The organism is Streptomyces sp. AMJ-169, assembly GCF_055597585.1.
Window position 1 is genome coordinate 1 of record NZ_JBVLTJ010000003.1, and the last position, 57671, is coordinate 57671.

The 57671-nt window shown below is 72.0% G+C and carries 45 protein-coding genes and 1 pseudogene (1 of these 46 running past the window's edge); 26 read left to right on the forward strand and 20 right to left on the reverse strand.

From position 1 onward, the window contains the following. Positions 1 to 164: 164 nt before the first annotated feature. Positions 165 to 1130: an acetylxylan esterase gene (locus ACYUD3_RS08360; RefSeq protein ID WP_470966100.1), complete on the forward strand. Its 966-nt coding sequence runs from the start codon at positions 165 to 167 to the stop codon at positions 1128 to 1130. Here the strand turns inward: ACYUD3_RS08360 and ACYUD3_RS08365 are convergent, their stop codons facing one another. Beyond that, positions 1131 to 1853, reverse strand: a complete 723-nt coding sequence (locus ACYUD3_RS08365; RefSeq protein WP_470966103.1) for a class I SAM-dependent methyltransferase — start codon at positions 1851 to 1853, stop codon at positions 1131 to 1133. It lies immediately after the preceding gene. Positions 1854 to 1978: 125 nt separating this feature from the next. Here ACYUD3_RS08365 and ACYUD3_RS08370 point away from each other — a divergent pair, with 125 nt between their 5' ends. The 3 genes from ACYUD3_RS08370 to ACYUD3_RS08380 all read left to right on the forward strand — a co-directional run bounded on the left by ACYUD3_RS08370 (position 1979) and on the right by ACYUD3_RS08380 (position 7099). After that, positions 1979 to 4408: a sensor histidine kinase gene (locus tag ACYUD3_RS08370; RefSeq protein WP_470966105.1), complete on the forward strand. Its 2430-nt coding sequence runs from the start codon at positions 1979 to 1981 to the stop codon at positions 4406 to 4408. After that, positions 4393 to 5049, forward strand: a complete 657-nt coding sequence (locus tag ACYUD3_RS08375; protein ID WP_470966108.1) for a response regulator — start codon at positions 4393 to 4395, stop codon at positions 5047 to 5049. Before ACYUD3_RS08370 ends, ACYUD3_RS08375 begins: the two co-directional genes overlap by 16 nt. Before the next feature lie 778 nt (positions 5050 to 5827). Continuing rightward, positions 5828 to 7099, forward strand: a complete 1272-nt coding sequence (locus ACYUD3_RS08380; RefSeq protein WP_470966110.1) for an alpha/beta fold hydrolase — start codon at positions 5828 to 5830, stop codon at positions 7097 to 7099. Here the strand turns inward: ACYUD3_RS08380 and ACYUD3_RS08385 are convergent. Then, the gene (locus tag ACYUD3_RS08385; RefSeq protein WP_470966112.1) at positions 7086 to 8960 is read right to left on the reverse strand and encodes a hypothetical protein; all 1875 of its coding nucleotides are present in this window, start codon (positions 8958 to 8960) and stop codon (positions 7086 to 7088) included. The genes ACYUD3_RS08380 and ACYUD3_RS08385 overlap by 14 nt on opposite strands. 473 nt (positions 8961 to 9433) lie before the next feature. Then, positions 9434 to 9919 carry an NUDIX hydrolase gene (locus tag ACYUD3_RS08390; protein WP_470966115.1) on the reverse strand — a complete coding sequence of 162 codons (486 nt, stop codon included), beginning with the start codon at positions 9917 to 9919 and terminating at the stop codon, positions 9434 to 9436. Positions 9920 to 10237: 318 nt separating this feature from the next. Here ACYUD3_RS08390 and rho point away from each other — a divergent pair, with 318 nt between their 5' ends. Further along, a complete protein-coding gene (gene rho / locus ACYUD3_RS08395) occupies positions 10238 to 11377 on the forward strand; it encodes a transcription termination factor Rho (RefSeq protein WP_470966117.1) in 1140 nt (379 codons plus the stop codon). 251 nt (positions 11378 to 11628) lie between these two features. Next, a pseudogene (locus ACYUD3_RS08400) lies at positions 11629 to 12411 on the forward strand (D-alanyl-D-alanine carboxypeptidase family protein); the annotation flags it as partial. 83 nt (positions 12412 to 12494) lie between these two features. Here the strand turns inward: ACYUD3_RS08400 and ACYUD3_RS08405 are convergent. The 14 genes from ACYUD3_RS08405 to ACYUD3_RS08470 form a co-directional block, all read right to left on the reverse strand. After that, positions 12495 to 13850 carry a glycosyltransferase 87 family protein gene (locus tag ACYUD3_RS08405; RefSeq protein ID WP_470966121.1) on the reverse strand — a complete coding sequence of 452 codons (1356 nt, stop codon included), beginning with the start codon at positions 13848 to 13850 and terminating at the stop codon, positions 12495 to 12497. A 34-nt stretch (positions 13851 to 13884) separates the two neighbouring features. Next, positions 13885 to 15273: a polyprenol phosphomannose-dependent alpha 1,6 mannosyltransferase MptB gene (mptB, locus tag ACYUD3_RS08410; RefSeq protein ID WP_470966123.1), complete on the reverse strand. Its 1389-nt coding sequence runs from the start codon at positions 15271 to 15273 to the stop codon at positions 13885 to 13887. A 163-nt stretch (positions 15274 to 15436) separates the two neighbouring features. After that, complete coding sequence (gene aspA / locus ACYUD3_RS08415; RefSeq protein ID WP_470966126.1) at positions 15437 to 16846, reverse strand: aspartate ammonia-lyase; 1410 nt, start codon at positions 16844 to 16846, stop codon at positions 15437 to 15439. A gap of 157 nt (positions 16847 to 17003) precedes the next feature. Continuing rightward, positions 17004 to 18020, reverse strand: coding sequence for an asparaginase (locus tag ACYUD3_RS08420; RefSeq protein WP_470966128.1), 1017 nt, complete (start codon positions 18018 to 18020; stop codon positions 17004 to 17006). A gap of 45 nt (positions 18021 to 18065) precedes the next feature. Beyond that, positions 18066 to 19505, reverse strand: coding sequence for an amino acid permease (locus tag ACYUD3_RS08425; protein WP_470966131.1), 1440 nt, complete (start codon positions 19503 to 19505; stop codon positions 18066 to 18068). Then, positions 19502 to 20179: a FadR/GntR family transcriptional regulator gene (locus ACYUD3_RS08430; RefSeq protein WP_470967402.1), complete on the reverse strand. Its 678-nt coding sequence runs from the start codon at positions 20177 to 20179 to the stop codon at positions 19502 to 19504. The genes ACYUD3_RS08425 and ACYUD3_RS08430 overlap by 4 nt, the downstream gene beginning before the upstream one ends. Positions 20180 to 20363: 184 nt before the next feature. Further along, positions 20364 to 21200 (reverse strand): undecaprenyl-diphosphate phosphatase, encoded by an 837-nt coding sequence (locus ACYUD3_RS08435; RefSeq protein ID WP_470966134.1) that lies wholly within the window; start codon positions 21198 to 21200, stop codon positions 20364 to 20366. Between the two features lie 76 nt (positions 21201 to 21276). Next, positions 21277 to 21642: a fluoride efflux transporter CrcB gene (gene crcB, locus ACYUD3_RS08440; RefSeq protein WP_470966136.1), complete on the reverse strand. Its 366-nt coding sequence runs from the start codon at positions 21640 to 21642 to the stop codon at positions 21277 to 21279. Between the two features lie 2 nt (positions 21643 to 21644). Next, on the reverse strand, positions 21645 to 22040 hold the full coding sequence (locus ACYUD3_RS08445; RefSeq protein ID WP_470966139.1) for a DUF190 domain-containing protein: 396 nt from the start codon (positions 22038 to 22040) through the stop codon (positions 21645 to 21647). Then, positions 22037 to 22450 carry a fluoride efflux transporter FluC gene (locus tag ACYUD3_RS08450; RefSeq protein WP_470966141.1) on the reverse strand — a complete coding sequence of 138 codons (414 nt, stop codon included), beginning with the start codon at positions 22448 to 22450 and terminating at the stop codon, positions 22037 to 22039. Before ACYUD3_RS08450 ends, ACYUD3_RS08445 begins: the two co-directional genes overlap by 4 nt. Before the next feature lie 66 nt (positions 22451 to 22516). Further along, positions 22517 to 23551 (reverse strand): SMP-30/gluconolactonase/LRE family protein, encoded by a 1035-nt coding sequence (locus ACYUD3_RS08455; protein WP_470966143.1) that lies wholly within the window; start codon positions 23549 to 23551, stop codon positions 22517 to 22519. Positions 23552 to 23683: 132 nt separating this feature from the next. Next, on the reverse strand, positions 23684 to 23980 hold the full coding sequence (locus ACYUD3_RS08460; protein ID WP_470966146.1) for an ArsR/SmtB family transcription factor: 297 nt from the start codon (positions 23978 to 23980) through the stop codon (positions 23684 to 23686). Positions 23981 to 24179: 199 nt separating this feature from the next. Continuing rightward, positions 24180 to 25748, reverse strand: a complete 1569-nt coding sequence (locus ACYUD3_RS08465) for a glycoside hydrolase family 53 protein (RefSeq protein WP_470966148.1) — start codon at positions 25746 to 25748, stop codon at positions 24180 to 24182. Between the two features lie 151 nt (positions 25749 to 25899). Beyond that, a complete protein-coding gene (locus tag ACYUD3_RS08470) occupies positions 25900 to 27918 on the reverse strand; it encodes a beta-galactosidase (protein WP_470966151.1) in 2019 nt (672 codons plus the stop codon). Between the two features lie 229 nt (positions 27919 to 28147). Here ACYUD3_RS08470 and ACYUD3_RS08475 point away from each other — a divergent pair, with 229 nt between their 5' ends. The 6 genes from ACYUD3_RS08475 (at position 28148) to ACYUD3_RS08500 (ending at position 33264) form a co-directional block, all read left to right on the forward strand. Next, complete coding sequence (locus tag ACYUD3_RS08475) at positions 28148 to 29467, forward strand: ABC transporter substrate-binding protein (RefSeq protein ID WP_470966153.1); 1320 nt, start codon at positions 28148 to 28150, stop codon at positions 29465 to 29467. Continuing rightward, positions 29464 to 30390, forward strand: coding sequence for a carbohydrate ABC transporter permease (locus ACYUD3_RS08480; protein WP_470966156.1), 927 nt, complete (start codon positions 29464 to 29466; stop codon positions 30388 to 30390). Before ACYUD3_RS08475 ends, ACYUD3_RS08480 begins: the two co-directional genes overlap by 4 nt. Beyond that, positions 30387 to 31289 (forward strand): carbohydrate ABC transporter permease, encoded by a 903-nt coding sequence (locus ACYUD3_RS08485; RefSeq protein ID WP_470966159.1) that lies wholly within the window; start codon positions 30387 to 30389, stop codon positions 31287 to 31289. Before ACYUD3_RS08480 ends, ACYUD3_RS08485 begins: the two co-directional genes overlap by 4 nt. Then, positions 31286 to 32317, forward strand: a complete 1032-nt coding sequence (locus tag ACYUD3_RS08490; RefSeq protein ID WP_470966161.1) for a LacI family DNA-binding transcriptional regulator — start codon at positions 31286 to 31288, stop codon at positions 32315 to 32317. The genes ACYUD3_RS08485 and ACYUD3_RS08490 overlap by 4 nt, the downstream gene beginning before the upstream one ends. Before the next feature lie 104 nt (positions 32318 to 32421). Further along, entirely contained in the window at positions 32422 to 32772 is a 351-nt protein-coding gene (locus ACYUD3_RS08495; protein ID WP_470966163.1) for a VOC family protein, read from the forward strand. A 93-nt stretch (positions 32773 to 32865) separates the two neighbouring features. Then, positions 32866 to 33264, forward strand: a complete 399-nt coding sequence (locus tag ACYUD3_RS08500; protein WP_470966166.1) for a MarR family winged helix-turn-helix transcriptional regulator — start codon at positions 32866 to 32868, stop codon at positions 33262 to 33264. Positions 33265 to 33286: 22 nt separating this feature from the next. Here the strand turns inward: ACYUD3_RS08500 and ACYUD3_RS08505 are convergent, their stop codons facing one another. After that, on the reverse strand, positions 33287 to 34135 hold the full coding sequence (locus ACYUD3_RS08505; protein WP_470966169.1) for a LysR family transcriptional regulator: 849 nt from the start codon (positions 34133 to 34135) through the stop codon (positions 33287 to 33289). A gap of 345 nt (positions 34136 to 34480) precedes the next feature. Between ACYUD3_RS08505 and ACYUD3_RS08510 the strand changes: the two genes are divergently transcribed. The 9 genes from ACYUD3_RS08510 to ACYUD3_RS08550 are packed head-to-tail and all read left to right on the forward strand — an operon-like array spanning position 34481 to position 43208. Beyond that, complete coding sequence (locus ACYUD3_RS08510; protein WP_470966172.1) at positions 34481 to 35179, forward strand: alpha/beta hydrolase; 699 nt, start codon at positions 34481 to 34483, stop codon at positions 35177 to 35179. Beyond that, positions 35176 to 36018, forward strand: coding sequence for a sulfurtransferase (locus tag ACYUD3_RS08515; RefSeq protein ID WP_470966174.1), 843 nt, complete (start codon positions 35176 to 35178; stop codon positions 36016 to 36018). Before ACYUD3_RS08510 ends, ACYUD3_RS08515 begins: the two co-directional genes overlap by 4 nt. Then, positions 36015 to 36863 carry an ABC transporter permease gene (locus ACYUD3_RS08520; protein WP_470966176.1) on the forward strand — a complete coding sequence of 283 codons (849 nt, stop codon included), beginning with the start codon at positions 36015 to 36017 and terminating at the stop codon, positions 36861 to 36863. The genes ACYUD3_RS08515 and ACYUD3_RS08520 overlap by 4 nt, the downstream gene beginning before the upstream one ends. A 2-nt stretch (positions 36864 to 36865) precedes the next feature. Continuing rightward, complete coding sequence (locus tag ACYUD3_RS08525; RefSeq protein WP_470966178.1) at positions 36866 to 37579, forward strand: ABC transporter ATP-binding protein; 714 nt, start codon at positions 36866 to 36868, stop codon at positions 37577 to 37579. Next, positions 37576 to 38535 (forward strand): ABC transporter substrate-binding protein, encoded by a 960-nt coding sequence (locus ACYUD3_RS08530; RefSeq protein WP_470966181.1) that lies wholly within the window; start codon positions 37576 to 37578, stop codon positions 38533 to 38535. Before ACYUD3_RS08525 ends, ACYUD3_RS08530 begins: the two co-directional genes overlap by 4 nt. A 26-nt stretch (positions 38536 to 38561) precedes the next feature. Further along, on the forward strand, positions 38562 to 39662 hold the full coding sequence (locus tag ACYUD3_RS08535) for an LLM class flavin-dependent oxidoreductase (RefSeq protein WP_470966184.1): 1101 nt from the start codon (positions 38562 to 38564) through the stop codon (positions 39660 to 39662). A 38-nt stretch (positions 39663 to 39700) separates the two neighbouring features. Then, a complete protein-coding gene (locus tag ACYUD3_RS08540) occupies positions 39701 to 40696 on the forward strand; it encodes an ABC transporter substrate-binding protein (RefSeq protein WP_470966187.1) in 996 nt (331 codons plus the stop codon). Further along, a complete protein-coding gene (locus tag ACYUD3_RS08545; RefSeq protein ID WP_470966189.1) occupies positions 40693 to 41814 on the forward strand; it encodes an acyl-CoA dehydrogenase family protein in 1122 nt (373 codons plus the stop codon). Before ACYUD3_RS08540 ends, ACYUD3_RS08545 begins: the two co-directional genes overlap by 4 nt. Beyond that, the gene (locus ACYUD3_RS08550) at positions 41811 to 43208 is read left to right on the forward strand and encodes an FAD-binding oxidoreductase (RefSeq protein WP_470966192.1); all 1398 of its coding nucleotides are present in this window, start codon (positions 41811 to 41813) and stop codon (positions 43206 to 43208) included. The genes ACYUD3_RS08545 and ACYUD3_RS08550 overlap by 4 nt, the downstream gene beginning before the upstream one ends. Before the next feature lie 51 nt (positions 43209 to 43259). Here ACYUD3_RS08550 and ACYUD3_RS08555 read toward each other — a convergent pair whose 3' ends face one another. Both ACYUD3_RS08555 and ACYUD3_RS08560 read right to left on the reverse strand, forming a co-directional pair. Further along, positions 43260 to 43805 (reverse strand): cysteine hydrolase family protein, encoded by a 546-nt coding sequence (locus ACYUD3_RS08555; RefSeq protein ID WP_470966195.1) that lies wholly within the window; start codon positions 43803 to 43805, stop codon positions 43260 to 43262. A gap of 204 nt (positions 43806 to 44009) precedes the next feature. Next, positions 44010 to 44801, reverse strand: coding sequence for an IclR family transcriptional regulator (locus tag ACYUD3_RS08560; protein WP_470966197.1), 792 nt, complete (start codon positions 44799 to 44801; stop codon positions 44010 to 44012). A 274-nt stretch (positions 44802 to 45075) separates the two neighbouring features. Between ACYUD3_RS08560 and ACYUD3_RS08565 the strand changes: the two genes are divergently transcribed. From ACYUD3_RS08565 to ACYUD3_RS08585, 5 genes are all read left to right on the forward strand, one after another. Beyond that, the gene (locus tag ACYUD3_RS08565; RefSeq protein WP_470966200.1) at positions 45076 to 45864 is read left to right on the forward strand and encodes an AraC family transcriptional regulator; all 789 of its coding nucleotides are present in this window, start codon (positions 45076 to 45078) and stop codon (positions 45862 to 45864) included. Between the two features lie 258 nt (positions 45865 to 46122). Next, positions 46123 to 46389, forward strand: a complete 267-nt coding sequence (locus ACYUD3_RS08570) for an acyl carrier protein (protein WP_470966202.1) — start codon at positions 46123 to 46125, stop codon at positions 46387 to 46389. Then, positions 46373 to 47227, forward strand: coding sequence for a thioesterase domain-containing protein (locus tag ACYUD3_RS08575; protein ID WP_470966205.1), 855 nt, complete (start codon positions 46373 to 46375; stop codon positions 47225 to 47227). Before ACYUD3_RS08570 ends, ACYUD3_RS08575 begins: the two co-directional genes overlap by 17 nt. Positions 47228 to 47472: 245 nt before the next feature. Further along, a complete protein-coding gene (locus tag ACYUD3_RS08580; protein WP_470966208.1) occupies positions 47473 to 54390 on the forward strand; it encodes an SDR family NAD(P)-dependent oxidoreductase in 6918 nt (2305 codons plus the stop codon). Between the two features lie 77 nt (positions 54391 to 54467). Continuing rightward, a protein-coding gene (locus tag ACYUD3_RS08585; RefSeq protein WP_470966211.1) for a beta-ketoacyl synthase N-terminal-like domain-containing protein crosses the window boundary here: on the forward strand, positions 54468 to 57671 show its start. 4638 nt of this gene lie beyond the right edge of the window; 3204 of the gene's 7842 nt are visible here — the first part of the coding sequence; its start codon is at positions 54468 to 54470; its stop codon lies off the right edge, out of view.

A 57671-nucleotide genomic window follows, 5' to 3' on the forward strand; every position in this document is an offset into this window, starting at 1 on the left:
GCCATACCCGGTGTCTCTGGGCCTCTGGACCTTACGACGGCCCGTCTAACCCACGAACAAGGTAGGACCATATGAGCTGTTGTCGCACGCCCTCTGGTGAGCCGTCCGCCGCGCCCGTACCGTGACCCCGTATTGGTTCGGGCACTTTACAAAAGGCGGTCCGCATGGCCCTGGTCGACCTGTCCCTCGATGAACTGCGCACCTACCGCAGTGCGTCCGTCGAGCCCGGGGATTTCGACGCGTTCTGGTCGAAGACGCTTCAGGAAACCCGCGCGTACGACCTGGACGCCCGCTTCGAGCCGGTCGCCACCGACCTCACCACGGTCGAGGTCTTCGACGTCACGTTCGCCGGGTTCGGCGGCCATCCGGTCAAGGGCTGGTACGTCGTACCGGCCGCCGCCTCGGAGCCGTTGCCGCTGGTCGTGGAGTTCCTCGGGTACGGCGGCGGGCGGGGGCTGGCGCACGAGCACCTGCTGTGGGCGTCGACCGGGCGGGCCTACTTCCGGATGGACACGCGGGGGCAGGGCAGCGCGTGGGGCGGCGGCGACACCCCGGACCCGGTGGGTTCGGGTCCTGCCTTCCCCGGGTTCCTGACGCGCGGGATCGAGGCGCCGGAGAACTACTACTACCGGCGGCTGATCACCGACGCGGTGCGCGCGGTGGAGGCGGCCCGCTCGCATCCGCTCAGCGACGCCTCGCGGACGCTGGTGACCGGCGGCAGCCAGGGCGGCGCGATGGCGATCTCGGTCGCGGGCCTGCTCCCCGACCTCGCGGCGGCCACCCCGGATGTCCCGTTCCTCAGCGATCTCCCGCGCGCCATCCACTTGTTGGACCGCCACCCGTACCGCGAGGTCGCGCTGTACCTGAAGACGCACCGGGGCCGGGTCGCCGACGTCCTGACCACCCTGTCGTACTTCGACGGCGTCCACTTCGCCGCCCGCGCGAACGCGCCCGCGCTGTTCTCGGTCGCCCTGGAGGACCAGACGTGCCCGCCGTCGACGGTGTTCGCGACGTACAACGCGTGGGGGCATGAGGAGAAGGGGATCGAGGTGTACGAGTTCAACGATCACGAGGGCGGCGGGGCGCATCATGATGCGGTGCGGTTGCGGTGGTTGCGTTCGCGGTTGTGATCACGTCGGGTTTTTGCGGGCCTCGATCAGCGCGGCGCGCGGGGTCCCGTCCTCCCGGTGCCCGAACCCGGGCAGGGCGCGCAGTGCCACGCGGAACCCGGCGGCCGTCAACTCCCTTTGCACATCGCCGAGTCGGAAGGCCCGGTAGTACATCACGAACGGCGGTCGCCACAGCAGGTTGCGCACCCGCATCACCGCGTCGAAGCCGGCCAGCGCCCAGTACCCGGCGGACACCGGCTTCGGCGGGGCCGCGACGGGGAGCGCGAAGGTGCCGCCGGGCCGCAGCACGGTGTGCACCTGCCGGAAGAGGCCCGGGAGTTCGGCGGGCAGGAAGTGCCCGAGCGCGCCGAAGCTGACGACGAGGTCGAATGAGCCGCCGGGGAACGGGAGTTGACGTACGTCGGCCCGTACGAGCCGGACGCCTTCCGGCACTTGCCCGCGCGCCTCCTCCAGCATGCCCGCGCTGAAGTCGACGCCGGTGACGCCGAGTTCACAGACCTCACCGAGCACACCGAGCCCGGCGCCGGTGCCGCAGCACAGGTCCAGCCCTTCGGCGTACGGCCCCGACAGCTTCAGCGCGGCGGCGGTCGCGTCGAGGATCGGGGCCGGGGTACGGAAGGGGGTGTGGTCGAACTTCGGGGCCAGCAGGTCGTATCCGTGCTCGACGGAGGACAGGGCTTGGGCCGCGAGTTCGCGGAGGGTGGGGCCTTGGGGGCTGAACATTTTGTCAGGGTAGTGGGGGGAGGGCGTAGGTGGGGGTGAGGGTGCGGGCGCGGGGCGCCAGTACAGGTACGGCTCCCGCCCGTACGCACGGTTGGTTAATTCATACGGTTGGTTAATCTGCTGACATGGGGGACGTTCTCTTCTCTGGGCACGCGCTGCCTCTTTCCCTCCTCGCGGCACTCTGCGCGCTGGCGGCGCTGCATTTCCTGGCCGTGCACCGCACCGCCGGCCCCTCTCTAGCGGCGGCGCTCGCCCTGACGCTGACCGCCGCCGGGGTCGCCGCCGCTCAGGGGGAGCCGCCGCACTATGTGACGGGCGTCGCGCTGACGGCCGGCGGCACGGTGGCCGTCGCCTGGGCGGCCGGGCGCTCCCGCCGGCGCCGCCGGGCCCGGCGCTCCGCACGGGCCGACTACGAGGCCGCCGCCACGACGGTCCCCCTGTTCGCGGCACTCGCCGAACGGGACCGGCTGGCAACGGAGTTGCACGACGTGGCCGCGCACCGGCTGACCGGCGTGGTCGTCTCCGCAGCCGCCGCACTCCGGCTCACCGACCCCACCCGCACCACCGAAGCACTCCACCACGCAGCCGAGGCGGGCCGCCAGGCGGTCCACGAACTGGAACGACTCACCGAACAGGACACGTACGCCCCCCTCCCGACCTTCACCGACCTCGACACGCTGGCCGCCGCGCACGGGGTGGACTACCGGCGGACGGTGGCCAACGCACCGGCGGGCAGCGTGGCGACGGCGTACCGGGTGACCCGGGAGGCACTCACCAACTCGGCGCGGTATGCGGGGGGTTCGGTGGTGCGGGTGCGGGTGGAGGGGGGTGGCGGGAGGGGGTTCGGCGGGGGCGCTGGGGCCGGGGGGCCGGGTGTCGGCTGGGACAGGCTCTCCGGGTGCGGCGAGGCCGCCGCTGACCGGGACACACCTTTCGGGTACGGCGAGGCGACCGCCGACCGGGAGGCACCCTTCGGGTACGGCGAGGCGACCGTCAACCGGGGCGAATCCGCTGAGGTGGCCGCAGGCCGGGACAGGGCCTCGGAGTTCGGCGGCGCAGGCAGCTTCGGCGGCGCGGGCAGCGCAGGCAGCTTCGGCGGCGCAGGCAACGCAGGCAACGCAGGCAACGCAGGCAACGCAGGCAACGCAGGCAACGCAGGCAACGCAGGCAACGCGCCCAACGGCGACCGCCTGTTCACCGTCACCATCACGGACACCGGCGGCACGCCCCGCGAGCCCGATCTCGGAACCGGCCGCGGCCTCGCGAGCCTGGCCGCCGCGGTCGCCGCCGCAGGCGGGACGTTCTCCGCCGGACCGGTGGGCCGCCCCGGCCGAGGCGGCTGGCGCGTACAAGCCGTACTCCCCGCCACCACCACACCCCCTCACCCCCGCCCCCGCCCCCCGTGGCGCGGCCCCCTCGGCCTCGACTACGCCCTGGTAGCCCTGGCCATCGCCCTCTCCCTAGGCGCGAGCCTCCTCACGACCGCCGTACCCGACTCCTTCACCGGCACACTCCCCGCCGTACCGACAGTCATACTGTCGGCCCTGCACGCCGTCCCCCTCGGCTGGCGCTCACGCACTCCCGGGCGGGCGCTCGCAGCGGTCCTGCTGGCGCTGATGCTGTGGCAGGCCTGCGACCGGATCGGCTGGACGCAGCCGCCGGTGAGCGACATCTTCCTGGTGTACGGGTGGGTCGAGCTGACGCTCGTATACAGCGCCGGGCTCCAACTACCGCCCAGGCAAAGCCTGTTCGCCGCGTCCGCCGTAGCCGCCGTGGGCGGTCTCGCGCTGGCCGGCGGCGCGGGGATCACCGGCAACCGTGCAGCGGCCTGGGCCGTCCTGGCGGGCGCACTGGCGTTGCCGGCCTTCGCCGTCCGCGCGTGGGGGCGCCGCAGCGCGCGCCGGCACGAGCGGCTGCGGGCGGCCGACAACAGGCGCCGGGCGCTGCTCGACGGGGACGCCGACGCCGCGGTACGCGAGCAGCGGCTACGGTTCGCGGCAGGGCTGCGGGGCACGGCACTGCGGCACGCGCGAGCGGTGACAGCGGCGGCGGAGGCGGGCGAGCTGAGCACCGTACGGGAGGAGGCGCGGGCTGGGCTTGGGGCGTTGCGGGAGCTGTTGGAGGGGTTGCGTGAGGGGGGCGGCGGGGAGGGGAGCGGCGGTGTATGGGTCGGCGATGCGGTGGACGGCAGTACAGCAGACGTCGATGTGGGGGACGCCGGTGCAGGGGAGCCGCCGCCCACCGTCTCGGGCATCGAGGTGCTGGCCAGCCGCTACGGAGGAACCGTGCGACACATCGGCGCGAGTCGCCCGCTGCCGGCGGTCGTGGAGGTGTTCGCGTACCGGATCGCGGCCGTACTGATGACCGTCGGGGTCGTCCTCACCGTGCGCGCGGTCCCCGACGGAGTCGAGATCTCCGGTCCCCTGCCCGAACTCCCCGCCGCACGGCGCCAGTTGCGCGCCCTCGCGGACGCCGCCGGAGGTACCCTCTCCACGACCGACCGCGGTGCGGTACGTGTGTGGCTGCCGGAGGTCTCCCCATGGCGATCAGAGTGACCGTCGCGGACGACCAGGCCGTCGTACGGGCCGGTATCGCGGCGATCCTCGACGCGGAGCCGGACCTGTGCGTCGTCGGACAGGCGGCGGACGGCGACACGGCGGTCGAACTCGCCCTGGCCGAACGGCCGGACGTCGCGCTGATGGACATCCGGATGCCGGGGATCGGGGGCCTGGCGGCGACCGCGCGGATCACCGAGCGCGGTCACGGGACCCGGGTGCTGGTGCTCACCACCTTCGGCCTCGACGAGTACCTGTTCGCCGCGCTGCGCGCCGGGGCCGCCGGTTTCCTGCTCAAGGACACCGAGCCGGAGCGGGTCGTCGACGCGGTGCGGGTGATCCACGGCGGTGCCGCCCTGCTGGACCCGACGATGACACGCACCCTGATCAACCGCTTCACCCACGCCCCCGGCCCACTGGACACGACCCGCCTGACCCGACTCACCACACGCGAGACGGAGGTCCTACGACAGGTCGCGCGTGGCCTGTCCAACGCGGAGATCGCGACAACGCTGGGACTGAGCCCGCCGACGGTGAAGGACCATGTGTCGGCGGTCCTGGGCAAGTTGGGGGTACGGGATCGGGTGCAGGCGACGATCGCGGCGTATGAGACGGGGTTGGTACGGGCGGGGGGTGGCTGACGCTCGGCGTTGGACGGGGGAGGTGCGGGCGGGACGCGGCTGACGCCTCGCCGTTGGACAGGGCTGGTATGGCCGGCGCCGCCTGACTCACGGGCCGAGCAGCGGCTACCTCCGGGCCGAACGGCTGCCGGCCTCCGCCGCAAGACAGGGCTGGTATGGCCGACGCCGCCCGACTCACGGGCCGAGCAGCGACTGCCTCCGGGCCGAACGGCTGCCGGCCTCCGCCGCAAGACAGGGCTGATATGGCCGGCGCCGCCCGACTCACGGGCCGAGCAGCGGCTACCTCCGGGCCGAACGGCTGCCGGCCTCCGCCGCGAGACAGGGCTGGTGCGGCCGAGCGCCAGTTAACCCACGGACCGGGCAACGGCTGACCCCAGACACGGACCGGACAGCGGCCAGCCCCCGCCGCGAAGGCGACGGCACCTTGCCGCAGAACGGGGTCGGCGCGGCAGGGGCGCCAGCTGCCCCACAGGCCGGACGCCGGCTGACCCCGGACCGGACGACGGCTGACCTCAGCTGCGAAGGCGACCAGCCCCTCGCGCGCGAGACGGGGTTGATACGGCGCGTGCGCCAGCTGCCCCACGCGCCAGACAGCAGCTGCCCCCGCCGCAAGAGCAACCAACCCCCCGCCCCAGCACAAGGCTGATACGGCCAGACACCACCAACCCACCCCGCCGCAAGACGGATACGCACCCCGCCACAAGGCGCCCCCACCCCACCCCCCAGCCCATCCCCGAGCTGGACGAACTCCCCGCACCCCATTCCTAGCCTCGTACCTATGCCACCCACACTCCCCCGACGCATAGCCGCCGGCACCCTCCTGTTCCTGACCCTCCCCCTGACCCCGACCGCAGCGACGGCAGCCTTCCTCACCGCAGCCCTAGCCACCCCAGCCATCCCCCTCCTAGCCCTCACCGGACTGACCGCCGCCGCACTGACCGCCGCCCTCCTCGGCCGGACGGCATTCACGCTGCTAGCCCTACGGCACCGAACCCGGTCAGCCACCCTCCTAGCGACCGCCCTCACCGCCGCGGTAGCCGTACTGGCCGCCCTCACGGCCTTCCACCCCATGCCCACCACCCCAGCCGCCCCCACCCCACCCGGCGTCAACTTCTGGAACCTGCCGACCGGTTCACGCATCGCCTACGTCCACGCCCCCGCCGCGGGCAAACCCAGACCAACCCCGGTGGTCTTCCTGCACGGCGGCCCCGGCACACCCGCCGAGGGCATCCCGACCGGCGGCCGCACACTCGCGGCGGACGGCTTCGACGTCTACTCCTACGACCAGCTAGGCGCAGGCCGCTCCACAAGGCTGCGGGACATCACCGGCTACACCGTCGCCCGCCAGGTCGCCGACCTGGAGGCGATCCGACGCACACTCGGCGCCGACCGGATCATCCTGATCGGCCAGTCATGGGGAGGATCGCTGGCCGCCCAGTACCTGGCGGCCCACGGCAAACACGTGGCCAAGGCCGTGTTCACCTCGCCGGGCGCACTATGGGGCCACGAGTACCCGGGCAACTCGGCCGGCGAACCATGGACCCGACTCACTCCCGCAGAGAAAACCCACCTGGACCGCCTGAACAACACCCCCCGCCTGCTGGCGGCACTCCTGCTCCTCCAGATCAACCCCCAAGCCGCACACGCACTGGTAGGGGACAACGAGGTAGACCACTGGCTGCACGAGGTCGCCCTACAAGGCAAGAACAGCACCTCCTGCACAGGCGCCCCACCGACCACCCCCCACAACAACCCCCAAGGCTTCTACAGCAACCAACTGACCGTAAAAGACTTCGAACACACCCCCGACCCCCGCCCAACCCTCCGCGCCCTGCAAACCCCCTCCCTGATCCTGCGCGGAGAATGCGACTTCATAAAACCCACCGTAACCGCCGAATACCACCAGACCCTCCCCAACTCAACCTTGATAACCATCAAGGGAGCAGGCCACTCCATCTCAGCCGGCCAGCCACAGCGCTATACGGAACTGCTGCAAGCGTTCCTGCTGGGGGAACCGCTGCCGGTGGAGGCAGCCTCTAGCCGACGGTAAGCATCAGCGCACCGACATAAGTGGCCCCAGGCTTCAGCTCCGTCGGAACTCCATCGACCGTCGCAGTAAGGATCCTGCCGCGCGGCGCCCGTACGGCCGCGTCGGCGGCGAGGGTCAGTGAGGTGAGGTACGACGTACCGGTGACCGTCCAGACGGAACCGGCGCCAAGAGTGACGATGACCCCGTTGTTCACGGCCGGGCCAACTGTGTTGGTGACGATGCCGAGTTCACGGAAATTGGACGCGTCGATCGACGGGACCCGATGCCGGGCGGCGGACGCGGAGATGACGCCCTCGACGGTGCTGCCCTCGAAGGAGAGGACCATGTTCTTGCCTTGCCGCATACCGTTGTAGAAGTCCCCCGCGAGCCGGATCGAGGTGAACTCTGCGACCCCGTCGGCGGGTTGGGCGCGCGTCGGATCGAACCGGGTGTCTTTGACCGGCACCCCGGAAGGCTCCGTATAGACCCCGACGTTCAGCATCCTCCCCCCGACGTCCACCGCCCCCGGATCGTCCAGCTCGATCATCTGGACGATGACCCCGTCCCTCGGCTCCAGCCGCACCCCCCGCGACCCGTCGACGTAAATCGCCGTCTGCTGCCCCTTGTTGAGAAAGGTGGCCCGCTCTGAGCGGACAACTGTCCCCCCATCCAGGGTGAGTTGACCGGCTCCGAAGAACATGAACCCGAACCGCCCCGAGTCAACAGTGCTACTGCGCACCGGAATCGCCGCCAACTCCCCTAGCGTCAGCCCAAGTTCCAGCTCCTCATCAAGCGCGGCAACCACCTCCCGCGTACTGTCCCCGTAATGCACGACCGCCCCAGGCCCGGCGATGACCGTCGCATAACTCCCCACATCGAGACGCGACCCGAGCACACGTACGACGACGTCCCCGATCGCGTACGTCCCATAGCCGCACTCCCCGGTGTTCCCGATACGACTGTTGACCGCCGTCAGCTTGAGCCCACTACCACCCTCGACCGACAAGGCACCCCAAGTCTCGGAGAAAACAGTCGAGTTGAGGTAGGTAGCGCAGGTCCCCTCGCCGAGAAGGTTGGTCGCGCGGACGTTCCCGTCAAGGCCCAGCATCCAGGGGACGGACTGCATGTACGGTGTCTCGACGGTAGCCCGATAGTCGTCCGGCAGCCGCCCGTCACGGGTGCTGACCGTGGAGTTCTTGACGACGACGTTAGCCCCGCCGCCCGCGACGACCCCGGTACGAACCACACCCCGGGTGAAGATCCGCGCCCCGTCCAGCACAAGCCTCGTCCCGGCCCCATCCCCGACGACAGCGGCACCGTACCCGGCGAAGTCACAACGCCCGTTGCCGGTAAGGGAGATGAGGGAGTCGCGCAAGGTGTACACGGCGTCCTGGACGTACACGCCGTCGAAGCACTCACCGGTCGAGACGATCCCGATGCCTTCGGCGCCGGTACGGGCAAGTCTCCCGCCACGCACAGCTGCCGGCACTGACTTCTCCGGCACGACCCCGGCGGAACCGACGTACAGCGCCTGGCGAAAGGGAAAGGTGAGCGCCCCGTGGCTGACCGGGGTGGCCAGGGCGACCGTAAGAACGATGTCGCCCCGATAACTGCCGGGCCGGATCAGCGTACCCGTGCCACCGGTCACCGCCAGCGCCTGACCAGTCTCGACGCCGTCCACGGTGAGGGTGAGGCTGTACCCCTCGGGGGCGACGAGTACGCCACCGTCGGCGATGTTCAGCTCGCCCACCCGGACCGTCGCGGCCAGTTCGTACGTCTGCCCGGCGGCGACAGCCAGCCTGCGCGTGGAGGCGGCGCGCGCGGGGGCCGCCGGCAGCAGGAGGGCGGCGGCGAGAAACGAACGGCGGGCGAGAAGGAACATGGCGGGCCTTTCGGATCGGGAACGGACGGCACTTTCTCAACAGACGGCACCCTTAGGACAGATGACACACTGCCGAACAGACGGCGCCCTCAGGCCAGTTCACGCCCTCCGAACCGATCGACACCCTCTGCACAGGCAGCACCCTTTGATCACTTTGCACCCTTTGATCAGACGGCGCCTGCCGAACAGACGGCACCCTCTGGACGGGCGGGGTCTGCCGAGCTGCACGTGCCCAAGTCCGGTACGACCAGGCCGACATGGCGCAGATGAGTGATCACGCGCAGTTGCTCACCGGGGAGCCGACAAGGAAGAGGTCGCCGGGGCGCAGGGCTGTGGTCACGGATGGTGAGGTCGCCGCAGATCACACAGGCGGCGACATGCCCGTGGACATCCTCGGACGCGATATCCCGCCCGAGTACCCCGTCGGCCACTCAGCGCACGGCGAGGCGAAGACGATCACCAACGCGCTGGACTCACACGCCTATCAGCAGCACATCGGCAGGGGGCCCAGCCGCGTCCAGCGAGGCAAGCAGGCCGCTGATGTCCCGAGGCGAGAAGACATCGTCCCCGTCATACGCGGTGATCTCATCGACATGCCACCACTTGAAAGCACTGATGTTCTCCGCCGCCAACTCGGCCTCGGAAAGAGTGCCTTGAGGGGTGAAGCGGTCGGTGCGGACCAGAAAGTAGTCGTTGACGACACCGTCGTACCCTTGGGCGAAGTCGGGCGAGACGACCTCCTGATGCCACACGCGCGGCGGATCGGTGTCGAGGCGGTACCCGACCTCTTCCGCCAACTCCCTTCGCAGCGCACCCAAAAGCGTCTCCGACTCCTCGACGCCACCACCGGGAGCCGCCCACACACCCGCCCCCGGCGGCGTCTTGAGCGGAAAGCGGCAGAGGAGGACACGATCGTCCTCGGTAAGGAGGATCGCTCGGACCGAATGTCGCAGACGCATACGGTCACTTTAACTTTCGATCACCTCACACCACGCCTCCTCAGCCCGCCGCAGGCTCCACCACCGATGACGACGAGCCCAAGGCTCTGCCCGCACACATCCCCCACTCACCGCACCAACCGTGCTACAGTAGCTTCAGCACTCGTGTACGTCCCGTCGCGGACGCCGGTGCCAATCCTCTTCTCTCTCCCTCGTGACCTGCGGATTCGCTGCGCCCGAGGAGTTCTTCGCCGCCGGGAGCGCATACGGCCTCCCTCCGTCGCGGCTTCCCCCCTTCCCATGACTTTTCCCTGTCCGTCCGCGAAAGGACCGACCACCATGACCACCACTCTCGAACACCCCCCGCTCCGCCAGGAGCCCGCGCCCCGACTCGTCACCGGTGTCCTCGACATCGACGGCGGGAAAGGCTTCCTGCGCGGCCCCGGCCTGCTCCCCGAGCCCGACGACGCCCAGGTCCCGGCGGCGCTGATCCGCCGGTACGGCCTGCGCAAGGGCGACCGCGTCAGCGGCCTGCGCGACCGGCGCGCGATGACCGAGGTCACGCTCGTCGAGGAGCACCCGGCCGAAGAACCGCGCGGACGGCGCACGTTCGCCGATCTGACGCCGCTGCACCCGCACGAGCGGCTGCGCCTCGAACACCCCGCCTCCGGGCTCGCGGGCCGGATCGCCGACCTGTTCACGCCCGTCGGCAAGGGCCAGCGCGGGCTGCTGGTCGCGCCGCCGAAGACCGGCAAGACGGTGCTGCTCCAGCAGCTCGCGGCGGCCGTCGCCGGCAATCACCCCGAGTGCCGCCTGATGGTCGTCCTCCTCGACGAACGTCCCGAGGAGGTCACCGACATGCGCCGTTCGGTGCGCGGCGAGGTGTACGCCTCGACGTTCGACCGGTCGGCGAAGCAGCACGTCGCGCTCGCCGAGCTCGTCGTCGAGCGGGCCAAGCGGCTCGTCGAGGCCGGCGAGGACGTCGTGATCCTGCTCGACTCGCTGACCCGGCTGTGCCGGGCCCACAACAACGCGGCGCCCGGCAGCGGGCGCACCCTGAGCGGCGGTGTCGACGCGGCCTCGCTGCTCGGCCCGAAGCGGTTCTTCGGGGCCGCGCGGGCCATCGAGGAGGGCGGTTCGCTGACCATCCTGGCGACCGCGCTCGTCGAGACCGGCTCGCGGGCCGACGACTTCTTCTTCGAGGAGCTGAAGGGCACCGGCAACATGGAGCTGCGCCTGGACCGCGAGGCGGCGACGCGGCGCCTCTTCCCCGCCGTCGACCTCACCACCTCCGGCACCCGCCGCGAGGAACTCCTTCTCACCCCGGCCGAGTTGACGACCGCGCACGGCCTGCGCCGGGTCCTGGCCGGCCGCGACGCGCACACCGGCCTGGAGACCCTGCTCGGCCGACTGCGCGAGAGCCGCAACAACGCGGGGTTCCTGCGGAGCGTACGGCCTACGTTGCCGGCGGGGGCCTGAGAGCGGCCTGTACGAGGGCGTACGCGCGCGGGGCACCCTGCTCTGCTGGGGAACAGCACGCGTACGGCATCCGAGTGCACGCGTCCCGCGATCGGCACCGGCAGCGCGCTGATCAGGGTGATCGTTTCTACGTTGACCATATGACGATCGGATTCTCCTCCCGGGCCGTTGTGTCGGCCTGCGCGTTCTGTGTGGCGGGCACCCTGGCCGGCGGCCTGGCCCTGGGGCCGACGGCGAGCGCCGACACGGCGATGGGGGCGCCCGGCGCGGCAGGAACACCAGGCGCCGCGCAACCACCCTCGACAGCCGCCCCGGGAGGCCCGAGAGCAGCCCCGATCCCCTCCCCCGCCCTCCTGAACCGCCCCGGCGTCCAGGTGCGCCCGCGCCCCGGCGCGCCGGCCGTGCCGGACGTCTCGGCGCTGTCCTGGGTCGTCGCCGACGCCGGTTCGGGCGCGGTCCTCGCCGCGTCGGACGCCCACCGCAAGCTGCCCCCGGCGAGCACCCTGAAGACGCTGTTCGCGCTGACCGTGCTGCCGGTACTGCCGGCCGGCATCAAGCACGAGGTGACCGAGCGCGAGCTGGAGGACATCGGCCCCGGCAGCAGCCTGGTCGGGGTCGCCGAGGGCCGTACGTACACGGTCGCCGACCTGTGGCGGGGCGTGTTCCTGAACTCCGGGAACGACGCCGTGCACGTCCTGGCGGCCCTCAACGGCGGCTGGGAGGCGACAGCCCGCCAGATGCGCGCCAAGGCCCGCTCCCTGGGCGCCCTGGACACCCATGTGGAGTCCCCGGACGGGTACGACGCCCCGGGCCAGGTCTCCTCCGCCTACGACCTCGCCGTGTTCGGCCGGGCGGGGCTGCGCAACGCGGACTTCGCGCGGTACTGCGGCACCGCCGAGGCGCGTTTCCCCGGGGGCGAGGGGTGGTCGTACGGGATCGAGAACACCAACCGGCTGCTGACCGGGCACGACGGGGTGGCGGCGTATCCGGGGCTCGTGGGGGTGAAGAACGGTTACACCACCAATGCCGGGAACACGCTGGTCGCCGCCGCGCGGCGGGACGGGCGGACGCTGGTGGTGACGGTGATGAACCCGCAGGCGGGCGGCGGCTTCGCGGTCTACGAAGAGGCGCGGGACCTGCTGGACTGGGGGTTCGAGGCGGCCGGGCGGGTGGATCCGGTGGGCTCGCTGGACGCGCTGCGCTCCCGGCCGCGCCCGGGGCCCGACGAGCCCGGCGGGGCCGGCGTGCGGCCGGTGGCGGCGGGCACGGCGGCCGGGGGCGACGACGGCGCCGGCTGGTCGGAGGCGGCGGCGATCGCGGGCGCGGCGGTACTGGGCGCGGCCGGGGCGTCGGTGGCGCTGCGTTCGGCCAGGCGGCGCTGACCGGTGGGCAGCCACAGCAGCAGCCCCAGGGTGATCCACACGTAGGTGTTGCTGCCGAGGAAGCCGCCCACCCCTGAGGCGTCGTGGAACCAGATCCACACCACGCTGGTGCACATCACGGCGTACGCGGCGGCGGCCACGCGCGCGTGGCCCGCGCGCACGAGGGCGGCGAACGCGGGCAGCGTCCATACGAGGTGGTGCACCCAGGTGACCGGGCTGACCAGGCAGGCCGTCAGCCCGGTGAGCGCGAAGGCGGTCGCCCAGTCGCCCGCGCGGCGCACCCGCCACGCCCAGACGGCGAGGACCACCAGGACAGCGAGCGCCCATACGGCCTTGCTGTCGACGCCCAGGCGGGCGAGGACGCCTTGGAGGGACTGGTTGGAGACGTAGGAGAGGCGCCCCACGCGCGTGGTGTCCCACATCGCGTCGGTCCAGTAGAAGCGGGAGGCGTCCGGGGCGATCAGCGCGGCGAGGCCGGTCGCGGCGGCGGCCACAGCGGTCGCGGTCGCGGCGGCGCGCCAACGGCGGGTGATCAGCAGCAGGCCGATGAAGAGGGCGGGCGTCAGCTTGATCGCGGCGGCGAGCCCGATGCCGATACCGGTCCACTTGTCATGGCGGGTCGTCAACAGTTGAGCGTCTATCAACACAAGCGCCAGCAGCAGGACGTTGACCTGGCCGAAGCTGAAGGTGTCGCGCAGCGGCTCGAACAGTGTGAGGACGCACAGGGCGAGGCCGACGCCGTACCAGCCGTGGCGGCGCCAGCCGGGTCCGGTCAGGAGGCGCAGGACCAGGGCGAGGGCGGCCAGGTTGAGCAGCAGGGCCGCCGCGATCGCCGTGTGGAGGCCGAGGAGCGCCATGGGGAGCATGGCGACGGCCGCGAACGGCGGGTAGGTGAAGCCGTAGGGCGTGCCGGGGACCCGGTAGTCGTAGACGCGTCCGCCGTGGTGGGCCCAGCTGTCGATCGTGCCCCAGTAGACCCTGAGGTCGAACCAGTCCCGCAGCAGCGGCACGGTCGCGGTGAACGCGGTGACGGCGGCGGCGAGGGCCAGGAGGAGGGCGAGCCGGCCGCGGTCGGTGGCGGGGGGTCTCATACGCGGGTCCTCGGGGGCGTGGGGACAGGGCGGCTCATGCGGGCAGGCCGGGCGCGCGGGTGGCGAGGTGGGCCTGCCAGAGGACGACGGCCGCGAGGAGGCCGCCGGAGACGGCGAGCAGCAGCTGGCCGGCGTCGGCCGGGCCGCCGTCGGGCAGCACGGCGAGGGCGAGCACCCCGGCCACCCCGACGGCGCTGCGGCGCCGTATCGACGTGTCGGGGGCCGCGGCGGCGATCAGGAAGAGCCCCCACAGGGCGTACCAGGGGCGGATCGCGGGCCCGAAGGCGGCGACGGCGGCGAGGCTCAGGCCCAGCGCGTAGACGGGCCGGGGGCGCAGCCGCCACCAGATGACGGCCACGAGGGCGGCGGTGACCACGAGGCCGACGGCGTGCCAGGCGGGTACGGCGAGGGGGGCGAGGGCGCTGTCGTGGCGCTCCAGGAAGGCTTCGGTGGCGCGGCCCAGGAGGCTGGTCAGGGCCCAGTTCTGCGGGGACACGGGGGTTTTGAGGGCGCCGATCCAGCCGTAGCCGGTGCCGGTCGCGGCGGTGACGGCGACCGTGGTGGCCGCCGCGACCGTGAACGTCTTCAGGGCGGCTCTCAGCGGGCTGTGCTGGAGCAGGACGACCGCGACGAGGCCGAGGGCCGCCGGGGCCTTCACGAGGGCCGCCAGGGTCACCAGGACGGCTCCCAGCGCGAACCGTCCGCCCAGCGCGGCGACGAGTCCGATGCCGAGCAGCCCCAGCATGATCGCGTCGTTGTGGGCGCCCGCGACGAGGTGCAGCAGGACCAGCGGGTTGAGGGCCCCGAGCCACAGCGCGACGGCCGGATCGGCGCCGCAGTGGCGGGCCAGCCGGGGCAGCGCGGCGGCCATGAGCGCGACTCCGAGGACGGCGACCAGCCGCATCCCGTACAGCCCGGCGGGCAGTTCCCCCCGGGTGAGCCGGGCGAGCACCCCGGCGAGTCCCATGAACGCCGGTCCGTACGGCGCGCCCGTGTGCTGCCACAGGGGCGCGACCTCGCCGGCGAGCGGGCCGCCGAGGCTCGCGGGGCCGTAGCTGTAGACGTCGATGTGGGCGTCGACCATCGCCCCTTGCGCGAGGTAGCTGTAGACGTCCCGGCTGAACAGGGGCGGCGCGATCAGCAGGGGCGCGGCCCAGACGGCGAGCATGAGGACCAGCGCGCGCGTGGAGGGCGGTTTTCCGCCGCGTACCTTGCGGCCGAGGAGCACCCAGGCCGCGGTGAGCAGGACGAGCCCGAAGTAGACGCCGACGAGTCCGAGCACCGCGTGCGGTGAGGAGGGCGCCAGCAGTTCCCGCGCGGGCAGTGCGCCGGCGGTCTCACCGCCCAGCGCCAGGCAGGAGGTGCCGGCCAGCCCGAGCACCTGGCAGCGGCGGAGAGCGACAGGAAAAGCCTTGGCCAGCACTCCTCCACCCTGCCGACACCGGGTGTCCGCGAGGCGACGTCCCGTCTGCCGGAGGGTGTTCGGTACGTGACTGCCGCGTGCCCGCGCGGATTGGCGCGGATGTCGGCTCACGTACGCGCGCAGGGGGGCCTCAGGCGCGTACGGCTCCCCCTGCGCGGGTGTCTCACGCGAGCGGCGAGACGCTTCCCGCCACGGCTTCCGGGCGGAGCAGGTCCGCCAGGGTCTCGGCCGGCAGGAGGCCCTTCTCCAGGACCAGTTCGGCGACGCCGCGGCCGGTGCGGAGGGCTTCCTTGGCGATGTCGGTGGCGGCCTCGTAGCCGATGTGGGGGTTGAGGGCGGTCACCAGGCCGATGGAGTTCTCCACACTGGCGCGCAGGCGTTCGGTGTTGGCGGTGATGCCGTTGACGCAGCGCTCGGCCAGGGTGAGGCAGGCCGCCCGGAGGTGGGTGATCGACTCGGACAGCGAGTGGAGGATGATCGGCTCGAAGGCGTTCAGCTGGAGCTGGCCCGCCTCGGCGGCCATCGTGATGGTGACGTCGTTGCCGATGACCTCGAAGGCGACCTGGTTGACGACCTCGGGGATGACCGGGTTGACCTTGCCCGGCATGATCGAGGAACCCGCCTGGACGGGGGGCAGGTTGATCTCGCCGAAGCCGGCCCGGGGGCCCGAGGACAGCAGGCGCAGGTCGTTGCAGCTCTTGGAGAGCTTGACCGCGATGCGCTTGAGGACGCCGGACATCTGGACGAAGGCGCCGCAGTCCTGGGTGGCCTCGACCAGGTTGACGGCCGTCACCAGGGGGAGGCCGGTGATGTCGGCGAGGTGGCGGCGGGCGGCTTCCGCGTAGCCGGCGGGGGCGTTGAGCGCGGTGCCGATGGCCGTGGCGCCCAGGTTGATCTCATGGATCAACTGGACGGCCTCGTCAAGACGGTTGCGGTCCTCGTCAATCATGACGGCATAAGCCGAGAACTCTTGACCGAGCGTCATGGGGACCGCGTCCTGCAACTGTGTACGGCCCATCTTGAGGACGTCACGGAACTCGACGGCCTTGCGGGCGAAGGAGTCCTGGAGGACGGCCATCGCCTTGAGGAGGCCGCGCACCGCGAAGACCGTCGCTATCTTGACGGCCGTCGGGTAGACGTCGTTGGTGGACTGGCCGAGGTTGACGTCCTCGTTGGGGTGCAGGTGGTGGTACTCCCCCTTGCCGTGCCCCAGCAGTTCCAGCGCCCGGTTGGCGATGACCTCGTTGGCGTTCATGTTGGTGGAGGTGCCGGCGCCGCCCTGGACGACGTCGACGACGAACTGGTCGTGCAGCTCGCCCGCGCGGATCTCACGGCAGGCGGCGACGATCGCGGCGGCCTTCTCGGGGGCCAGCAGGCCGAGTTCCTCGTTGGCGAGGGCGGCGGCCTCCTTGACGGCGGCCAGGGCGTCGATCAGGTGCGGGTAGGCGGAGATCGCGGTGCCGGTGATGGGGAAGTTCTCCGTGGCGCGCAGGGTGTGCACGCCCCAGTAGGCGTCGGCGGGGATGTCGCGGTCGCCGAGGAGGTCGTGTTCGCTGCGGGTGACGGCGGTCATGGGGAGGGGTTTCCTCTTTCGCAAGGGGTGAGGGTTTCTTCAGGACGCCGGCGGCGCGCCTCAGGGCACGAGGTGCGGCGGGGCCGGGCGTCCTTGAAGGGTTCGGGGGCGCCGCGCGCACACTCGCGGCGCCCCCGTTTCGGGATCCGGCGTGCGCTCAGGCGCACGCCGGGAGGGTCACCGGGTCCAGCGCGCGCACCGCGCGGACCGCGCCCACCGGACGGCCACCGCCCAGGAGTTGCTCGCCGGCGAACGCGGCGAGCGTCTTAGGGTCGACGCCCGCGCGGGCGAGCGCCGCCGCCGCGACCGGTATGCGCGCGCGGTCGGCGCCGTCGGAGATCTTGACGGCGACGGCCCGCCCGTCGGGCAGGGAGGCGACCTCGACGCCTTCGAAGCCGTCCTTGGCGAGCAGTCCGGGCACGGCCCGCATCAGCGCGGCCACGTCGCGGTCGGCGCCGGAGGCCATCTCCACGTGGTCGCGCATGGCGTCGGCGACCTTGGCCTCGGGGGTGCCCGGCGCCGCCGCGGTGATGCGGGCGGCGGCGCGGGCGAGGCCATGCAGGGAGACGGAGAACAGGGGCGCGCCGCACCCGTCGACGGTGACCTTGGCGATCCGCTGCCCGGTGAGGTCCTCGACGATCTCGGCGATCGCCTGCTGGAGCGGGTGCGCGGGGTCGAGGTAGCCGTCGAGGTCCCAGCCGTTGAGCTTGCAGGTGTAGAGCATGGCCGCGTGCTTGCCGGAGCAGTTCTGCGCCGGCCGGGAGGGCGCGCGGCCCTCCCTGATCCACTCCTCGCGCTGCGCGGCACCGTAGGGCAGGTCCTCGACGTTGCGCAGGTCGTCCTCGGTGGCGCCGGCCAGTTCCAGGATGCGCCGGGTGCCGGCGAGGTGGCGTTCCTCGCCGGAGTGGCTGGCGGCGGCGAGCGAGAGGAGCTCGCCCTCCAGCGGGAGTCCGGCGCGGACCATGGCGACGGCCTGGACGGGCTTGAGGGCCGAGCGGGGGTAGAACGCGGCCTCGATGTCGCCGAGTTGCAGGGTGACGTCGCCGTTCTCGTCGAGGACGACGACGGAGCCGTAGTGCACGCCCTCCGTGACCCCGCCGCGCACCAGGTGGGCGACGGGGGCGTGGAGGGGCTCTCGGATGAGGGGGGCGTCCGTGGGCGGAATGCTGTACATCACTGCCTGATCACTGGTGGGTGGCCGAGGTCCGGCGCGCGGGGGTCACGCGTCGGCCTCGCTGGTGGTGCGCGCGAGACGGCGGCGGATGGCGTACCAGCCGGCGACGAGCGCGGCGACGATGAGCGGCAGGCAGAGCACGGTGGTGCGGCCCGCGCCGCCGTCGGCGTACATGAGGACCAGGACGGAGGCGAGGAAGGCCAGCGTCACGAGTTCGGTCCAGGGGGAGCCCGGCAGCCGGTAGCCGGGGCGGGTCAGCTCGCCCTTCTGGGTCTTCTGCCAGAACATGAGGTGGCAGAGCATGATCATGCCCCAGGTGGCGAGGATGCCGATGGCCGCGAAGTTGAGGACGATCTCGAAGGCGTCGGCGGGGACGACGAAGTTGAGGCCGACGCCGAGGACGCAGACGCCGCTGGTGAGCAGGATGCCGCCGTAGGGGACCTGGCTGCGGCTCATCTTGGCGGTGAACTTGGGGGCGGAGCCGCTGACGGCCATGGAGCGCAGGATGCGGCCGGTGGAGTAGAGGCCCGAGTTGAGGGAGGACATGGCCGCGGTGAGGACGACCAGGTTCATCACGCCGCCGGCGGCGGGGATGCCGATGTTGGACAGGACGGTCACGAAGGGGGACTCGCCGGACTTGTAGACGTTCCAGGGCAGGAGCATCGACAGCAGGACGACGGAGCCGACGTAGAAGAGGCCGACGCGCCACATGATCGAGTTGATCGCCTTGGGCATGATCTGCTCGGGGTTCTCGGTCTCGCCCGCGGCGACGCCGACGAGTTCGACGGAGGCGTAGGCGAAGACGACGCCCTGGATGATCAGCAGCATGGGCAGCAGGCCGTTGGGGAAGACGCCGCCGTTGTCGGTGATCAGGGACGGGCCGGGGGTGTGGCCGCCGACGTCGTGCTGGGTGACCAGCAGGAAGATGCCGATACACATGAAGACGACGAGGGCGCTGACCTTGACGATCGCGAACCAGAACTCGAGCTCGCCGAAGATCTTGACGGAGATGAGGTTGACGGTCAAGACGATCGCGAGGGCGATCAATGCGAGCAACCATTGAGGGATGTCGGAGAACATGCCCCAGTAGTGCGTGTAGGTGGCGACCGCCGTGATGTCGGCGATGCCGGTGGTGGCCCAGTTCAGGAAGTACATCCAGCCGGCCGTGTAGGCGCCCTTCTCGCCGAGGAACTCCCGGGCGTAGGAGACGAAGGCGCCGGAGGAGGGGCGGTACAGGACGAGTTCGCCGAGGGCGCGCACCACGAGGAACGCGAAGACGCCGCAGACGGCGTAGGCGATGAAGAGGGAGGGCCCGGCGTCGGCGAGCCGGCCGCCCGCGCCGAGGAACAGGCCGGTGCCTATGGCACCGCCGATCGCGATCATGTTGACGTGCCGGTGTTTCAGAGACTTGCTGTAGCCAGCGTCTCCGGCGTCGACATGAGGCGACGAGGGACGCGTCTCGTCTTTGAGGTGCTGCTCGCTCACGCCTCGGGTCCGCCTTCCAGGGGAGTTTCCGTGCGCGCGGGGCGCACGATGTCGGTGAGTGACGTCTCGACGCGGTCGAGGTGATGGCTCATCGCCTCGACGGCGTCGGACTCGGAACCGTCTATGAGCGCTTCGACGATGGCGCGGTGCTCCCGGTTGGACTGTTCGCGCCGGCCGCCCAGTTCGTTGAGGAAGGCCGACTGACGCGCCAGTGCGTCGCGGATCTCCTCGATGACCCGGCGGAAGACCGGGTTCTGGGCGGCTTCGGCGACGGCCAGGTGGAAGAGGGTGTCCATCGCGACCCACGCGGTGGTGTCCGTCTCCCGTTCCATGCGGTCCAGGAGGTGGGCCAGGTGGTCCAGGTTCTCCGGGGTGCGGCGGGCGGCCGCGTACCCGGCGACCGGGATCTCGACGTGCCGGCGCACTTCGAGCAGGTCGCTGGCCGCGTAGTCGCCGAAGGTGGGGTCCTCGACGGTGCTGGCGACCACGAAGGTGCCCTTGCCGGTCTTGGCGACCGTGAGGCCCATGGTCTGGAGGGCGCGCAGGGCCTCCCTGAGCACGGGCCGGGAGACCTCCAGCGTGCGACAGAGCTCCGCTTCGGAGGGGAGCTTGTCGCCGATGGCGTACTCGCCGCGCTCGATGGCGCCGCGCAGGTGGGTGAGGACCGCTTCCATCGCGCTGACGCGCCGCGGACCGACCCCACCTGTCTGGCTGTCTGACAGGTTCACGGGAGTGATGGTGCTGTTCGGCGACAGGTCGTGTCAAGACAGCCGAAAGGAAAAATTCAACGGGCGTGAAGTCTGTATCCAGACTTCACGCCCATGGCTCTGATCAGGCGCTCAGCACGCGGATCCGCGTTCAGGCACTCAGCGCGCCCGTGGTGAGCAGCCCGAAGAGCAGGACGCCGACGACGAGCCGGTAGGCGACGAAGGCGTTGAAGGAGTGCCGGGCGACGAACTTCAGCAGCCAGGCGATGGAGGCGTAGGCGACGACGAAGGAGACGGCCGTGCCGACGGCGAGGGGGGCGGCGCCCACGCCCGCGCCGAGGGCGTCCTTGAGCTCGTAGATCCCGGCGCCGGTGAGGGCGGGGATGCCGAGGAAGAAGGACAGGCGGGTGGCGGCGACCCGGTCGAGGTCGAGGATGAGCGCCGTCGACATGGTCGCGCCGGAGCGGGAGAACCCGGGGAAGAGCAGGGCGAGGATCTGCGAGGAGCCGACCAGCATGGCGTCCTTGAACGACGTGTCGTCCTCGCCTCTCTTGTGGCGGCCCATCTGGTCGGCGGCCCACATGACGCCGCTGCCGACGACCAAGGAGGCGGCGACGACCCACAGGGAGCCGAGGGCGCCGTCGATCAGGGGCTTGGCGGCGAGGCCGACGACCACGATCGGGATCGTCGCGCAGATGACCCACCAGGCGAACTTGTAGTCGTGGTGGTAGCGCTCCTCTTTGTTGAACAATCCCCTCCCCCACGCGGAGACGATCCGGATGATGTCCTTGGAGAAGTACAGGAGCACGGCGGCGATCGCGCCGACCTGGATGACGGCGGAGAAGCCGACGACCGCCTCTTTGTCGACGGGGATGCCCATCAGGCCTTCGGTGATCTTCAGATGGCCGGTGGAGGAGACGGGGAGGAACTCAGTCACTCCCTCGACGACTCCGAGGAAGGCGGCCTGGCCGACTGAAATGTCGCTCATGGGATCCAGTTCTCGACGATGGGGGAACCTGACGCGCAGACAGTCCTACCAGTCCCCGGCGCCCCCTCCGCGCCCCTCAGGACCACACGTTCTGCCCGATCCACACCCCCGCGAAGGCCGCCCCGAGGCCCGCCGCGAGGCTGCCGGCGACATTGGCGAACGCGTACAGGCCGGCGCCGGTCTCGGCGAGCCGCAGGGTTTCGTAAGAGAACGTCGAGTAGGTGGTGAGCGCGCCGCACAGGCCGGTGCCCAGCAACAGCCGCAGTTCCGGGCTCGCGGAGGCGGCGCCGGTGAGGGTGCCGAGGATCAGACAGCCGACGACGTTGACGGCGAAGGTGCCCCAGGGGAACACCGAGTCGTGCCGGGACTGCACCGCGCGGTCGGTGAGATAGCGCAGGGGCGCGCCGACCAGGCCGCCGGCGGCGACCAGGAGCCAGTTCACAACTAGTTCTTACCCTTCATGTCCGGTTCGCCGGATTGGTGCGCGCGGCCGGTGTCCCCGGGCGCGCGGCCGACGTACGTGACGACCTCGCACGGCTCCAGGGTGACGAGGCCTTCGGTGACGAGTTCGTCGAGCTGCGGCAGGAAGGCGCGGATGTGGTCCTCGGTGTCGACGACGATCACGGCGACCGGGAGGTCCTCGCTGAGGGAGAGCAGCCGCGCGGTGTGCACGCGCGAGGAGGCGCCGAAGCCCTCGACGCCGTGGAAGACGCTCGCCCCGGCGAGGCCCGCGGCGTGGGCGCGATGCACGATCTCGGAGTACAGCGGCCTGTGGTGCCAGGTGTCGTTCTCGCCGATGAGCACGGTGAGCCGCAGGGCGCTGCCGGTCAGCCTGGTCATGCCTGCATCCTCGCGACGACGCGACGGGTGGTGGTGGCGGCGAGCCATACGGCGCCGAGCGCGGCGCACAGGGTGCCGGCCAGGTAGGCCAGGGCGAGCCCCGGGCAGTGGGCGGCCACCAGTTTCTGGATGTCGACGGCGTACGTCGAGAAGGTGGTGAAGCCGCCGAGGACGCCGGTGCCGAAGAAGGGCCGCACCAGCCGGTGGACGCTGATCACCTCGGTGATCAGCACGAGGAAGGCGCCGATCACCGCGCAGCCGACGACGTTGATGCCGAAGGTGGTCCAGGGGAAGCCGCCGCCGTCCCAGGGCCACACCTGGCCGGCGCCGTAGCGGATCAGGGACCCGATCACGCCGCCGGCGGCGACCGCCGCGACCACGGGGAGCTGTCCCTTTTCCGGGGATGTCATGTCGTAGATCTCCTGCCCGGCCGGTGTCACCCCCATGAGCAGGGGTGATCCGGACCGGGCACCAGACTAACCCCGGCGGGGAAACGTCTGTACGGCCGCTGGAGCGCCGTTCTTGACGAACTCGGGCACCGGGTCGGGGAGGGCGGGCGGAGGCTCGCAGACGGCGATTCCGGGCTCGGTGAGGCTGCCGAGGACGAGGCGGCCGCCGGTGGTGCGGCAGACGCTGGTGACCATGCGGTAGCCGGAGCGGCGGCGGGCGAGGTGGTGGACGGTGCGGCCGGCGGCGTCGAGGGCGAGGACGCCGGTCGTCGGGGAGGGCCGGTAGGGGGCGTGCAGGGCGAGGCGGGCGGCGCGGTGGCGCACGGCCGGGGAGGCCCTGTGCAGGGCTTCGAGGACGGGTATCGGGGGTCCGGCCAGGGCAACCCAGAAGAGGCCGCTCAGCGGGTCGCGCCAGAGGTTGTCGGGGTAGCCGGGAAGGTCCTCGGCGAAGGGTTCGGCGCGGCCGGTGCGGGGCCCGGTGAGCCAGTAGCGGGTGAGCCGGCGCGAGCCGGTCTCGGCGACGACGAGGAAGGAGCCGTCGGCGCTCGCGGCGATGCCGTTGGCGAACTCCAGGCCCTCCAGGAGGACTTCGGGGGTGTCACCGCCCGGTGCGAGGCGCAGCAGGCGGCCGGTCCCGGTGTGGGCGACGAGGTCGGCGAGCCACTCCTGGAGGGGATGGACACGGCTGGAGACAGTGAAGTAGGCGGTGCCGTCGGGCAGGGCGGTGACGTTGCTGGCGAACCGCAGCGGCTCGCCCTTGGCGGAGGCGGTCAGGACGCGGACGCGGCCGTCGGCGGTGCCGACCCTGAGCAGGGCGCCCTCGGCGTCGCAGACCAGCAGGTCGCCGTCGGGCAGGAGGTCGAGGCCGAGGGGACGGCCGCCGATCTCCGCGATGTGCTCGACCCGGGCCGCGGCCGGCTCGTCGAGCCCGTCCACGCGCAGGATGCGCCCGTCGGCGACGCCGGTCAGGACTCTCCCGTACGCGTCCGACACGACGTCCTCCGGGCCGTGGCCGGGGAGGGTGACGTACCGCACCGGGATCAGTTCCGTACGACGGTCCATGAGCGCTGTGGCCCTTCCTGTCGGCAGGCGGCCATCCTCCCAGCCGGGCCGGACCGTCAGGCGCCGGCGAGGTGCGGCTTTACCGGCGCTTTGAGGGGCCGCTCCCCCGTGTCCCGTCCGCCACTCGCCTCCTCATGGCTGCCAGCCCTTCTCGAACAGCCGGGCGACCTCGGCGATGCGCATCTCGTCGCGCCGGTAGTAGGTGCGCTGTCCCAGGCGCTCGGTGCGCAGCAGGCCCAGGCGGGTCAGGAAGTCCAGGTGGGCGTCGGCCGCGCGGAGGGGGGCGCCGAGTTTGGCGGCGATCTCCTCGGCGGTGACGCCGGGGGCGGCGGACCGGTCGCCGGGCGGGGCCTGCGGGAAGTGCTGCGCCGGGTCCTTGAGCCATTGAAGGATCTCCAGGCGCCGTCCGACGACGGGAGTCTTCAGCATGGGTGGTTCCCTCCGTTTCGCGCGTCGGGGCCTCCTCGTACCGCGTCTTTCCACTCTCGCGCAGTCGACGCCTCCGTGTCCCGCACTCCGCGCGGCTTGGCCGGGACCCGCCCTGCCGGCGCGGGAACGGGCGGGGCCCGGCCGCGTCGTGCTCAGTGCGGCCGGGCCCCTGTCGAAGCGGGGTTTCAGCTGACCGGGGTCACCGGTGCTGGAACCACGACATCGAGGCGAGCGCCTTGTCGTCGTAGCCGAACAGGGCCTGGTTCTCCCAGCCGTTGCCGGAGGAGGCGTCGGTGGGGTCCCAGCCGTTGCCGGTGACGGCGGTCCAGGTGGCCTCCCAGTAGAAGACGCCCAGACCGCGGCCGTTGGGCACGGCCTCGACGATGCTGGCGACGTCGTTCATCCACTTCGCCTGCCCGGCGGGGGTGGCCGGGTAGCCGCTGACCAGCTTGGCGGTGGTGTTGATCTGGTTCTCCAGCGGGTCGTCCTCGGCGAGCGTGAACGGGTACGCCGTCTCGGCGACGAACACCGGCTTGCCGTAGCGGGACGCCGCGTCGTCCAGGGTCGTCTGGAAGTCGGACATCGGGCCGTGCCAGTAGCCGTAGTAGGACAGGCCGATCGCGTCGAACTTCACGCCGTTGGAGACGGCGTTGTCGAACCACCAGCGGGTGCCGGACAGGTCGCCGCCCTTGGCGAGGTGCAGGGCGACGGTGGTGGCGGAGTTGACCGCCTTGACGGCGTCGTATCCACTGTTGAGCAGTCCGGCGAGCTGCGACCAGTTGTCCGTTGAACCTTCGGACCACAGCATGCCGCCGTTGATCTCATTGCCCACCTGGACCATGTCGGCGGTGGTGCCCTGGGCCTTCAAGGCGTTCAACACGTCGTACGTGTGGTTGTACACGTCCGTCTTGAGTTGACTGTATGTATGGCCCACCCATGCGGCCGGCTTGGACTGGGCGCCCGGGTCGGCCCATGTGTCCGAGTAGTGGAAGTCGACCAGCAGCTTCATGCCGGACGCCTTGATCCGCTTGGCCATGGCCAGGACGTGCGCCTTGTCGTTGTAGCCGTCGGCCGGGTTGACCCAGACCTTCAGGCGCGCGTAGTTCATGCCGGCGTTCTTGAGGATGGTGATCGCGTCGCCGGTGGTGCCGGAGCTCGTCTTGTAGACGCCGCCCTTGGCCTCGCTTTTGGCGAGGGAGGAGATGTCGGCACCATGGATGGATGTACCGGTGGTGCCTGCACTGAACGTCAGGTCGTCAACATTGATCCAGTTACCCGCGTTGGCGTCACTGTTGATGCTGATGGTGCACTGGTTGTTCGTCACATTGATCGGCGTGACGATCCGCAGCCAACCACTGGACGACACCGGGATGTCTGTACGCTGATCCGCGCTCCCGCAACTCTTGAGCGCTATGTACGCCGCGTTCTGCCCACCGCTTGAGCGGACCCAGGCGGTCAACGTGTAGTTCCCGTTGGTCAGCCCGGACAGGTACTGGTAGGTCTCCACCTTGTAGGCGGAGGAGGCCCACTGGGTCAGCCGGTAGCTGCCGCTGTGGCCGCCGGCCTCCGTGAAGGAGGCGGAGTTCTGGCCGGCCGCCGAGTAGGTGGACCAGCCGGCCGGGGTGGCGGTGCCGGTGCCGTCGGACTCGAAGCCGCCGTTGGTGAGCGTCGAGGCGGCGGCAGCCGTCTGTACGGGCAGGGCGGTGAAGGCGAGGCCCGCGGCCAGCGGCAGCAGCAGGGCCTTGAGGGTGCGTCTGGGATGGAACATCGTCGTCCGTCGTCCCTTCGACATGGATGGGGGTGGGGTGTTGCGCACCTGACAAGCTGTCAGGTCCCACGAGAGACCGTCACCTGGGGTGCGCGGACCCCCTCCGCCCGCGGCTCGCGGCTCCACGGGCGAAGGGGGAGTCGGGGGCGGGTCAGCCGTCGAGGCGGACGACCCGTACGGCGCCGGCCGGGACCGCGAGGCGGGCGGCGGCGCGTTCACCGGTGAGGAGTTCGGTGCCGGCGCTCTCCAGCGCCACCTTCGCCTCGGCGTCGGTGTGGTTGATCGCGAAGAGGTAGCTGCCGTTCTCCCCGGAGCGGCGGACCACCTCCACGTCGCGGGGCAGGTCGCGCGGGGTGATGCGGGCGTCCTCGGCGGCGCCGGCGAGCAGCGCGGCGAGCCCCTCGGCGCCGAGGCGGGTGGAGACGTACCAGGCGGTGCCCTCGCCGAGCCGGTGCCGGGTGACGGCGGGGCGGCCCGCGGTGAGGCCGTCGGCGTACGACCAGACCGTCTCGGCGCCGCGCGGGACCACGAACTCGCTCCAGACGTCCGCGACTTGCTCGGCGCCGTCCGGTCCGGTGAGCTTGATGCCCTCGCCGGGCAGCAGCGGGGAGAACTCCTCGACGGTGAGGCCGAGGACGTCGCGCAGGGCGCCGGGGTAGGCGCCGTCGTGGACGGCGTCGTGCTCGTCGACGATGCCCGAGAAGAAGGAGACGACGAGGGTGCCGCCGCCGGCGACGTACGCGCGCAGATTGTCCCCGGCGGCCTCCGTCATCAGGTACAGGGCGGGGACGACGACCAGCGGGTACTTCGCGAGGTCGGCCTCGGGGTGGGCGAAGTCGACGGTGAGGTGGCTGTCGTAGAGGGCCGCGTAGAAGGCGTCGGCGCGTTCGCGGGCGTCGGCGTCCTCGCTGGGGCGCCAGGCGAGGTTCTGCGCCCACCAGGAGTGCCAGTCCCACAGGATCGCGGCGTCCGCCTCGGTGCGGGTGCCCTTGAGGGGGGTCAACGCGTCGATGGCGGCGCCGAGTTCGACGACCTCGCGCCAGACGCGGGTGTCGGTGCCGCCGTGCGGGACCATCGCGGAGTGGAACTTCTCGGCGCCGCGCTTGGACTGGCGCCACTGGAAGAACATGGCGCCCTCGGAGCCGCGGGCGACGTGTCCGAGGGAGTTGCGGGCCATCTGTCCGGGCGCCTTGGCGGGGTTGTGGGGCTGCCAGTTGACGCCGGAGGTGGAGTGCTCCAGGAGGATCCAGGGGGCGCCGCCCGCGACCGAGCGGGTGAGGTCGGCGGCCATCGCGAGGTTGACGTGGGTGCGGCGGCCGTCGGTGATCAGGTAGTGGTCGTTGGTGACGATGTCGACCTCGCGGCCCCAGGCCCAGTAGTCGACGGAGTCGCACTGGCTGAGCGCGGTCATGAAGTTGGTCGTCACGGGGATGCCGGGCGCGAGGCGGTGCAGGATGTCGCGCTCGGCGGTGAAGTTCTCGCGCATGGTGGCGTCCGCGAACCGGCGGTAGTCCAGGGCCTGGCCGGGGTTGCCGACGGTCGGCGCGGTGCGCGGCGGGGTGATGTCGTCGTAAGCCGCGTAGCGCTGGCCCCAGAAAGCGGTGCCCCAGGCGTCGTTGACGGCCTCGACCGAGCCGTACGCGGTGTCCAGCCAGCGGCGGAAGTGGGCGGCGCAGGAGTCGCAGTAGCAGGCGGAGACGGGGACGCCGTACTCGTTGTGGACGTGCCACATCGCGAGCGCCGGGTGGTCGCCGTAGCGCTCGGCGAGCTTCGTGGTGATGTTCGCGGCGGCCGTGCGGTAGTCGGCGTTGCTGTGGCAGATCGCGCCGCGTGAGCCGAAGGCGTAGCGGGTGCCGTCGGCGGCGACCGGGAGCGCCTCGGGGTGGGCGCGGTAGAACCAGACGGGCGGGACGACGGTGGGGGTGCCGAGGTCGACGCGGATGCCGCCCTCGTGCAGCAGGTCAATGATCCGGTCGAGCCAGCCGAAGTCGTACTCGCCGGGCTTCGGTTCCAGCAGGGCCCAGGAGAAGATGCCGACGCTGACCATGGTGACGCCGGCCTCGCGCATGAGGCGGACATCCTCCTGCCAGACGGTTTCCGGCCACTGCTCGGGGTTGTAGTCCCCACCGAAGGCGAGCCTGGTGAGGCCCTTGGGGCTGGTCTCCGGCATGGAATTTCTCCCGGTCAATCGATCATTTGGGAACGTGCACACACAGCTGCGGCGCTGCGAGCCCAACATAACCGCACAGCAACAACCATTGACAAGTGTCCGGGATGTTTCTCTACTGTGAACGCTCACAGAAGCATGACAGGGCGCTGCGACGGGCAGTGTCCGAGATCGTGCCATCGCATGGCAGGTTCCCGCAGCAGGCGAGGGACCCAGGTCAGGGGAGAGTTCCATGCCGAACACGAAGCGCCGTCGCCTCGTGGCTTCTTCTATCGCCGTCGTTCTCGGCGCCGGTGCACTGGCCGCTTGCGGCTCGTCCGACGACAGCGGGTCGGAGTCCTCCGGTCCCGTGTCGCTGACGTACTGGACCTGGGCGCCGGGCATGGACAAGGTCGTCGACCTGTGGAACAACGGGCCGGGCAAGAAGGACCAGATCAAGGTCACGGTGCAGAAGCAGGCGTCCGGTGACGACCTGGTGACCAAGATCCTCACGGCGCACAAGGCGAAGCAGGCCCCCGACCTGGTGCAGGCCGAGTACCAGGCGCTGCCGACGCTGGTCAGCAACGACGCGCTCGCCGACATCTCCAAGGAGGCGAACGGCGTCAAGAGCAAGTTCGCGGCCGGCGTCTGGCAGCAGACCACGCTGGGCACGGACGCCGTGTACGCGATCCCCCAGGACATCGGCCCGATGATGTTCTACTACCGCCAGGACCTCTTCAAGCAGTACGGGCTGACCGTCCCCACGACCTGGGAGCAGTTCGCCGAGACCGCCCGCGCGCTGAAGAAGAAGTCCCCGGACACCGACCTGACGACGTTCTCCTCCAACGACTCCGGCCTCTTCGCGGGCCTCGCGCAGCAGGCGGGCGCGAAGTGGTGGACGACCTCCGGCGACAAGTGGAAGGTCGGCATCGACGACGCGGCGACGAAGAAGGTCGCGAGCTTCTGGGGCGGCCTCGTCAAGGAGGGCGCGATCGACAACCAGCCCATGTACACGCCGGCTTGGAACAAGGCGCTGGACACCGGCAAGCAGATCGCGTGGGTCTCCGCGGTCTGGGCGCCCGGCACGCTCGCCTCGGCCGCGCCGTCCACCAAGGGCAAGTGGGCCGTCGCCCCGCTCCCCCAGTGGTCCGCGAGCGAGAACGTCACCGGCAGCTGGGGCGGCTCCTCGACCGGCGTGACCACGGACTCCAAGCACAAGTCGGCCGCCGCGAAGTTCGCCGCCTGGCTGAACACCGACGGCGACGCCCTGAACGCGATGGCCAAGGAGTCGGGCACCTACCCGGCGTCCACCTCGGCCCAGCTCTCCGGCGCCTTCACCACCCCGCCGGACTACTTCGCCAACCAGCCCGACTTCTACTCCGTCGCCGCGCGGGTCGCCAAGACGACGGCGCCCTCGGCCTGGGGCCCGAACGTGAACGTCGCCTACACGACCTTCAAGAACGCGTTCGCCGCCGCGGCCAAGGACAAGTCGGACTTCTCCGTCGCGCTGGAGAAGATGCAGTCCGACACCGTCGCCGACATGAAGAAGCAGGGCTTCGAGGTCTCCGAGTGAAAACCGCACGCCGGGAGTCGTACGGGGCCAAGAGTGCCCCGTACGCCTTCCTCCTCCCCGGAATAGCCCTGTTCGCCCTGTTCTTCGCGCTGCCCATCGGGTACGCCGGCTACCTCAGCTTCCGCAAGGTCCACGTCTCGGGGCTCGGCCTCGGGTCCGGGGCGCGCAAGGAAGTGTGGGCCGGGCTCGAGAACTACACCGACGCCCTCACCGACAGCGAGCTGCTGCACGGCGCGCTGCGCGTCCTCGGGTACGGCTGCATCGTCGTCCCCGTCATGCTCGGCCTCGCGCTGCTGTTCGCGCTGATGCTGGACGCCGAGAAGGTGCGCTTCACGCCGTTCACCCGGCTCGCGATCTTCCTGCCGTACGCCATTCCCGGTGTGATCGCCGCGCTGCTGTGGGGCTTCCTCTATCTGCCGGACGTCAGTCCCTTCTACTTCGTGCTGGAGAAGCTCGGGCTGCCGCAGCCGGATCTGCTGGACGGGGGGCCGCTGTACGGCGCGATGGCCAACATCGCGGTGTGGGGCGGCACCGGGTTCAACATGATCGTGATCTACACGGCGCTCCAGTCGATCCCGGCCGAGGTGTACGAGGCCGCGCGGCTGGACGGGGCGACCCCGCTCCAGATCGCCCTGAAGATCAAGATCCCGATGGTGGCGCCGTCGCTGGTGCTGACGTTCTTCTTCTCCATCATCGCCACGCTCCAGGTCTTCAACGAGCCGACGACCCTGAAGCCGCTCACCAACTCGGTGCCCACGACGTGGAGTCCGCTGATGAAGGTCTACGAGGACGCCTTCGGCAACGGTGACATCTACGGGGCCGCCGCGCAGGCCGTGATCATCGCGTTCGCCACGCTGGTGCTGTCCTTCGGGTTCCTGCGCGCCGCGAACCGCCGTTCCCAGCAGGAGGAGGCCGCCCGATGAGCACCCTCACCGTCCAGAAGGCCTCCTCGGCCGCCGGTACGTCCGCCGCGCAGGGCAAGCCGCCGCTGCGCCGCCGGATCGCGCTGGTCCCCACGATCACGCTGCTGCTCGGCTCGGTCTACTGTCTGCTGCCCGTCGCGTGGGTCGTCATCGCCTCCACCAAGTCCGGCAGCGAGCTGTTCTCCACCTTCACGTTCTGGCCCGGCTCGGGCTTCGCCGACAACCTCAAGGAGCTCAACTCCTATAGGGACGGCGTCTATTGGAAGTGGATGGGCAACTCCGCGCTGTACGCCGTGCTCGGCGCGCTGCTGTCGACGGCCGTGTCCGCGTGCAGCGGCTACGCGCTGGCGATCTACCGCTTCCGCGGCCGTGAGTCGATGTTCAACATCCTCCTCGCGGGCGTGCTGATGCCGCCGATCATCCTCGCCATCCCGCAGTACCTGCTGATGGCGAAGGCCGGCCTCACCGACTCCTACCTGTCGGTGCTGCTCCCGCAGATCCTCTCCCCCTACGGCGTCTACCTGGCCCGTATCTACGCGGCCGCGGCCGTCCCGGCGGACGTCGTCGAGGCGGGGCGGATGGACGGGGCGAGCGAGTGGCGGGTCTTCACCCGGATCGCGCTGCCGATGATGGTGCCGGGTCTGGTGACGGTCTTCCTGTTCCAGTTCGTCGCGATCTGGAACAACTTCCTGCTGCCGTACATCATGCTCAGCGACGACACCAAGTTCCCCATCACCCTCGGTCTGTTCACGCTCCTGAAGCAGGGCGCGGCGGCTCCGGCGCTGTACACCCTGGTGATCACCGGCGCGTTCCTGGCGGTCATCCCGCTGGTGGCGCTGTTCCTGGTCATTCAGCGGTTCTGGAGCCTGGATCTGCTGTCGGGGGCCGTAAAGTCATGACCATGAGCACTGCCGGGGGACGGCGCAGGCCGCCGACGATCCATGACGTGGCGCGTGAGGCGGGGGTCTCCCGGGGAACGGTCTCCCGGGTCCTCAACGGGGGCCATTACGTGAGCCCTTCGGCGCAGGAGGCGGTCAACGCCGCGATCCGCAGGACGGGTTACGTCGTCAACCGGCACGCCCGCTCGCTGATCACGGGCCGCTCCGACTCGGTGGGCTTCTTGCTGACGGAGCCTCAGGAGCGGTTCTTCGAGGACCCCAACTTCAATGTCCTGCTGCGGGGTTGCACGCAGGCGCTGGCCGCGCACGACGTGCCGCTGCTGCTGATGCTGGCGGCCACCGAGGACGAGCGGCGGCGGATCACGCGGTACATCACGGCCGGTCATGTCGACGGGGTGCTGCTGGTCTCCAGCCACTCCGGTGACCCGATCGCCCAGGAGCTGCGGGAGGCGGGCGTCCCACTGGTCGCCTGCGGCAAGCCGATCGGGATCGGTTCGAAGGTGTCCTACGTGGCGGCCGACGACCGCGACGGCGCCCGTGACATGGTCCGCCACCTCCTCGCCCTGGGCCGCCGCCGCGTCGGCGTCGTCACCGGACCGCTGGACACCCCCGGCGGGGTGGAGCGGCTGGCCGGCTACAAGGAGGTCCTGGCCGAGGCGGACCTTCCCTACGACGACCGGCTGGTCGCCTCCGGTGACTACAGCCGGGCCAGCGGCGAGGCGGGGGCGCGGGCGCTGCTGGAGCGGGTACCGGAGCTCGACGCGGTGTTCGTCGCGTCCGACCTGATGGCGCAGGGCGTGCTGGACGCGCTGCGCCAGGCGGGCCGGCGGGTCCCGGAGGACGTCGCGGTCGGCGGTTTCGACGACTCCCCCGCCGCCGTCGCCTCCACCCCGCCGCTGACGACGATCCGCCAGCCGTGGGACCGGATCAGCAGCGAGATGGTGCGGGTGCTGCTCGCGCAGATCGGCGGGGAGGATCCAGCGGCGGTGATCCTGCCGACGGAGCTGGTGAAGCGGGAGTCGACCTGAGCGGTCAGGATCAAAGAAGCGGTTCGGCACGCTTCGGCCTAGCGTGAAAGCAGGCGAATCCGCCGAACCGCACGTCCCCCGCACCTCCGCGCAAGGAGCACCCCATGACCGCCGGAGTCCACACGCTCATCTACCCCGTCAAGGACGTCGACCGGGCGAAGGCCCTGTTCGGCGCGTTGCTGGAGGTCGAGCCCCACACGGACGAGCCGTACTACGTCGGCTACAAGGCCGCCGGCCAGGACATCGGCCTCGACCCGAACGGGCACGCCCAGGGGCTGACCGGTCCTGTCCCCTACTGGCACGTCTCCGACCTGCGAGAACGGCTCGCGGCGCTGCTGGCGGCGGGGGCCGAGCTGGTGCAGGAGGCGCGGGAGGTCGGGGGCGGGCGGACCGTCGCCGCGGTGAAGGACCTTGACGGGAATCTGATCGGGCTGCTTCAGGACACGGCGGCCTGATCGTCGTACCCCCTGGCCGGCGCTCCGACGGGTGCGTGCGCGGGTGGTAGTTGCACGCTCAAGGACGCTGGTGTTCGGTGCTACGGTCGGGGTATGGCGGTGAATGCGGTGGGCCTTGAGGAGCGGTGGCGGGGGATTCTCGCGGTGCACGCGCGCACGGTGTGCGAGATCGACCGGGCGTTGCATCCGTACGGGCTCGGGGCGAGCGACTTCGAGGTTCTCGACCTGCTCGCCGCCGAGGCGCCCCGGGAGGGGGACCAGTGCCGGGTGCAGAACCTCGTCGGCCGTGTCCACCTGAGCCAGAGCGCGCTGTCGCGGCTCATCGGGCGGCTGGAGAAGGACGGCCTGGTCCACCGGTCGGTGTGCGCGGAGGACCGGCGGGGGGTGTGGGTGTCGCTGACGGGGAAGGGGCGCGCGCTGCACGCGGAGGTGCTGCCGGTGCAACGGGGGGCGTTGGAGCGGGGGTTGGGGGCGGGGGAGCTGCTGGGCTAGACGCCCCCTCCAGCCGTCCCCCTCAGGACAGCAGTTCCCGTACCGCCCCCACCGCCGCCCGTACCGTCTCCGGGTCCGCCCCCGGCCGGGCCAGCGCGCTCATCGGGATCGGGGGGACCGGGGGCAGGTCGCCGTACGGGGTGAGGCCGTCGGGGGCCGGGCCGACCGCTGCGAGGAGGGCGACGCCCTGGCCGGTGCGGGCGAGATCGAGGACGCCCGCCAGGTAGCCCGCGTCGCCGACGACCGTCGCTGGTACGCCGTGCGCGGCGAGCGTCGAGATGGCGCGGCGGCGGATCGCGCAGGGGTCCTCGATCGCGATCAGCGGGACCGGCGACGGGGACCGCGGCCGGCGCCAGCCGGGGGTCGCGTGCCAGGTCAGGGGGAGGGCGCCGACGGGGGTGCCCTCGGTGGCGGCGGCTTCGGTGACGTACACCGCGACGTCCACGCTCCCCCGCTCCACGGCCTCGACGAGGCGTGCCGAGCGGTCGATGCGGTAGCGGACGCGGCAGCCGGGGCGCACCGACTGGACGGCCGCGGTGAGCCGGGGCAGGAACTGGTCGGCGGCGTGCTCGGTCGAGCCGATCGTCACGGTGTCGCCCTCGACGTCGAGCAGGGTGCGCACGGCCTCGTCGTGGACGGCGAGTATCCGCCGCGCCTGTTCGAGCAGTTGGCGTCCGGCGGGGGTGAAGCGGGTGCCCCGGCCCTCGCGCTCGACGACCCTGCGGCCGAGGGTCTTCTCCAGTTTCCGCACATGCTGGCTGACCGCCGACTGGCTGAGCGCGAGGGTCTGTGCGGCCCGGTGGAAGCCGCCGCAGTCGGCGATCGCCGTCAGGCTGCGCAGGGCCACGATGTCGAGGACGGGTCGATGCATGCCGCGACCGTAGCCTCCGGATGTGATCGATCTCGATAGCTGATCGGTTTCGATATCGAATCGTCGTTGGACGTCTTCGGTCACCTCCGGTCATGATGGGTCCATGCTGCACACGACCGCTTCCGCTGCCTTTCTGACGCAGCGCCGAGTCATCGACTTCGGCGTGGCGTGCAGCGCGCGCTGTCGCTGAACATCCGGCTTCCCCCTTTCTTCCGCTTTTCCGCGGTCCAGCTGTACGCGTCGGTCCCTTTCCTTTCCTGCTGACGTGTGACAGCCGCTGAGGCCTGCCCTCTCCGGGACATTCCCCCCTTTTTTTCTCTTTCTCTTCACGGAAGCGGTCCACTCATGCCCTCTTTCTCCTGGGACGAGCCCGAAGGTCTCGCGCCGCGCGGCACCTTGATCGTGCTGGCCGGGCGCGGTGAACACGGCGGTGTGTACGAGCGGTTCGGCCGCCGGCTCGCCTTCGACGCCTACCGGGTGCGCGCCCTGGGCGACGCCTCGGCCGACCCTGGCGTCCTCGACGAGGCCGCCAAGCTGCTCGCCGACGAGTCGCTGCCCGGCCCGAAGGTCCTGGTCGGCTCCGACACGGGCGCCGCGTACGCCGTCCGGCTCGCCGCCGGCGCCGACGCGCTGATCCTGGCCGGTCTCCCCAACGGCCCCTGGGAGGCGGCGAGTTGGGAGGAGGAGGCCGAGGAGCGCACCGGGTGCCCGACGCACCGGGGCCGGCTGACGGACGACGCAGCGTTCCGCCGGGGCGCCCTCGCGGCCCCGGCCGATCTGCCGCGCCTGGACCTCGTGACGGTGCCGGTGCTCGCGCTGCACGGCGCCGACGACGCGATCAGCCCGCTGCCGGCGGCCCGTGCCGTGTACGCGGATCATCCGGTGCGGCTGGTGACGTTCCGGGGCGGCCGGCACGACGTCCTCAACGACGCCCTGCACCGCACGGTCGCCGCGACGGTCGTCCTCTTCCTGGAGCGCCTGCGGCTGTCCGCCGAGTCCCCGGCACCCCGTGAACTCCCCCTGATCGCCGAGGAGTCGGCATGAGTGTGACGATCACCGCGACGCAGCTGTCGGCCCGACTCGCCTCCTCCCGCCCGCCCGTTGTGCTCGACGTCCGCTGGGCGCTGGGCGATCCGCACGGCCGTGACCACTACGCCGACGGGCATGTCCCGGGCGCGGTCTACGTCGACCTCGACACCGAACTGGCGGCGCCCCCGAGCCCCGAGGCCGGCCGGCATCCCCTGCCCGGCCTCGCCGACTTGCAGACGGCGGCCCGCAGTTGGGGCATCTCGGCGGGCACCCCGGTCGTCGTGTACGACGACCTCGGCAACACGGCGGCGGCGCGGGCCTGGTGGCTGCTGCGTTATGCCGGTCTCTCCGAAGTGTCTTTGCTGGACGGGGCGTTGGGCGCCTGGAAGGCCGCCGGGCTGCCGCTGGAGTCGGGGGTGCCGCAGGCTCCGGCGCCCGGGGACGTCGTCCTCAAGGCGGGCGCGCTGGCCGTCGTCGACGCGGACGGCGCCGGTCAACTCGCCGCCGACGGGCTGCTGTTGGACGCGCGGGCCGGTGAGCGGTACCGGGGTGAGGCCGAGCCGGTGGATGCGCGGGCCGGGCACATCCCGGGGGCCGTGTCGGCGCCGACCGGGGAGAACCTCACGGCGGACGGGCGGTTCCGTCCGGCCGGGGAGCTGCGGGAGCGGTTCGCGGAGAAGGGCGCCGAAAGCGGCGTACCGATCGGGGTGTACTGCGGTTCCGGGGTGACGGCCGCGCATCAGATCGCGGCGCTGGAGATCGCCGGGTTCGAGGCGGCGCTGTTCCCCGGGTCCTGGTCGGCGTGGTCGGCCGATCCGGAGCGTCCGGCGGCGGCCGGCGGGGGGACGTCATGACGGCCCAGACCGTGGCGGCGCCGGCGAAGGCCGCGGGACGGGTCACCCTGCGCGGGACGGCGAAAGCGGCGCGGCGGTTCGACGTGCCGCGTTCCGTGCGGCGTTCGGCGGGTCCGCTCGGGCTCGTGCTGCTGTGGTTCGTGACCTCGGCGACCGGGCTGCTGCCGGAGTCGGTGCTGGCCTCGCCGGTCGACGTCCTGAAGCAGGCCGTCGAGCTGACGAAGAGCGGTGAACTGCCCGGTGCCATCGCGGCGTCGGGGCGGCGGGCGGCGACCGGGTTCCTGATCGGGGCCGTGATCGCGGTCGCGCTGGCGCTGACGGCCGGGCTGTTCCGGCTCGGCGAGGACGTCATCGACTCCTCGATGGGCATGTTCCGGGCGATCCCGTGGGTGGGTCTGATCCCGCTGTTCATCGTGTGGTTCGGGATCGAGGAGACCCCGAAGGTCGCGCTGGTCGCGCTCGGGGTGACGTATCCCCTGTACTTCAACATCTACGGCGGCATCCGCTCCACGGACGCGGGGCTCGTCGAGGCGGCGCGGATGATGGGGCTGGGGCGGCTGGGGCTGATCCGGTACGTGATCCTGCCGAGCGCGCTGCCCGGTGCTCTCGTGGGGCTCCGGTACGCCCTGTCGACGGCGTGGCTCGCGCTGGTCTTCGCCGAGCAGGTCAACGCGGACGCGGGGCTCGGCTATCTGATGAGCAACGCGCAGCAGTACTTCCGTACCGACGTCATCGTGCTCTGCCTCGTCGTGTACGCGCTGCTCGGCCTGGTGTGCGACTTCGCCGTGCGGGTGCTGTCGCGGCGGCTGCTGTCCTGGCGGGCCAACTTCGAGGGGGAGGCGTAGAGATGGGCAACAGCGTGGAGACACGGGGGCTTTCGCGGGCCTTCGACGGGCGGACGGTGCTGCACGAACTCGAACTGGACATCCGGGACGGGGAGTTCGTGGCGCTGCTCGGGCACAGCGGGTGCGGCAAGTCGACGCTGCTGCGGATTCTCGCGGGGCTCGACGAGAGAATCGGCGGCGAGGTGACGGTGCCGCTGCGGCGCAGTGCCGCGTTCCAGTCGCCGCGTTTGCTGCCGTGGCTGAAGGTGTGGCGCAACGTCGTCCTCGGCCTTCCGGGCGCCGACCGGGAGTCGGCGCTTCGGGCGCTCGACGAGGTGGGGATCGCGGACCGGGCCGACGTGTGGCCGAAGACGCTCTCCGGCGGTCAGGCGCAGCGGGTCTCGCTGGCCCGGGCGCTGGTGCGGGAGCCCGAACTCCTTTTGCTGGACGAGCCGTTCGGGGCGCTGGACGCGCTGACGCGCGGCAAGGTGCAGCAGTTGGTCGCCGAGCTGTGGCGTTCGCACGGCTGCGCGATCCTCCTGGTCACGCACGACGTCGAGGAGGCGCTGCTGCTCGCCGACCGGATTCTCGTCATGGACGAGGGCCGTATCGCGCACGAACTGACCGTCACCCTGCCCCGCCCGCGTGACCTGACCGCCCCTCAATTCGTGTCCCAGCGCGCCCAGTTGCTGGGCTGGCTCGGCGTGACCCGCACTCTGGAAGGAACCCTCTCGTGATCCGCAGACTCGCCGCCGCCGCGCTGAGCCTCACCGCCCTGCTGTCGCTGACGGGCTGCGGCGGCGCCGCCTCGGCGAAAGACGGCCAGGTGACGCTCACCATCGGCGACCAGGCCAAGACACTTCAGACGATCGTCGCCGCGTCGGACGCGCTCAAGGGCGCCGGGTACAAGGTGAAGTGGGCCGAGTTCGAGGGCGCGGCGCCGCTGTTCCAGGCCGTGCAGGCGGGCGCCGCCGACACGACCTTCTCCGCCGACCTGCCCGCGCTGCAAGCCCTCAGCGGGGGCGTGAAGTTCAAGAACGTGGCCGCGCTGAAGAACGACGGCCGGCACGTCGGGATCGTCGTCCGCAAGGACTCGGGGATCGCGCGTATGGAGGATCTCAAGGGCCAGAAGGTCGTGGTGTCGTCCGCGAAGGGCAGCATCGCGGAGTATCTGCTGGCCAACGCCCTTCAGCAGGCCGGGCTTAAGTACGCGGACGTGCAGGTGCAGTATCTGCTGCCGACCGACGCGCAGGCCGCGTTCGCTTCCGGGAAGATCAAGGCCTGGGCGACGTTCGGGGTGTATCAGGCGGTCGGCCTGGAGCAGGGCGGCCGGCTGCTGGTCGACGGCGGGGACGGGCGGGTCAGCGGGTACGGCTTCATCGGCGCCTCCGAGAAGGCCCTCGCGGACTCCGGCAAGAAGGCCGCCCTGGGCGACTTCCTGAAGCGGCTCGGTACGGCCCTGAAGTGGACCAGCACTCATCAGGACGCGTACGCGCAGGCCATCGAGTCGCGCAACGGCGCCGACGCGTCGGTCGCCAGGACGCTCGCCTCCGCCGCGTACAGCCAAGTCCTGCCGGTGACACCGGAGATCGACAGGGCCGTGCAGGGGGTGGCCGACCTCATGAACGGGATCGGGGTCCTGGAACCCAACGTCGACGTGGCTGCGGCGGCCGACACCTCCGTCCTCAAGTGACCTATCCGAAAAGGGAGTTGACCACCATGCCGGTCGAGTTCATCAGCGCCGTCCACACCGACGCCGGGGCCTCGGGGCCCGCCGCGGCCAGCCGTACGGGACTGGACGTGTCGTATCTGCGACGCTACGCCCGGGCGTTGGACGACGGCGGTTTCGACCACACGCTCGTCGCCTATCACTCCGCGTCCCCGGACGCCTTCCAGATCGCCCAGTTCGTCGCCACGCACACCGAGCGGGTGCGGCCGATCCTGGCGCACCGGCCGGGCGTTATTTTCCCGACGCACGCCTCGCGGGCGCTGGCCACGCTGGACCGGCTCAGCGGGGGGCGGCTGACGCTGCACATCATCTCCGGGGGCAGCGAGGAGGAGCAGCGCCGGGAGGGTGATTACCTCAACAAGGCGGAGCGGTACGAGCGTTCGGACGAGTACATCCAGATCCTGCGCAAGGTGTGGGAGTCCGACGGGCCCGTCTCGCACGAGGGCAAGTACTTCCGTTTCGAGGGCTACCATTCCGACGTCAAGCCGGTGCACGGGCTCGTGCCGGTCTCGGTGGGCGGGTCCTCGCAGGACGCGTACCGGGTCGGCGGGCAGCAGGGGGACATCTTCGGGCTGTGGGGCGAGCCGCTGAAGGAGACGGCGGAGCAGATCGCCGCCGTCAACGCGGTGGCCGACGCGGCCGGGCGGCAACGGCCGCGGATCTGGGTGTCGTTCCGTCCGATCATCGCGGCCACGGACGAACTGGCGTGGGAGAAGGCGCACTTGACGCTGGGGGCGCTCAAGGACCAGGCCCGGAACACCGAGTTGCTGCGGCACTACCGCACCGACGGACGGCCCGCGAACGTGGGTTCGCAGCGGCTGCTGGACATCGCGGGGCGGGGCGAGGTGCACGACCGGTGCCTGTGGACCGCGCCGGCGGTGGCGACCAACGCGGCGGGGGCCTCCACGGCGCTGGTGGGGTCGCCGGAGACGGTCGCGAAGGCGTTGCTGGACTACGTGGACATCGGGTGCGACCTGCTGTCGATCCGGGGCTACGACCCGCTGAACGACGCGATCGACTACGCGCGGCACGTCCTGCCCCTGGTGCGGCAGGAGCTGGCGCACCGCGCGGCCGGCGCCCAGGCCGCCTGATCCCCTCCCCCGGTCACGAACACCCTTATGGAGACCCCGTGTTGCTTCGCCGTGCCCTTTTCCCGGCCGCCGCCGTCGCCCTGCTGCTGCCCTTCCTGGCGGCCTGCGGGGGCGACGCCCAGGCCGACTCGCCCAAGGACGTCACCCTGCGCGTCGGCGCGACCGGCTGGAAGGTCGAGGAGGCCGCCTTGAAGTTCGCGCACCTCGACGACACGCCCTACCGCGTGAAGTGGAGCGTGTTCCAGGGCGGTGACAAGCAGTTGGAGGCCGTCCGCGCGGGCGCCCTCGACCTCGCCGCCTCCAGCGAGATCCCGCCCGTCTTCGCCACCGCCGACGGCAAACCCAACTTCAAGGTGGTCGCCGTGCAGGAGGGCGCCACGCTCAACCAGGAGGTCGTCGTCCCCAAGGACTCCAAGGTCACGGACATCGCCGGGCTGAAGGGCAAAACCGTCGGGTACGTCAAGAACACCACCGCGCACTACTTCCTGTACGAGCTGCTGAAACGGGCGGGGCTGAAGTGGACGGACATCGAGGCCAAGCCACTGCTGCCCAATGACGGGCTGGCGGCGCTGAACGGCGGTTCCATCGACGCGTTCGCCTCATACGGGACGTCGGTCATCACCGCGCATCAGCAGGGCGCGCGGACGATCGGTTCGGGGGCGGACATCCTGTCGGGGAACTTCCTGTGGTCGGCGCGCGACAGCGTCCTGAAGAGCGCGGCGCAGAAGGAGGCGGCCGCCGACCTGATCGCGCGGATCACGAAGGCGTACGCGTACATCCGTGCCGGCCGGGAGGCCGCGTTCGCGAAGGTCGTCTCCGCCGCCACCCACCAGCCGCTCGCGCAGGCCCAGGCGGACCTGGTGGCGCAGCAGAAGCAGCGGCCGACGAAGGCCCGTACGGTCGACGACGCGGCGGTCGCCTCCCAGCAGAAGGTCGCGGACGTCTTCACGGAGCTGGGCGCGATCCCGTCCCGGCTGGACGTGAAGTCGTTCTGGACGACCGACCTCGACACCGACCTGGAGAAGGCCCTGTGAGCGCCGCCGAGAAGACCGTCCGCATCGCCGAACTGGCCCCCGAGCACGACCGCTCGGGCGCGTTCCCCGCCGAGTCCCTGCGCGTGGCCCATGAGGCGGGCCTGCTGACGGCGACCATAGGCGAGCGCTACGACGGCCCGGGCGCCGGTGTGGAGGAGTCCGCGCGGATCCTGCACCACCTGGGCCGGCTGGACCCGTCGGTGGCGCTGATCGCGGCGATGACCCTGGCCACCCACGCGCGCCAGGCGGCGCAGCCGCACTGGCCGGACGAGCTGTACGCGCGCGTGGTGACCGAGTCGTTCATACGACCGGTGCACATCAACCACGCGCGCGTGGAGCCCGAGTTGGGTTCCCCCGCGCGCGGGGGCCTGCCGTCGACCCGCGCGCGGCGCACGGCCGGCGGGTGGGCGATCGAGGGGACGAAACGGTTCGTGACCGGCGCGGACGGCCTGGACTGGTTCCTGGTGTGGGCGACGACCGACGAGGCCGAGCCGCGCGTGGGGACGTTCCTGGTGCCGGGCGGCTCCCCGGGGATCGAGGTGACCGGGCGCTGGGATCAGCTGGGGCTGCGGGCGAGCGGGAGTCACGATGTGACGTTCCAGGGGGTCGAGGTGCCGTACGACCAGGTCATCGGTCTTGGGCCGCACGGTCCCGGTGCCGAGCAGGACAACCGCGCGGGGGCCGCGCTGCATCTGCCGCTGGCGGCGCTGTACTTGGGGGTGGCGCGGGCGGCGCAGGAGTTCTTCCGGACGTTCGCCCACGCGCGCGTGCCGGCCAACCTGGGGCATCCGGTGGCCCGTACGGAACGTTTCCGGCGGGCGGCGGGGGAGATCGAAGTGCTGCTGGCCGGGGCGGAGGGGCTGGTGTTCGGCGGGGCCGCGCGGCTGGACGCGCAGGACGCGTCGTACCGCCCGGAGGAGGCTCTGGGTGCGCGGGTGCTGGCCGACCGGCACGCGGTGCGGGCGGTGGGGCTCGCGGTGCGGCTGCTGGGGAATCCGGGGCTCGCCCGGGGCAATCCGCTGGAGCGGCACTTCCGGGACGTGCAGTGCGCGCCGGTGCACGCGCCGCAGGAGGACGTGGCGCTGCTGGCGGTCGGCGGGAAGGCGCTGGGGCTGTGACGGCCAGGGAACCCCAGGCCCGGGAGTCTCAGGCCCGGGAACCCCAGGCCCAGTTGCTCGGGCTCCTCGCGCGGGACCTGCCGCCGGACCAGCTGGACACCGACCCGCGCGCGCTGGCGGAGCGTTCCGTCGACCGTTCGGGGACGCGCCCGGACGGTCTGCCGCTGGCGGTGGTCCACGCGCGGCGGACACGGGACGTGAGCGCGGTGCTGCGGCACGCGCACGCACTGGGTGTGCCGGTCGTCCCCCGGGGCGCCGGTACGGGTCTTTCGGGGGGCGCGTCGGCGGGTGAGGGTTCGCTGGTGCTCGACCTGTCGGGCATGGACCGGATCGTCGAACTCGACGCGGACGACCAACTGGCCGTCGTGGAGGCGGGGGTGGTGACGGCCGACCTGGACCGGGCGGCGCTCGCGCACGGTCTGCGGTACGCGCCCGACCCGGCGAGCGCCGCCTGGTCGACGATCGGCGGGAACATCGCGACGAACGCGGGCGGGCTGCGGTGCGCGAAATACGGGGTGACCCGGGACAGCGTGCTGGGCCTGGAGGCGGTCCTGGCCGACGGGACGGTCGTGCGCACGGGCCGCCGTACGGTCAAGGGGGTCACCGGGTACGACCTGACGGCGCTGCTGACGGGTTCGGAGGGGACACTGGCGGTGATCACGTCGGCGACGGTGCGGCTGCGGCCGGTGCCGGTGGCCTCGGCGACGGTGGCGGCGTACTTCGCGTCGTTCGAGGCGGCGGCGCGGGCGTCGTACGCCATCGCGCGCGCGGGGGTGGTGCCCGCGCTCGCGGAGCTGCTGGACGGGCCGGTGCTGGAGGCGATCGATCCGGACCTGCGCGCGCGGGGGGAGGCGTTGCTGGTGGTGCAGTGCGACGGGGCGGGGGCCGGGGTGGAGGCGGCGGCGGTGACCGGGGTGCTCGCGCCGCTCGCGGTGTCCGTCGAGACCACCGAGGACCCCGTGGAGGCGGAGGCGCTGCTGGCGGCGCGCAGGCAGGCGCTGCCCGCGCTGGAGCGGCTGGGGCGGCCGCTGATCGAGGACATCGCGGTGCCGAGGTCGCGGCTGGCGGAGGCGGCCCGGGAGATCCGGGCGATCTCGGCGCGCCACGGTGTGCCGGTGTTCACGCTCGCCCACGCCGCCGACGGCAATCTGCATCCGATCGTCGTCGTGGACCCGGCGCTGGAGCGGCTGCCGGACGCGGCGTGGGAGGCGGCCGGGGAGATCTTCGCGCTGGCGCTGCGGCTGGGCGGGACGCTCACCGGGGAGCACGGCGTGGGGGTGCTGAAGCGGCAGTGGGTCGCGGAGGAGCTGGGGCCGGCCGCGTACGCCCTCCACAGGCGCCTGAAGGCGGCGTTCGACCCCACGGGCATCCTGAACCCCGGGAAGGGCCTGTGAGGCTCCTGTGAGGCCGCTGAGCGGCTTCTGAAGCCCTGCCGGCCGGCTCCCTCAGCTCCCCAGCAGCGTCAGCACCCCCGTCACCGTCGTCACCTTGATCAGCGGCTGGTACCCGTCCATCGCCTCCAGCGCCTTCGCGTGCGAGGTGTCGTTCGTGCCGGCGCAGGCGTCCGCCGCCACCAGGACCTCGACGCCCGCGTCGACGGCGGCCAGCGCCGTGGACAGCACGCTGCCGTCGGTGGTGACCCCGGCGAGGACCAGCCGCCCGTGCGGGGCGACGCGTCGGGCGAGTTCGGGGCTCCACTTGCCGAAGCCGGGGGTGTCCAGGACGTGGGGGGTGCGCTCGTCGAAGCCGTCCGTCAGCTGCCACAGGGCGGCGTCGGGCGGCTGGAGGGCGAACGGCCAGCGGGTGTAGTAGGCCCGCCAGGCGCCGGCGGGGACGGCGGGGGCGACGAACCGGGTGAAGGTGACGTCGTCGGCGAAGGCCGGCAGCAGGCGTCGTACGGCCTTGGCGGCCTGGTGGTAGCGGGGGGCCACCCAGGGGCTGGTGGGGTCGGCGAAGACGTGTTGCATGTCGATGACGGCGAGGTGGGTCATGCGGCGGCCTCCTGTGTGCCGAGGCCGGGTGTCCCCGCCACAAGCGCTGAAGCGTTTCTGCCAAGGGGGTCCGTCATCCTCGTCGACCTGTCTGCCGGGTGGGGGCTTGTCACGGCCCGGGACTGTGTCCTACCCGGCCGGGACCCGGACCGCACCGCGGGGAGCCATGACCTTCCCCACGGTGCGGTCTCGGGACCCGTCGCCTCAGGCGCCGAGTTCCGCCGTGCGCGGAGGGTCGGCGCGCAGTCCGCGGGCGATCGCCGCGGCGGCGGCGTGGACGTGCGGCGCCACGCGCGCGGGCTGCACGGCCTCGGCGTTGCCGACCAGTCCGACGGCGGCGACGACCATCCCGCGCGCGTCGCGCACGGGCACCGAGAACCCGCTGTAGCCCTGGGTGAAGGTGCCGTGGGCGACGGCGTGGCCGTCGCGCCGCACCTTCACCAGGCAGCGGCGCAGCGCCGTGCCGTCGGTCACCGTGGCGGCGGTGTAGGCGCGCAGGGGCCCGGAGCAGATCTCGCTCTGGACGCTCTCCCCCGCGTGCGCGAGGAGCACGAGTCCGACCGCCGACGCGTGCAGCGGTACCCGGCGGCCCCCGTCGCCGCCGGCGCCGCTGAAGTCGGGGTCGTCGGAGACGACGACGAGGCAGACGCTCTCGGTGCCGTCCTTGATGGCGATCATGGCGGCGGCGGACGTCTGTCCGTGCAGCCCGACCAGGTGGGGGTGGGCGAGTTCGGCCAGGGTCGCGGAGCGCGGCGCCAGGGCTCCGGTCTCCCACAGGCGCAGGCCGATGCTGTAGCCGCCGTCGGCGGAGCGCTCCAGGGCGCCCCAGCCGCTGAGTTTGTTGACGATGCGGTGCACCGTGGCCACGGGCAGGCCCGAGCGGCGGCTGAGGTCGCTGAGCGACAGGGTCCGGTTGTCCCGGTCGAAGGCGGCGAGGATGCTCAGCGTCCGGTCGACGACCGAGCGCTCCGGTGCGGCGGAGTGGGGAGTGGTCATCCCGTTCAGATTCCCTTCACCTTCATGACGATTGGTGCTTGCTGTGGCGTGCGTGCTGACACGTGTGTGCACCAAGTGACACGTGTGTGTACCAGAAGTGATCTGGCATCGGGCGACCACCTCTATGATTGAAGCCTCAAGTGGCCAGTGAAAGGTCGATTCCGGAACGTCCATGGTCGATTTCGCTTCGTTACCGATACCCGTCGTCCCCTACTCCCCCGTCTGCCGGCCCGGTCTCGGTATCGCGATGACGGATCTGCGTAAGTTGCGCGGTATGGGTGACCTGGGGTTCCTCGCCGCCCCCCACCGACTCGACTTCCATCAGATCCTGCTGGTCACGGCGGGCTCAGGCACCTTCTGCCTGGACTCGCACGGGGTCACCTGCCGGCCGGGAACCCTGCTGTGGACCCGCCCGAACCAGGTCATCCAGTTCAAGATGGACCCCGAACTGGACGCCCGCATCATCATGTTCACGGAGTCGTTCCCGCTCCAGATGAGCGCGCACATGGGGATGCTCGACGATGTGCTGCGCCCTTCGCACTGGCATCTCTACGACGACGAGCTCTCGGCGTTCAGCCGGGTGCTCGATCTCATGGGGGAGGAGTTCGACCGGCCCGACCAGGGTCTCGGCGAGGAGCTGCTGAAGCATCTGCTGGCCGTCGTCCTGCTGCACATCGACCAGATGTGCCGGCTGCGCCACCGCGACCGGATGGCCTTCACCGGCGAGAACGGCGAGCTGTTCCTCAGGTTCCGCCGCGAGCTGGACCGCTCGTACCGCTCGACGCGGCTGGTGGAGGACTACGCCGCCGCGCTGAGCTGTTCGCCGCGGGCTCTCGCGCGGGCCTGCCGGGCGATCGCCGGGACCTCCACGAAGGACCTCATCGACGCCCGCGTGGCCCTGGAGGCGCGCCGGCTGCTGGTGCACACCGATCTGCCGATCAGCGCGATCGCGCGGCAGCTCGGATTCTCCGAGGTGACGAACTTCGGCAAGTTCTTCACCCGCCGGATCAATATGACGCCGGGCGCCTTCCGGCGTGAGGCCAAGAGGGGCAACCAGCCCTGACGTGAGCGGAGTGACCGGCTCCTTAACCTGCTGGTCACTTCGCTTTCGGCGGGGTCTACGCCCGTCAACCCGGATTTCTTTCCACTCCTCGGAAGACTGGTTGTTCCGGATTCCGAAAGCTGGCAAGACTGTGCCCTGCGTGCTCCGGGTGACCGTCTGAGAGCACAGCCCCACGTATTGCCACTCCCCCCATCCACCCGCGCCGGCGATCCGCTCATCGCCACGCGTCGGCGTACCCCCCAGGGAAGGACGACCAACATGGCCGCAGTGACCGCTCCCGAGGCCGAGTCCTGGCTCATCGAGAAGATCGCGCACCGTCTTGGCGTGGCGACCGCGGAGGTCTCGCCCGAGGTGTACTTCGACGAACTCGACCTCGACTCGACCGAAGCCCTCATCCTGGCCGGCGAGTTGGAGAACTGGCTCGGCTTCGAGCTGAGCACCACGACCCTCTGGTACCACCCCACGGTCAAGGACCTCGCCGGATACCTGGCCGAGGAGAGTGCGCAGCGTGCGACCGCCGCGTGAGGCACCCCCGGTCGCGCTGGAGCTGAGACCGGCCGCGCCTGGGGGACGCACGGTGTACGTCGTGCACCCCGGGGCGCTGCCCGCGCGGGTCCACCGCGGGCTCGCGGCGGCGCTCCCCGAGGGCGACGGACTGACCGTCCTCGACCTGGGCGCGGTCCCCGCCTACGCCGAAGCGGCCCTGACCGGGGGCCGCGCGGCGACCACCCTCGACGCCCTCGCCGCCGGGCTGCTGGCCGCGATGGGCGAGCCGGACGGCCCCTACGCGCTGGCCGGCTGGTCCTTCGGCGGGGTCCTCGCCCTCGCCATGACCCACGCGCTGCCCCCGGGCCGGCGCCCGCAGCGGCTCGTCGTCCTCGACAGCATCGCCCCCACCGAGGAGTACAAACAGCCCGACGACGCACTTCAACCCGCCCTGCTGCTCGACTGGTTCGCCATGTACCTCGGTGCCAAGCGGGGCCGGGACGTGGCGCTGCCGCCCGGCGCGCTCGACGGCGCCGGCACCGACGAGGGCCTGCCCGTCGTCCTGGAGGCCGCCACCGCCGCCGGCGCCCTCCTCCCGGACACCTCGCTCCCGGGACTGCGCAAGCTGTACGACACCTACGTCGACGGCCTGCTGCGCAACAACCGGCTCACCGCCCCGCACCAGGCCCGGCCGGCCCCGCTGCCGGTGGTACTGGTCAAGGCCGAGCGGAGCCTGGTCCCCGCCGACGACACCCTGGGCTGGCTGCCGCTCGCCCCGCACGGGCTGACCGTGCACCTCGCCCCCGGCGACCACTACACGATGCTCAGCCGCCCCGACGCCCTCGGGCTGACCGCGGCCGTCCTGTCGGCCGGCTGAGCACCCCTCTCCCCCTTCCTCCAGCTCGACCTCATCACGTCCCGCGCGTCAGGGCGCCGTCCCCCCTTGCCCGCGCGCGCCGACGCGACACGCCCCGCCACGCGCCGCTGAGCCATGCCCGCGTCCGGGACGTCCCGCACCGTACGAGCGGTGCGCCGCCCTGCCCTCATCCGCCGGACGACGGGACGCCGTCCCCCTGGCCGCCCCGACGCCGCCCCGTCGCCATCGACCAAGAGAGCCTCGCCGTGAACGCTTCGCCTTCTCCCGACCTCGACCGCAGGCTGGCCCGCGACCCGATCGCGATCGTCGGCCTGTCCGCCCTCTACCCCAAGTCGCGTGACCTGCGCGAGTTCTGGGCGAACGTGGTGTCGGCCGCCGACTGCATCGAGGACGTGCCCGCGACGCACTGGGACGTGTCGCAGCACTACGACCCCGACCCCGCCGCGCCCGACAAGACGTACGCCAAGCGGGGCGGCTTCGTGCCCACCGTCCCGTTCAACCCGCTGGAGTTCGGGCTGCCGCCCAACACCCTGGAGGTCACCGACGTCCTCCAGCTGCTCAGCCTGATGGTCGCCCGCGACCTGCTGAAGGACGCGGGCGCCGACCAGGACTGGTACGACCCCTCGCGCACCGGTGTCGTCCTCGGGGTGACCGGCGCCAACCAGCTGACACAGCCGCTGACTTCGCGGTTGCAGACACCGGTCCTCAAGGAGGTCGTGCGCTCCTGCGGCCTGTCCGAGCGGGACGCCGACGAGATCGCGGAGAAGTTCAAACTCGCCTTCGCGCCCTGGGAGGAGAACTCCTTCCCCGGCATGCTCGGCAACGTCGTCGCCGGCCGCATCGCCAACCGGCTCGACCTCGGCGGCACCAACATGACGATCGACGCGGCCTGCGCCAGCTCGCTCGGCGCGGTCAAGGCCGCCGTCAGCGACCTGCTGGAGCGGCGCGCGGACACGATGCTGGTGGGCGGCTGCGACGCCGAGAACACCATCTTCATGTACCTGTGCTTCAGCAAGACGCCCGCGTTCTCCAAGCAGGGCCGCATCCGCCCCTTCGACGCGGACGCCGACGGCACCCTCATCGGCGAGGGTATCGGCATGCTGGCGCTGCGCCGGCTCTCCGACGCCGAACGCGACGGCAACCGGATCTACGCGGTGCTGCGCGGCATCGGCTCCTCCAGCGACGGCCGCTTCAAGTCGATCTACGCCCCCCGCAAGGAGGGCCAGATGACGGCGCTGCGCCGCGCCTACGAGGACGCCGACTGCTCCCCCGCCTCCGTCGAGCTGTTCGAGGCGCACGGCACCGGCACGGCCGTCGGCGAGGCGACCGAGCTGTCCGCGCTCGCGGCCGTCCTCAAGGAGTTCACCGGGGAACGGCAGTTCGCGGCCGTCGGCAGCGTCAAGTCGCAGATCGGGCACACCAAGGCGGCGGCCGGCGCGGCCGGCATGATCAAGCTGGCCCTGGCCCTGCACCACAAGCTGCTGCCGCCCACCATCAACGTCGACCGGCCCAACCCGGCCCTCGACTGGGCGGCCAGCCCCTTCTACGTCGGCACCCGCACCCGCCCCTGGCTGCGCGACCCGGCGCGCCCCGAACGCCGGGCAGGCGTCTCGTCGTTCGGCTTCGGCGGCACCAACTTCCACGTCGTCCTCCAGGAGCACGGCGACGGCGACGACCTCCAAGTCATGTTCCCCGTCAGCCGGGTTCACCTCTGGCACGCGCCCTCCGTCGGCCAACTCGCCCAGGCCGTCACGGAGTCCGACGCGGACGCCACCCCGGCCCCGGCCGGCCACCCGCGCCTCGCACTGGTCGCCGGCACCGCCGCCGAACTGGCCGAACTGCGCCTGCTGGCCGCCGCCGAACTGCGCGCGAAGCCGGACGCGGAGAGCTGGTCGCACCCCAAGGGCGTGTACTACCGCCGCGAAGCGGCCCGACTCGGCCAGGTGGCCGCGCTGTTCGCGGGCCAGGGCAGCCAGTACGTCGACCCCGGCCGCACCGCCGTCCTCGCCCTGCCCCCGCTGCGCGCCGCCTTCGACCAGGCCAACGCGGCCTTCGCCGGGCACGAACTCCCGCTGTCCCGCGTCGCGTTCCCGCCGCCCGCCTTCGACGAGGTGACCCGCGCCGACCAGGCGAGCGCCCTGCGGCAGACCGAGTACGCCCAGCCCGCGATCGGCGCGCTGGCCGCCGGCCACTTCCGCTACCTCACCGAACTCGGCTTCGCCGCCGACGGGTTCCTCGGCCACAGCTTCGGCGAGCTGGCCGCGCTGTGGGCGGCCGGCGCCCTCGACGACGACACCTACTTCGCGCTGGCCCGGGCCCGGGGCGCGGCGATGGCCCCGCCCGCCGACGCGGACTTCGACGCGGGCGCGATGGCCGCGATCACCGCGCCCGAGCAGCGGGTGCGTGAACTCCTTGAGCAGCACCCGGAGTTGACGGTCTGCAACCGCAACGCGCGGGACCAGATCGTGGTCGGCGGCGCCACCGAGGTCGTCGAACGCCTCGTCGCCGGCGCCGAGCAGGCGGGCGTGCGCATCCTGCGGCTGCCGGTCTCCGCCGCCTTCCACACCCCGTTCGTCGCCCACGCCGTCGAGGAGTTCGGCCGCGCGGTCGCGGACGCGGAGATCCGTGAGCCCGGCCGCCCGGTGTTCGCCAACTCCCCCGGCGCGTCCTACGGTCCGGACGTCGCGGCCAACCGGCGCACGCTGGTCGAACAGCTCGTCAAGCCGGTCGAGTTCGCCGACCGCGTCGAGGAGATGTACGCCGCCGGGTTCCGCACGTTCGTCGAGTTCGGCCCCAAGGGGGTGCTGACGCAGCTGGTGCGCCGCGTCCTCGGCGAGCGGGAGCACGCCGCCGTGCAGCTCGACCCGGGTGACAAGGGCGACGCCGAGGTCACGCTGAAGCGGGCCGTCGCCCAACTGGCGGTGCTGGGGCTGCCGTTGGCGACCGCCGACCGGTACGTCGCCGAGGCGCCGGCCGCCCTGCCGGTCAAGGGGATGACCGTGCCGCTGAACGGGATCAACCATGTGCCGGAGGCTCGGCGGGCGGCTTATCGGGATGCGGTGGAGAACGGGTATCGGGTGGCGGTGCCTGCGGCTGCGGCTGGAGTCGGGGTCGCTGCTGGGGCTGCGGCTCCTGTCTCGGTCCCGGCGTCCGCTGTTCCGGTGCTCCATGTCCCCGCGGCTGCCGCCGCTCCCTCCCCCGCTCCGGTCGCCCTGGCCGTCGAGCCGTCGCCCGTGCCCGCGTCCCTGCATGTCCTGGAGAGCCAGTTGATGGAAGAGGAACTCCGGGCGTCGGCCCCTGCCGCCGTCCCCGCCGCCGCGCCGGTCTCCGCCCCCGCGCCCGCCGCCTCCGCTGCCGGCTCCGGCTCCGGCTCCGGTGCCGACCGGCTGACCGGGCTGATCGCGGATCACCTCGCGTTGCACGACGACTATCTGACCGGTCAACTCTCCAGCGCGCAGCGGCTGATGGGGCTGCTGGAGCGGGCCGAGGAGCAGGGGCGCGTCGACGCGGTACTGCCCGGGGTCTCCTCCGTGAAGGAGCACGGGCTCGCGATCGGGCGGGCGCATGTGCGGGCCAATGAGGTGCTGCGGGATCTGGCGGCGCTGGAGTACGGGGCGGCGCCGGCCGGTGCCGTGGAAGTGCCGGCCGCGCCGGCCGCGCTGGTGGGCGAGATCGCGTCTGCCGCTGCACTTGCCCCTGCGGCTCCTGTCGCTTCCATCGCTCCTGTCACTCCGGCCGCTCCCGTCGCTCCCGTCGCTGAGATCGCCCCGGCCGCCCCCGCGCTGCCTCCGGCGCCTCCGGCCGCCCCCGCCTCCAGCACCCCCGAGGCCCCCGAGCCCACCGAGGCCTCGGAAACCGACATCCAGGCCGCGCTGCTGGCCATCGTCGCCGAGAAGACCGGCTACCCCGCCGACATGCTCGACCTTGAGATGGACGTGGAGGCTGACTTGGGCATCGACTCCATCAAGCGCGTCGAGATCATGGGCGTGCTCCAGGAGAAGTTCCCGAGCCCCACGCCGGTCGGGCCCGAGCAGCTGGCCGAACTCCGCACGCTGAACGAGATCGTGGGCTTCGTGCTGAACCTGGGCGGCCGTCCGGTGGGCGCGCCGCGTGTCGCCGCGGCCGCCGTCCCCGCCGCCGCTGTGCGGGCCCCGCTCGTCGAGGTCGCCAGTGTGCAGGACATCGCCGCCGCGCTGCTGGGCGTCGTGTCGGAGAAGACCGGGTACCCGGCGGAGACGCTGGACCTCGACATGGACGTCGAGGCGGACCTGGGTATCGACTCGATCAAGCGGGTCGAGATCATGGGCGTGTTGCAGGAGAAGTTCCCGAGCCCCACGCCGATCGGCCCCGAGCAGCTCGCCGAACTCCGCACGCTGAACGAGATCGTGGGCTTCGTCTTCGAGCTGAACGCCCCGGAGGGTTCGGCAACTCCGGCTGCCACCACGGCGGTTGAGACCCCGGCCGTCTCGTCCGCCGATGTACGGGCCGCGCTGCTGGACGTGGTGGGCCAGAAGACCGGGTACCCGGCGGACATGCTGGACCTGGGCATGGACATCGAGGCCGACTTGGGCATCGACTCCATCAAGCGGGTCGAGATCATGGGCGTGTTGCAGGAGAAGTTCCCGAGCCCGGCGCCGGTCGGGCCCGAGCAGCTCGCCGAACTCCGCACGCTCGACGACATCGTCAACTTCGTTTCGGGGCTGGGCGGTTCGGACGCTCCGGTCGCCGCGCCCGCGCAGGCCGAGGTCATGCGGACCGAGGCCGTCGTACCCGCCGCGCTCGGCCGTGGTCAGGCCGTTCTCGTCGAACTGCCCGTTCCGGACCGGCTCGTCGGGGCCTGTTCGCAGGGTGGCGGGGTGCTGGTCGTGGACGACGGCAGTGATGTCGCGCGGGCCACCGCGGCGCGGCTCGGGGAGGGGGGCCGGCAGGTGCGGGTGCTGCGGCTGCCCGGTGTTCCGCAGCGGATCGCGGGCGGTGCCGATGCCGCGCTGACCGGCTGGGGTGCCACCGAACTCGCCTCGCGGGTCGAGGAGTTGAGCGCCGGGGGCGTGCAGCTGGTGGTGGTGTTCGCGGCGGCCGGCGGGGTGCCGTGGGCGGAGGGGGTGCGGCGGCTCGCGCACACGCTGCTGGTCGCCAAGCATGTCGTGGGGCCGCTGGAGTCGGCCGCGCGCGACGGTCACCGGGCCGGGTTCGTGACCGTGACGCGGCTGGACGGCGCCTTCGGTCTCACCGGTGTCGCCGAGGAGGCCGCGCCGGCCGGCGGGATCGGCGGTCTGGTCAAGACCCTCGCGGTCGAGGCCCCGTCGGTGTTCACCCGGGCGCTGGACCTGGCGCCCGCGCTGGACGCGGACAGCGCCGCCGCACTGGTCGTGGAGGAGCTGTACGACGCCGCTGTCACGCCGGTCCAGGTGGGCCGGGACGGGACGCGGCGGGTGGCGCTGACGCTGGGCGAGGTCCCGGCGGCGCCGTCGACCGCGCCGGTCGGGGTGGGCGCCGGTGACCTGCTGGTCGTGACCGGCGGGGCGCGCGGGATCACCGCCCGCTGCGTGGGCGCGCTGGCCGTGCGGCACCGGCCCGGTCTGCTGCTGCTCGGGCGGACCGCGCTGGGCGAAGAGCCCTTGTGGGCAAAGGGAGTTGACGACCCGTCCGCGCTGAAGGCCGCTGCCGCCGGGCAGTTGAAGCAGGAGGGCGAGAAGCCGACCCCGCGCCGGGTGGAGCAGCTGTTCCAGGCGGTCGTGGGTGAGCGTGAGGTGCGGGCGACGCTCGCGGAGCTGCGGGCGGCCGGCAGTGAGGCCGAGTACCTGGCCGTGGACATCACGGACGCCGCCGCGACGGCCGCCGCGCTGGCGCCGTACCGGGAGCGGGTCACGGGGGTCGTGCACGGCGCCGGGGTCCTCGCGGACCAGCTGATCCCGGCGAAGAAGGCCGCCGAGATCGAGCGGGTGCTGTCGGTCAAACTGGGCGGTCTGCGCTCGGTGCTGGCCGCGCTGGACGCCGAACGGCTGCGGCACGTGCTGCTGTTCTCGTCGGTCGCCGGGTTCTTCGGCAACCGGGGGCAGTCGGACTACGCGATGGCCAACGAGGTGCTGAACACCTGGGCGGCGTCCTTCAAGCAGACGCACCCGCGGGCGCACGTGACCTCGCTGAACTGGGGCGCGTGGGACAGCGGGATGGTGTCGCCGCAGATCAAGGCGGTGTTCGAGGAGCGCGGGATCGTGCTGATCCCCGAGGACACCGGAGTGGCCCTGTTCACCGAGCAGTTCGACCCGGCGCGCGCCGGTGACGTCGTAACCGTCCTCGGTCCCACGACGCCGCTGTCGGCGCCCAAGGCGGTGGTGCCGGGCGCGGCCGTGCTGGAGCGTGATCTGTCGGCGCTGACCGGTGCGCCGCTGGTCGCGGACCACGTCATCGGGGACGCTGCGGTGCTGCCGGCGGTGGCGGCGCTGGGCTGGGCCGCCGGCGCGGTGGAGCGGCTGACCGGCCGACTCGTGGGCCAGGTACGGGAGTTCGTGGTGCAGAAGGGCGTCGTCTTCGACGGGTCCCTGGACGCCGGGCGCTTCCAGCTCGCGGTCGAGCCGGGCGCGGACGGCACGGAGGCCGGGGTGCAGATCCGGTCGGTGGCCGCCGACGGGACCGTACGGCCGCACTTCGCGGCGCGCGCCGTGCTCGGTGAACTCGCCGCGCGTCCGGCCGCGTTGGCCCTGCCCGCCTTCGGGGGCGGCGAGGACGCGCGGAAGTTCTACACCGACGGGACGCTGTTCCACGGGGAGTCGCTGCGTGGGCTGCGGCGGGTGCTCGAGGCGGGTGAGGGGCGGCTCGTCGTCGAGTGCCTGCTGGCCGAACACCGGCCCGAGGGCGGGGCGTTCGCGTCCTCGCGGCTCGCGCCGGGGACGGCCGACCTGCTGCTCCAGGCCGCGCTGGTGTGGATGCGGCTGAACAAGGACACCGCGAGTCTGCCGATGTCGGTGGCGCGGGCCGATCTGTTCGAGGCGCTGCCGGACGGCGAGCCGTTCGCCGTGGTGGTGGAGCCGGTCGCGGTGAACGGGACGGGCGCGACCCTGACCGTCACCGCGTGCGCCCCCGACGGCCGGGTCCTGGCCCGGTTCACCGAGGTGTCCGTCCTGTCCACCCCGCAGCTGGCCGCCAAGTTCGCGAACCGCTGAGCCGTACCGGACCACGGCGGACGGCCCCCGCGAAGGGGCCGTCCGCCGGGCCCGGCTCCTTGGAGGAGACAGCTGCCATGAGCAAGTTCGCCATCGTCGGGATCTCGTGTCTGTTCCCCGGCGCCACCACGCCGGATGAGTTCCGGCGCAATCTCCGGGCCGGCACGGACAGCCGCCACGAGGGCGGCCCCGAGGTGTTCGGGACGCCGCCCGCCGCGCGGGACGCCGACCCCCGGCATCAACTCACCTCGCGCCGGGGCGGGTTCGTCACCGACTTCGCCTTCGACCCGGCCGGCTATCTGCTGGCCGAGGACCAACTGGCGGGCCTGGACCGGATCTTCCACTGGTCGATGTACGCGGCCCGTGAGGCGCTGCGGGACTGCGGGCTCGACGGCCGGCCCGAGGTGCTGGCCCGCACCGGTCTGGTCATGGGCAACTACTCGTTCCCCACGCCGACTTCGGCCCAGGTGAGCGTGCCGCTGGCGCAGGAGGCGGTGCTCGCCGGACTGCGCCGCGCGGGCCTGGGCGCCCTGGACGTACGGCCGTTGGCCGACCGGGGTGCGATCGTCCCCGAGAATCTGCGGGTCAGCGGCTCCCCGGCCGCCGTCACCGCCGCCGCGCTCGGGCTCGGCGGGCCGCGCTACTGCCTGGACGCGGCCTGCTCGTCGGCGCTGTACGCGCTGAGCCTGGCCTGCGGTCACCTCGCCTCCGGGCGCGCGGACGTCGTCCTCGCGGGCGCCGTCTGCGCCCCCGACCCGACCCTGATCCACCTGTCCTTCTCCGACCTGCACGCCTACCCGCAGGACGGCTTCAGCCAGCCTTTCGACCAGCGCTCGGGCGGTATCGTCACCGGTCAGGGAGCCGGCATGGTCGCGGTGAAGCGGCTCGCGGACGCCCTGCGCGACGGCGACCGCGTCCACGCGGTGATCGACGGGATCGGGCTGTCCAACGACGGCGCGGGGCGGCATCCGCTGGTGCCGAACAAGAGCGGTCAACTGGACGCGCTCCAAAGGGCGTACGCGAACGCCGGGGTGGACCCGGCCGCCGTCGACTACCTCGAGTGCCACGCCACCGGCACCCCCATCGGGGACACCACCGAGGCGGAGTCCGTCGCGGAGTTCTTCGGCGGGCACGGCAAGGTGCCGCTGTACGGCTCGGTCAAGGGCAACGTCGGGCATCTACTGACCGTGGGCGGGCTGAGCAGCCTGCTCAAGGTCGTGCTGGCCATGGAGGACGGGGTGATCCCGCCGACGGTCGGGGTCACTGAGCCGGTGCGGTCCGCCGACGGGAAGGTCGGCGGGGAGACGCTGGTGCGGTCGGCGCGGGCGTGGCCGGAGGGGGCCGGGGTCCGGCGGGCTGCGGTGTCGGCGTTCGGGTTCGGGGGGACCAACGCGCATGTGGTGCTGTCGAGTTCGGGGGCATTGGATGCTTCGGGGGGCTCGGGTGCTTCGGGTGCTTCGGGGGTCTCTGGCGGCTCGGGTGCTTCGGATGCCTCCGGTGCCAGCGACTCGTCCGACCGCGCCGGGGGTCGGGGTGCCGGCGACTCGTCCGACCGCGCCGAACTCCCCGCCCTGGACATCGTCGGACTCGGCGCGCACTTCGGCTCCCTGGAGACCGTCGACGCCTTCGAACTCGCCCTGCACAGCGGTGAGTCCGTGTTGCGGGAGCTGCCCGAGCGGCGCTGGCGGGGGCTGGACCGGACCGACGGGGGCACGCTGGAGGCGGCCGGACTGACCGCTCCCCGGGGCGCGTTCGTCGACGGCGTGGAGGTCGACCCGGCCGAACTCCGGGTCCCCCCGGCCGACTTGCGGATCTACAACCCGCAGCACGCGCTGGTCACGAAGGTCGCCGACGAGGCGCTGCGCGACGCCGGGTTCCGGCTCGGCGCCACCGCCCGCAGCACCCCCGACCCGCGCCGGGTCGCCGTGCTCGTCGTCGCCGAGCTGGAGCCGTACACCCACGCCCGGCTCAGCCGGTACGGGCTCGGCACCTTCCTGCGTGCCGAACTCGACCGCGCGGGCGTGGAGTTGACGCAGGAGCAGCGGGCGGCGGTCAACGAGGTCGCGCGGGACGCGGTCGTCGATCCGATCGGCGCCAACGAGGTCCTCAGCTACATCGGCAATGTCATGGCCGGCCGGATCTCCTCGCGCTGGAACCTGACCGGCCCTTCGTTCACCCTGTCCGCCGAGGGCGCGGGCACGGCCGAGGCGCTGGAGGTCGCGCGGCTTCTGCTGCTCGACCCCGACCTGGAGGCGGTGCTGATCGGCGCCGTCGATCTGGCGGGGGCGGCGGAGACGCTGCTGGCCTGCGGTGTCCCTGCGGCCGAGGCCGGACTGTCCTTCGGCGAAGGGGAGTTCGGCCGGGCGGTCGGCGAGGGCGCGGGCGCGCTGGTCGTGACGCGGCCGGACGCCGGGCTCGGGAAGGTGTACGCGCGCATCGGCGGCGTCGGGGTCCGGTACGCCGGCCCCGACCCGCTGGCCGAGGCGGCACGGTCCGCCCTGGCCGAGGCGGGGGTGGCCGCCGCAGAGGTGGGGTACCTGGAAGCACACGCGGGCGGGACCGCGGAGGCGGACCTGGCGGAACTCGGGGCGCTGGCGGGGGTGTACGGGGCCGCGGGCTCTTCGCTCACCGGCGACTCCGCGCGCACCGGCAGCCTTTCGGGCACGGGCAACTCCGCGCGCACCGAGGGCACTTCAAGCACCGACGCCTTCTCTGCCGCAGAGGGCTCGTCACACACCGCCGCCCCCTCGTCCCCAAACTCCCCTGCCCCAACCCCCCGCACCGCTCTCGGCAGCGCCAAGTCCCACCTCGGTGACGTAGGTTGTGCCGCCGGAATGGCAGGCCTCCTGCGCGCGGTCCTCGCCGTCCGGCACGCCTGTCTCCCCGGTACCCCCGGCTGGAAGCGCCCCGCCGCGCATCTCGCCGGCCTCTTCGAGCGGTCCGCCCTCTACGTCCCCGACGCCTCCCGGCCCTGGCTGCGTGAGCGGTCCGGCGGGCGGCGGCACGCGGCCGTCGACATCGTCGGCGCGAACGGCTCGCACGCGCACGTCGTCCTCTCGTCGGTCCCGGAGGCGGAGCGTCCCCGTCCCGCCGCCGACTGGTACCGCGCGGACGGCCCCGTCCTGCTGGCGCTCGGCGCGGACACCCCCAACGGGCTGCCCAAGGAGGCCGAGCGGCACTGGGCGCTGCTCCAAAGCGGCGCCGACCCGAGGGAGTTGGCCCGCGAGGCCGCCCGTAACCTCGGCGCCGCACGGGTCGTACTCGTCGGCAAGAACCGTGAA

Coding starts and splice junctions, on each gene's coding strand:
- ACYUD3_RS08485 (WP_470966159.1), top strand. CDS start 30,387: ATGAGCACCCTCACCGTCCAGAAGGCCTCCTCGGCCGCCGGTACGTCC.
- ACYUD3_RS08565 (WP_470966200.1), top strand. CDS start 45,076: ATGGGTGACCTGGGGTTCCTCGCCGCCCCCCACCGACTCGACTTCCAT.
- ACYUD3_RS08560 (WP_470966197.1), bottom strand. CDS start 44,801: ATGACCACTCCCCACTCCGCCGCACCGGAGCGCTCGGTCGTCGACCGG.
- ACYUD3_RS08495 (WP_470966163.1), top strand. CDS start 32,422: ATGACCGCCGGAGTCCACACGCTCATCTACCCCGTCAAGGACGTCGAC.
- ACYUD3_RS08420 (WP_470966128.1), bottom strand. CDS start 18,020: ATGTACAGCATTCCGCCCACGGACGCCCCCCTCATCCGAGAGCCCCTC.
- ACYUD3_RS08430 (WP_470967402.1), bottom strand. CDS start 20,179: ATGGAAGCGGTCCTCACCCACCTGCGCGGCGCCATCGAGCGCGGCGAG.
- ACYUD3_RS08535 (WP_470966184.1), top strand. CDS start 38,562: ATGCCGGTCGAGTTCATCAGCGCCGTCCACACCGACGCCGGGGCCTCG.
- ACYUD3_RS08360 (WP_470966100.1), top strand. CDS start 165: ATGGCCCTGGTCGACCTGTCCCTCGATGAACTGCGCACCTACCGCAGT.
- ACYUD3_RS08445 (WP_470966139.1), bottom strand. CDS start 22,040: ATGACCAGGCTGACCGGCAGCGCCCTGCGGCTCACCGTGCTCATCGGC.
- ACYUD3_RS08450 (WP_470966141.1), bottom strand. CDS start 22,450: ATGACATCCCCGGAAAAGGGACAGCTCCCCGTGGTCGCGGCGGTCGCC.
- ACYUD3_RS08515 (WP_470966174.1), top strand. CDS start 35,176: ATGAGTGTGACGATCACCGCGACGCAGCTGTCGGCCCGACTCGCCTCC.
- ACYUD3_RS08380 (WP_470966110.1), top strand. CDS start 5,828: ATGCCACCCACACTCCCCCGACGCATAGCCGCCGGCACCCTCCTGTTC.
- ACYUD3_RS08465 (WP_470966148.1), bottom strand. CDS start 25,748: ATGTTCCATCCCAGACGCACCCTCAAGGCCCTGCTGCTGCCGCTGGCC.
- ACYUD3_RS08505 (WP_470966169.1), bottom strand. CDS start 34,135: ATGCATCGACCCGTCCTCGACATCGTGGCCCTGCGCAGCCTGACGGCG.
- ACYUD3_RS08520 (WP_470966176.1), top strand. CDS start 36,015: ATGACGGCCCAGACCGTGGCGGCGCCGGCGAAGGCCGCGGGACGGGTC.
- ACYUD3_RS08570 (WP_470966202.1), top strand. CDS start 46,123: ATGGCCGCAGTGACCGCTCCCGAGGCCGAGTCCTGGCTCATCGAGAAG.
- rho (WP_470966117.1), top strand. CDS start 10,238: ATGACCACCACTCTCGAACACCCCCCGCTCCGCCAGGAGCCCGCGCCC.
- ACYUD3_RS08435 (WP_470966134.1), bottom strand. CDS start 21,200: ATGAGCGACATTTCAGTCGGCCAGGCCGCCTTCCTCGGAGTCGTCGAG.
- ACYUD3_RS08365 (WP_470966103.1), bottom strand. CDS start 1,853: ATGTTCAGCCCCCAAGGCCCCACCCTCCGCGAACTCGCGGCCCAAGCC.
- aspA (WP_470966126.1), bottom strand. CDS start 16,846: ATGACCGCCGTCACCCGCAGCGAACACGACCTCCTCGGCGACCGCGAC.
- ACYUD3_RS08455 (WP_470966143.1), bottom strand. CDS start 23,551: ATGGACCGTCGTACGGAACTGATCCCGGTGCGGTACGTCACCCTCCCC.
- ACYUD3_RS08490 (WP_470966161.1), top strand. CDS start 31,286: ATGACCATGAGCACTGCCGGGGGACGGCGCAGGCCGCCGACGATCCAT.
- ACYUD3_RS08525 (WP_470966178.1), top strand. CDS start 36,866: ATGGGCAACAGCGTGGAGACACGGGGGCTTTCGCGGGCCTTCGACGGG.
- ACYUD3_RS08405 (WP_470966121.1), bottom strand. CDS start 13,850: ATGAGACCCCCCGCCACCGACCGCGGCCGGCTCGCCCTCCTCCTGGCC.
- ACYUD3_RS08370 (WP_470966105.1), top strand. CDS start 1,979: ATGGGGGACGTTCTCTTCTCTGGGCACGCGCTGCCTCTTTCCCTCCTC.
- ACYUD3_RS08475 (WP_470966153.1), top strand. CDS start 28,148: ATGCCGAACACGAAGCGCCGTCGCCTCGTGGCTTCTTCTATCGCCGTC.
- ACYUD3_RS08375 (WP_470966108.1), top strand. CDS start 4,393: ATGGCGATCAGAGTGACCGTCGCGGACGACCAGGCCGTCGTACGGGCC.
- ACYUD3_RS08555 (WP_470966195.1), bottom strand. CDS start 43,805: ATGACCCACCTCGCCGTCATCGACATGCAACACGTCTTCGCCGACCCC.
- ACYUD3_RS08385 (WP_470966112.1), bottom strand. CDS start 8,960: ATGTTCCTTCTCGCCCGCCGTTCGTTTCTCGCCGCCGCCCTCCTGCTG.
- ACYUD3_RS08390 (WP_470966115.1), bottom strand. CDS start 9,919: ATGCGTCTGCGACATTCGGTCCGAGCGATCCTCCTTACCGAGGACGAT.
- ACYUD3_RS08470 (WP_470966151.1), bottom strand. CDS start 27,918: ATGCCGGAGACCAGCCCCAAGGGCCTCACCAGGCTCGCCTTCGGTGGG.
- ACYUD3_RS08460 (WP_470966146.1), bottom strand. CDS start 23,980: ATGCTGAAGACTCCCGTCGTCGGACGGCGCCTGGAGATCCTTCAATGG.
- ACYUD3_RS08500 (WP_470966166.1), top strand. CDS start 32,866: ATGGCGGTGAATGCGGTGGGCCTTGAGGAGCGGTGGCGGGGGATTCTC.
- ACYUD3_RS08510 (WP_470966172.1), top strand. CDS start 34,481: ATGCCCTCTTTCTCCTGGGACGAGCCCGAAGGTCTCGCGCCGCGCGGC.